The sequence below is a fragment of the Shewanella pneumatophori genome (assembly GCF_023283895.1).
GTDB classification, from domain to species: domain Bacteria; phylum Pseudomonadota; class Gammaproteobacteria; order Enterobacterales; family Shewanellaceae; genus Shewanella; species Shewanella pneumatophori.
Window position 1 is genome coordinate 57,672 of sequence record NZ_JAKILB010000016.1, and the last position, 51,753, is coordinate 109,424.

48 protein-coding genes and 1 other RNA gene are annotated in these 51,753 nt (G+C 43.3%); 17 read left to right on the forward strand and 32 right to left on the reverse strand.

Features of this window, described 5'->3' with window-relative positions:
* Positions 1 to 32: 32 nt before the first annotated feature.
* Both L2740_RS18900 and L2740_RS18905 read left to right on the forward strand, forming a co-directional pair.
* Complete coding sequence (locus tag L2740_RS18900) at positions 33 to 914, forward strand: hypothetical protein (RefSeq protein WP_248951604.1); 882 nt, start codon at positions 33 to 35, stop codon at positions 912 to 914.
* 124 nt (positions 915 to 1,038) lie between these two features.
* Positions 1,039 to 1,605 (forward strand): lipid-binding SYLF domain-containing protein, encoded by a 567-nt coding sequence (locus tag L2740_RS18905; protein WP_248951605.1) that lies wholly within the window; start codon positions 1,039 to 1,041, stop codon positions 1,603 to 1,605.
* A 114-nt stretch (positions 1,606 to 1,719) separates the two neighbouring features.
* On the opposite strand, the gene L2740_RS18910 is transcribed toward L2740_RS18905, so the two are convergent.
* A complete protein-coding gene (locus L2740_RS18910; RefSeq protein WP_248951606.1) occupies positions 1,720 to 2,304 on the reverse strand; it encodes a hypothetical protein in 585 nt (194 codons plus the stop codon).
* 190 nt (positions 2,305 to 2,494) lie between these two features.
* Between L2740_RS18910 and lpxL the strand changes: the two genes are divergently transcribed.
* Positions 2,495 to 3,424, forward strand: coding sequence for an LpxL/LpxP family Kdo(2)-lipid IV(A) lauroyl/palmitoleoyl acyltransferase (gene lpxL, locus L2740_RS18915; RefSeq protein ID WP_275974387.1), 930 nt, complete (start codon positions 2,495 to 2,497; stop codon positions 3,422 to 3,424).
* 15 nt (positions 3,425 to 3,439) lie between these two features.
* Here lpxL and L2740_RS18920 read toward each other — a convergent pair whose 3' ends face one another.
* The 3 genes from L2740_RS18920 to L2740_RS18930 form a co-directional block, all read right to left on the reverse strand.
* Positions 3,440 to 3,781 carry a YkvA family protein gene (locus L2740_RS18920; RefSeq protein WP_248951607.1) on the reverse strand — a complete coding sequence of 114 codons (342 nt, stop codon included), beginning with the start codon at positions 3,779 to 3,781 and terminating at the stop codon, positions 3,440 to 3,442.
* Between the two features lie 97 nt (positions 3,782 to 3,878).
* Entirely contained in the window at positions 3,879 to 6,212 is a 2,334-nt protein-coding gene (locus L2740_RS18925; RefSeq protein ID WP_248951608.1) for a YgiQ family radical SAM protein, read from the reverse strand.
* A 258-nt stretch (positions 6,213 to 6,470) separates the two neighbouring features.
* On the reverse strand, positions 6,471 to 6,869 hold the full coding sequence (locus L2740_RS18930) for an MAPEG family protein (RefSeq protein WP_248951609.1): 399 nt from the start codon (positions 6,867 to 6,869) through the stop codon (positions 6,471 to 6,473).
* Between the two features lie 206 nt (positions 6,870 to 7,075).
* Here L2740_RS18930 and L2740_RS18935 point away from each other — a divergent pair, with 206 nt between their 5' ends.
* Together L2740_RS18935 and L2740_RS18940 are read left to right on the forward strand one after the other, a co-directional pair.
* Positions 7,076 to 8,296 carry a threonine/serine exporter family protein gene (locus tag L2740_RS18935; RefSeq protein ID WP_248951610.1) on the forward strand — a complete coding sequence of 407 codons (1,221 nt, stop codon included), beginning with the start codon at positions 7,076 to 7,078 and terminating at the stop codon, positions 8,294 to 8,296.
* 171 nt (positions 8,297 to 8,467) lie between these two features.
* Positions 8,468 to 10,099, forward strand: coding sequence for a BamA/TamA family outer membrane protein (locus tag L2740_RS18940; RefSeq protein ID WP_248951611.1), 1,632 nt, complete (start codon positions 8,468 to 8,470; stop codon positions 10,097 to 10,099).
* Between the two features lie 150 nt (positions 10,100 to 10,249).
* On the opposite strand, the gene L2740_RS18945 is transcribed toward L2740_RS18940, so the two are convergent.
* The 7 genes from L2740_RS18945 to gfa form a co-directional block, all read right to left on the reverse strand.
* On the reverse strand, positions 10,250 to 10,792 hold the full coding sequence (locus L2740_RS18945; RefSeq protein ID WP_248951612.1) for an outer membrane beta-barrel protein: 543 nt from the start codon (positions 10,790 to 10,792) through the stop codon (positions 10,250 to 10,252).
* A 368-nt stretch (positions 10,793 to 11,160) separates the two neighbouring features.
* Positions 11,161 to 11,583 (reverse strand): DUF6491 family protein, encoded by a 423-nt coding sequence (locus L2740_RS18950; RefSeq protein WP_248951613.1) that lies wholly within the window; start codon positions 11,581 to 11,583, stop codon positions 11,161 to 11,163.
* 125 nt (positions 11,584 to 11,708) lie between these two features.
* On the reverse strand, positions 11,709 to 12,035 hold the full coding sequence (locus L2740_RS18955; protein WP_220778443.1) for a DMT family transporter: 327 nt from the start codon (positions 12,033 to 12,035) through the stop codon (positions 11,709 to 11,711).
* A gap of 235 nt (positions 12,036 to 12,270) precedes the next feature.
* Positions 12,271 to 13,110, reverse strand: a complete 840-nt coding sequence (gene fghA / locus L2740_RS18960) for an S-formylglutathione hydrolase (protein WP_248951614.1) — start codon at positions 13,108 to 13,110, stop codon at positions 12,271 to 12,273.
* Between the two features lie 128 nt (positions 13,111 to 13,238).
* Positions 13,239 to 14,369, reverse strand: a complete 1,131-nt coding sequence (locus L2740_RS18965; RefSeq protein WP_275974388.1) for an S-(hydroxymethyl)glutathione dehydrogenase/class III alcohol dehydrogenase — start codon at positions 14,367 to 14,369, stop codon at positions 13,239 to 13,241.
* Positions 14,370 to 14,605: 236 nt separating this feature from the next.
* On the reverse strand, positions 14,606 to 14,872 hold the full coding sequence (locus L2740_RS18970) for a DksA/TraR family C4-type zinc finger protein (RefSeq protein WP_248951615.1): 267 nt from the start codon (positions 14,870 to 14,872) through the stop codon (positions 14,606 to 14,608).
* 392 nt (positions 14,873 to 15,264) lie between these two features.
* Positions 15,265 to 15,822, reverse strand: a complete 558-nt coding sequence (gene gfa, locus L2740_RS18975; protein WP_248951616.1) for an S-(hydroxymethyl)glutathione synthase — start codon at positions 15,820 to 15,822, stop codon at positions 15,265 to 15,267.
* 257 nt (positions 15,823 to 16,079) lie between these two features.
* Between gfa and L2740_RS18980 the strand changes: the two genes are divergently transcribed.
* On the forward strand, positions 16,080 to 16,955 hold the full coding sequence (locus L2740_RS18980) for a LysR family transcriptional regulator (RefSeq protein WP_248951617.1): 876 nt from the start codon (positions 16,080 to 16,082) through the stop codon (positions 16,953 to 16,955).
* Positions 16,956 to 17,077: 122 nt separating this feature from the next.
* On the opposite strand, the gene rnpB is transcribed toward L2740_RS18980, so the two are convergent.
* Positions 17,078 to 17,421, reverse strand: an RNA gene (gene rnpB / locus L2740_RS18985) — RNase P RNA component class A.
* A gap of 156 nt (positions 17,422 to 17,577) precedes the next feature.
* Positions 17,578 to 18,420, reverse strand: a complete 843-nt coding sequence (gene rsmI, locus L2740_RS18990) for a 16S rRNA (cytidine(1402)-2'-O)-methyltransferase (RefSeq protein ID WP_248951618.1) — start codon at positions 18,418 to 18,420, stop codon at positions 17,578 to 17,580.
* A gap of 102 nt (positions 18,421 to 18,522) precedes the next feature.
* Between rsmI and L2740_RS18995 the strand changes: the two genes are divergently transcribed.
* The 4 genes from L2740_RS18995 to L2740_RS19010 all read left to right on the forward strand — a co-directional run bounded on the left by L2740_RS18995 (position 18,523) and on the right by L2740_RS19010 (position 22,071).
* On the forward strand, positions 18,523 to 20,397 hold the full coding sequence (locus L2740_RS18995) for a penicillin-binding protein activator (protein WP_248951619.1): 1,875 nt from the start codon (positions 18,523 to 18,525) through the stop codon (positions 20,395 to 20,397).
* A 113-nt stretch (positions 20,398 to 20,510) separates the two neighbouring features.
* Positions 20,511 to 20,849 carry a YraN family protein gene (locus L2740_RS19000; RefSeq protein ID WP_248951620.1) on the forward strand — a complete coding sequence of 113 codons (339 nt, stop codon included), beginning with the start codon at positions 20,511 to 20,513 and terminating at the stop codon, positions 20,847 to 20,849.
* A 62-nt stretch (positions 20,850 to 20,911) separates the two neighbouring features.
* Positions 20,912 to 21,505, forward strand: coding sequence for a phosphoheptose isomerase (locus L2740_RS19005; protein WP_202723307.1), 594 nt, complete (start codon positions 20,912 to 20,914; stop codon positions 21,503 to 21,505).
* Positions 21,502 to 22,071, forward strand: a complete 570-nt coding sequence (locus tag L2740_RS19010) for a BON domain-containing protein (RefSeq protein WP_248471533.1) — start codon at positions 21,502 to 21,504, stop codon at positions 22,069 to 22,071. Before L2740_RS19005 ends, L2740_RS19010 begins: the two co-directional genes overlap by 4 nt.
* 28 nt (positions 22,072 to 22,099) lie before the next feature.
* Here L2740_RS19010 and L2740_RS19015 read toward each other — a convergent pair whose 3' ends face one another.
* Positions 22,100 to 22,984, reverse strand: coding sequence for a DMT family transporter (locus L2740_RS19015; protein ID WP_248951621.1), 885 nt, complete (start codon positions 22,982 to 22,984; stop codon positions 22,100 to 22,102).
* Between the two features lie 143 nt (positions 22,985 to 23,127).
* Between L2740_RS19015 and L2740_RS19020 the strand changes: the two genes are divergently transcribed.
* Positions 23,128 to 23,997, forward strand: coding sequence for a LysR substrate-binding domain-containing protein (locus tag L2740_RS19020; RefSeq protein ID WP_248951622.1), 870 nt, complete (start codon positions 23,128 to 23,130; stop codon positions 23,995 to 23,997).
* Between the two features lie 50 nt (positions 23,998 to 24,047).
* On the opposite strand, the gene trpS is transcribed toward L2740_RS19020, so the two are convergent.
* The 3 genes from trpS to rpe are packed head-to-tail and all read right to left on the reverse strand — an operon-like array spanning position 24,048 to position 26,440.
* Positions 24,048 to 25,058: a tryptophan--tRNA ligase gene (gene trpS, locus L2740_RS19025; RefSeq protein WP_248951623.1), complete on the reverse strand. Its 1,011-nt coding sequence runs from the start codon at positions 25,056 to 25,058 to the stop codon at positions 24,048 to 24,050.
* 5 nt (positions 25,059 to 25,063) lie between these two features.
* Positions 25,064 to 25,762, reverse strand: coding sequence for a phosphoglycolate phosphatase (locus tag L2740_RS19030; RefSeq protein WP_248951624.1), 699 nt, complete (start codon positions 25,760 to 25,762; stop codon positions 25,064 to 25,066).
* A gap of 3 nt (positions 25,763 to 25,765) precedes the next feature.
* Positions 25,766 to 26,440: a ribulose-phosphate 3-epimerase gene (rpe, locus tag L2740_RS19035; RefSeq protein WP_248951625.1), complete on the reverse strand. Its 675-nt coding sequence runs from the start codon at positions 26,438 to 26,440 to the stop codon at positions 25,766 to 25,768.
* Between the two features lie 201 nt (positions 26,441 to 26,641).
* On the opposite strand from rpe, the gene L2740_RS19040 reads away from it, so the two are divergent.
* On the forward strand, positions 26,642 to 26,974 hold the full coding sequence (locus L2740_RS19040; RefSeq protein WP_248951626.1) for a hypothetical protein: 333 nt from the start codon (positions 26,642 to 26,644) through the stop codon (positions 26,972 to 26,974).
* Between the two features lie 7 nt (positions 26,975 to 26,981).
* Positions 26,982 to 27,167 carry a DUF2970 domain-containing protein gene (locus L2740_RS19045; RefSeq protein ID WP_248951627.1) on the forward strand — a complete coding sequence of 62 codons (186 nt, stop codon included), beginning with the start codon at positions 26,982 to 26,984 and terminating at the stop codon, positions 27,165 to 27,167.
* 44 nt (positions 27,168 to 27,211) lie between these two features.
* Here the strand turns inward: L2740_RS19045 and L2740_RS19050 are convergent, their stop codons facing one another.
* The 9 genes from L2740_RS19050 to L2740_RS19090 all read right to left on the reverse strand — a co-directional run bounded on the left by L2740_RS19050 (position 27,212) and on the right by L2740_RS19090 (position 36,346).
* Positions 27,212 to 28,051 (reverse strand): Dam family site-specific DNA-(adenine-N6)-methyltransferase, encoded by an 840-nt coding sequence (locus L2740_RS19050; protein ID WP_248951628.1) that lies wholly within the window; start codon positions 28,049 to 28,051, stop codon positions 27,212 to 27,214.
* Positions 28,052 to 28,104: 53 nt separating this feature from the next.
* Positions 28,105 to 29,532, reverse strand: coding sequence for an AAA family ATPase (locus L2740_RS19055; protein ID WP_248951629.1), 1,428 nt, complete (start codon positions 29,530 to 29,532; stop codon positions 28,105 to 28,107).
* Positions 29,533 to 29,682: 150 nt separating this feature from the next.
* Positions 29,683 to 30,762: a 3-dehydroquinate synthase gene (gene aroB, locus L2740_RS19060; protein WP_248951630.1), complete on the reverse strand. Its 1,080-nt coding sequence runs from the start codon at positions 30,760 to 30,762 to the stop codon at positions 29,683 to 29,685.
* A 3-nt stretch (positions 30,763 to 30,765) separates the two neighbouring features.
* Positions 30,766 to 31,281 (reverse strand): shikimate kinase AroK, encoded by a 516-nt coding sequence (gene aroK / locus L2740_RS19065; RefSeq protein ID WP_248471544.1) that lies wholly within the window; start codon positions 31,279 to 31,281, stop codon positions 30,766 to 30,768.
* A 214-nt stretch (positions 31,282 to 31,495) separates the two neighbouring features.
* Positions 31,496 to 33,505: a type IV pilus secretin PilQ gene (locus L2740_RS19070; RefSeq protein WP_420833548.1), complete on the reverse strand. Its 2,010-nt coding sequence runs from the start codon at positions 33,503 to 33,505 to the stop codon at positions 31,496 to 31,498.
* Positions 33,506 to 33,565: 60 nt separating this feature from the next.
* Positions 33,566 to 34,081: a pilus assembly protein PilP gene (locus tag L2740_RS19075; RefSeq protein WP_248951648.1), complete on the reverse strand. Its 516-nt coding sequence runs from the start codon at positions 34,079 to 34,081 to the stop codon at positions 33,566 to 33,568.
* On the reverse strand, positions 34,081 to 34,701 hold the full coding sequence (locus tag L2740_RS19080; RefSeq protein WP_248951632.1) for a type IV pilus inner membrane component PilO: 621 nt from the start codon (positions 34,699 to 34,701) through the stop codon (positions 34,081 to 34,083). Before L2740_RS19080 ends, L2740_RS19075 begins: the two co-directional genes overlap by 1 nt.
* Positions 34,698 to 35,279: a PilN domain-containing protein gene (locus tag L2740_RS19085; protein ID WP_248951633.1), complete on the reverse strand. Its 582-nt coding sequence runs from the start codon at positions 35,277 to 35,279 to the stop codon at positions 34,698 to 34,700. The genes L2740_RS19080 and L2740_RS19085 overlap by 4 nt, the downstream gene beginning before the upstream one ends.
* The gene (locus tag L2740_RS19090) at positions 35,267 to 36,346 is read right to left on the reverse strand and encodes a pilus assembly protein PilM (RefSeq protein ID WP_248951634.1); all 1,080 of its coding nucleotides are present in this window, start codon (positions 36,344 to 36,346) and stop codon (positions 35,267 to 35,269) included. Before L2740_RS19090 ends, L2740_RS19085 begins: the two co-directional genes overlap by 13 nt.
* Positions 36,347 to 36,779: 433 nt before the next feature.
* Between L2740_RS19090 and L2740_RS19095 the strand changes: the two genes are divergently transcribed.
* Complete coding sequence (locus L2740_RS19095; RefSeq protein ID WP_248951635.1) at positions 36,780 to 39,332, forward strand: penicillin-binding protein 1A; 2,553 nt, start codon at positions 36,780 to 36,782, stop codon at positions 39,330 to 39,332.
* Between the two features lie 83 nt (positions 39,333 to 39,415).
* Here L2740_RS19095 and argH read toward each other — a convergent pair whose 3' ends face one another.
* From argH to argC, 5 genes are all read right to left on the reverse strand, one after another.
* Positions 39,416 to 40,783, reverse strand: coding sequence for an argininosuccinate lyase (gene argH / locus L2740_RS19100; RefSeq protein WP_248951636.1), 1,368 nt, complete (start codon positions 40,781 to 40,783; stop codon positions 39,416 to 39,418).
* 110 nt (positions 40,784 to 40,893) lie between these two features.
* A complete protein-coding gene (locus tag L2740_RS19105) occupies positions 40,894 to 42,132 on the reverse strand; it encodes an argininosuccinate synthase (protein WP_248951637.1) in 1,239 nt (412 codons plus the stop codon).
* A 64-nt stretch (positions 42,133 to 42,196) separates the two neighbouring features.
* Positions 42,197 to 43,102 carry an ornithine carbamoyltransferase gene (locus tag L2740_RS19110; RefSeq protein WP_248951638.1) on the reverse strand — a complete coding sequence of 302 codons (906 nt, stop codon included), beginning with the start codon at positions 43,100 to 43,102 and terminating at the stop codon, positions 42,197 to 42,199.
* A gap of 12 nt (positions 43,103 to 43,114) precedes the next feature.
* Positions 43,115 to 43,915 (reverse strand): acetylglutamate kinase, encoded by an 801-nt coding sequence (gene argB, locus L2740_RS19115; RefSeq protein ID WP_420833547.1) that lies wholly within the window; start codon positions 43,913 to 43,915, stop codon positions 43,115 to 43,117.
* Between the two features lie 9 nt (positions 43,916 to 43,924).
* Positions 43,925 to 44,917, reverse strand: coding sequence for an N-acetyl-gamma-glutamyl-phosphate reductase (argC, locus tag L2740_RS19120; RefSeq protein ID WP_248951639.1), 993 nt, complete (start codon positions 44,915 to 44,917; stop codon positions 43,925 to 43,927).
* Between the two features lie 275 nt (positions 44,918 to 45,192).
* Between argC and argE the strand changes: the two genes are divergently transcribed.
* From argE to L2740_RS19135, 3 genes are all read left to right on the forward strand, one after another.
* A complete protein-coding gene (gene argE / locus L2740_RS19125) occupies positions 45,193 to 46,344 on the forward strand; it encodes an acetylornithine deacetylase (protein ID WP_248951640.1) in 1,152 nt (383 codons plus the stop codon).
* Positions 46,345 to 46,512: 168 nt separating this feature from the next.
* On the forward strand, positions 46,513 to 49,149 hold the full coding sequence (gene ppc / locus L2740_RS19130; RefSeq protein WP_248951641.1) for a phosphoenolpyruvate carboxylase: 2,637 nt from the start codon (positions 46,513 to 46,515) through the stop codon (positions 49,147 to 49,149).
* Positions 49,149 to 49,694 (forward strand): YceB family lipoprotein, encoded by a 546-nt coding sequence (locus L2740_RS19135; RefSeq protein ID WP_248951642.1) that lies wholly within the window; start codon positions 49,149 to 49,151, stop codon positions 49,692 to 49,694. Before ppc ends, L2740_RS19135 begins: the two co-directional genes overlap by 1 nt.
* 81 nt (positions 49,695 to 49,775) lie before the next feature.
* Here the strand turns inward: L2740_RS19135 and L2740_RS19140 are convergent, their stop codons facing one another.
* A complete protein-coding gene (locus tag L2740_RS19140; protein WP_248951643.1) occupies positions 49,776 to 51,050 on the reverse strand; it encodes a CinA family nicotinamide mononucleotide deamidase-related protein in 1,275 nt (424 codons plus the stop codon).
* Positions 51,051 to 51,753 lie beyond the last annotated feature (703 nt).

The following is a 51,753-nucleotide window of genomic DNA, read 5'->3' on the forward strand; positions in this document are numbered from 1 at the left end:
ATCGCCTAGCAATCAGTTGAAATAAAAGTTACATGATTGAGTTTAATGAGCTTTTTTCACAAGGTTATTGGTGGATCTCTTTGCTTGGCGGTATTCACTGCTTAGGCCTAGGTTTATATATCCGCTATATTTACAGTGAGCGCAGTGGTAACCACAAAATCCTCGGTGCGATTTTCAGCTTAATGGCGCTGTACTTTTTTACCGGTTTGCTCACTAACGACAACGCCCCTGCACCGCTCCAGCTATTGTTTATTTTAATCATTCCCGTCTATTTTTTGATGATGCCACTGCTTTACCTGTATTGCGATCGCAGCCTAAATGACATTGAGCAGCCTATTGGTTTCTCAGCTCATTTCTATCCCGCTATTCTAGTCGCAATATTAGTTATATGTACCGCAGCTTTCCGGCTGCGATTTGGTCACAACTGGCCACTATTCGAATTAACACATTTATCAAAACTCAAAGACTTACATATACTCAGTTTATTGCTTCCAGCACTACTTTCTATTCAAACTGCACTTTACTTTTTTTATATCATAAAAATGCTGAGCCGATATCCCGGGCGAACCTACAGAGTGCATCAGGACTCATTAAAAGATATTAAGTTTCGCTGGTTACTAGTGCTAACACTTGCACTCATGAGCAACTGGTTACTAAGAGCCTTACTTATCATCATCCCTTTCTATATCGACGACCAAGTGTTTATTGTTAACCAAGCCGCGACAACGTTAATACTGCTATTAACTGTTTATATATTGGCGATATACGGTTTAAAACAGATCACTCGCGCCGCATTTTTGCGTGGAAAATTAGCTCAACAACCTAAAAAGCCAATGCAGGCAAGCCAGCAACTACTTAGCTCTGAAGAACTCGCCTATTTGCGACAATTGATGCAAGAAGATAAACAAAAGTAAGTATTATAAATTTATCCATTCATTAACCAAGAATGATGTATCAAGCTGCAAAGTATAACCATTCACTTTATGTTCAGAATCGCTATGCTAAGGTGGAGCATGTATAAGACTTGAGGAACATGGAATGACAGCTTTAATCAAACGAATTAGCGCCAGCTTATGCTTATTAGTCAGCTTGATACTAGTGCCACAAGCTCACGCAGAAGACAGTTACGCTCAGGCAAAAAGTACCTTTCAACAAGCAAACCAAACTCATAAGTTTTTTGATAATGCCTACGGGTATGCACTGTTTCCTACCGTAGGTAAAGGTGGAATAGGTATTGGTGCAGCTTATGGTAAAGGCCAAGTTTATCGCGGTGGTGCATACACCGGCGATACCAGCCTAACCCAAGTATCGTTTGGTTTTCAGCTAGGTGGCCAAGCCTACAGCGAGATTATTTTCTTTAAAGATGAAAAAGCTTATAAAGAATTCACTAGTGGCAGTTTTGAATTTGGCGCACAGGCATCGGCAGTAGCAATTAACATCGGCGCAAATGCCCAAGCAGGCACAACCGGTAACTCAGCAGGTGCAGGTAAAAGTGCCGCTAAAGCCGCCTATATTAACGGTATGGCAGTATTTACCGTTGCCAAAGGTGGCTTGATGTTTGAGGCAGCCCTTGCTGGGCAATCATTCACCTTTGATGAGAGGTAACCATTAGAGAGAAAACATAAAGCCCGCAAATTAGCGGGCTTTTTAGTAACAACATTTAGACTATTAGAAGCTCTATATCTGAGTTGGCGATTCATTACTCACCAAAAACACAGATTAGTTATGCCCCCAAGGTACAGGCGGTAACGCAACAGGCTTGGTCAAATCAAAGTCGACTCTAAAGTCACGATTTTCGCGAGTTAAGCGGTAGGTAAATTCTTGCGGCTTCACGTACATGTGCCAAACGTTAGTCACCGACACATCTAAACCATTTTCTCTAAAATTGTTAATCGAGTAAGCATCAACAGGAAAAGACTGCTCAGTGTCACTGCCCATATCAGCAGTCATTCCGCCGTACATAGTCACCTTGTCCTCAGTGCCATCTTTATGGCGATGATCATGTGCAAGGTGCAACCCATAAGGCGTTTTAGTGATCACCCAGGTACGCGAATGGTCTTCACCAACATGAAATGGCACTTTTAGTACGGTATCGCTGCATTCACGAATATGCATCACCAACTTTTTACCACTAAAAGCTGAATCAGCAGTATTACCCGCTGTCACTGTACCTTCAAACGCCTTGCCACAATGAGCTGCAAGGTTATCAAAAAAAGCATTCTGTTCAACAGTTGTAGCCATCGCCGGCGCAGTGAGGCTTGCCGCAGCTAATATGGCGATATGTGAGTATTTTATTGTTTTCATTATTATCTCCGATGATATGTGGCTAAACATTATCATAAACAGATAAATTTTAACTGAAAGATTAAATGCTTTATAAATCAGTCGCCCGCTAACGAACAGAATAATTAACTCATTTTAGATAGCTATAAAGTGAAAGATATCACGTATAATCGCGCGACATTTTTCAGTATCACTAAAAGCTCTCCCCCTCATGAGTAAGTACACAGTACCAACCTTCTCGCTCGCAATGTTACATCCCAAATATTGGTGTGTGTTATTGATCATTAGCATTAGCTACCTTTGCAGCCTGTTGCCGTATGCAATTCAGCTCCGCCTGGGTAAATTAATTGGGCGCGTCGTACTTAGCTTTATGAAAAGTCGCACACGCACTATTAAACGTAACCTTGAGTTGTGTTTTCCCGACATGACAGTCACCGAGCGTGAAAAGTTAGCCAAACAAAATATTGAAAACACGGGTTTGGCATTACTTGAAACTGGTATGGCTTGGTTTTGGTCTAATGAACGCATTGCTAAACACACCACAGTCGTTGGCATGGAGCATATCGACAAACTAAAAGCTGAAGGCCGCGGCGCACTGCTGATTGCCGTACATTCACTTAACCTTGAGCTTAGTGGCCGTGCATTTGGCCAATATGCACAAGGCATGGCGGTATATCGCCCGAACAACAATCCCTGTTTTGATTACTTTCAGTTGAAAGGTCGTTCTCAAGGTGGTCATACGTTAATTCATCGTAAGAACGTTAAGTTTATGCTTGAGGCGCTTAATGATGGTGCCTTTATGTGGTACGCACCGGATCATGATTATGGTCGCCGCCGCTCAACGTTTGCACCACTGTTTGCGGTAGAAAATGCTTGTACAACCACAGGTACTAGTCTGTTAGCGGACAATACAAATTGTGCCATCGTGCCTGTGGTTTTTGTACGTGACAACGATAGCGGTCACTACACCTTAACCATTAAAGAACCGATGATAGATAAATTCCCTACAGGGGATGAACACGCAGGCGCATGCTTCATTAATAAGATTGTTGAAGAGTCTATTATGGATGCACCTAGCCAGTACATGTGGTTGCATAGACGCTTTAAAAATCGCCCAGAAGGTGAAGCGTCTCTGTATTAAGGCTTAGGTTTTAAGCTAATCAAACCAAGCCGCGGTCTTCTCTGCTGCTTGGTTTTTTACATCATCATCAACATACATAGATACCATAGCTAAAGCAGCCGCAAGCGCACCTAAGTCATCAGAATAGCCCATCATTGGGGTTAAATCCGGTATCGCATCGATAGGTGCAATAAAGTATGCCAATGCACCAAATATCACTGTTTTAGCCCATTTAGGCGTATCTGGACGCTTGGCCGCATAATAGAGGCACAAGGCATTATCAATCACTTCAATCCCAGCTTTTCGGGCAAAGAGTTTCACCTTTTTCCAAAAGCTTTCATCGCTATATTCAAGTTTACTGTCAGTCTGTTGCGTCATTATAAAGCCCATTAAAAAGGGAATATCCAAGATATTCCCTTATTTTAGTTTATTTAGCTATAGCAAGCTTGTCGCCAGTATTCAAAAATCTGTCTGTTTACCTTTGATGCTTAGGCGTTGTGCCCCACGCATTCTTTTTAGCTGGGCGCTTACCACTTGGATTCGGCTTCCCCTGTCCAGACTTAGACTGCCCTGACTTTAATTGTCCGGGCTTGTTTGCACCAGCTTTGTTGCCATCTGATTTATTCGCGCCAGGCTTGCTTGCTCCAGATTTACCACCAGCCTTACGATCATCAAATTGATCACCAGAGAAACGGGTAAAGGCTTTTTTGCCTTTGCCGTCATCTTTGGTGTTGAGCTTCTTCTTGTTACGAATCGCCTCACGCTCTTGACGAGATTCTGCTGGTACTAAGCAATTTGGGCCATTACCAATCAGCTTCTCTTTGCCCATGGCTATAAGTGCTTCACGGATCAGCGGCCAGCCCTCTGCATCATGGTAACGCAGCAGGGCTTTATGTAGCTTACGCTGACGGCCTTTCTTAGGCACTGAAACTTCTTCACTTGTATGCTTAACATTCTTCAGTGAATTTAACTCTGTGTGGTAGATCGTAGTGGCATTTGCCATTGGCGATGGATAGAAATTTTGTACTTGATCCAGCTTAAACTTCTCGCCTTTTAACCATAACGCCAAGTTCACCATATCTTCATTGGTGGTGCCCGGATGCGCCGAGATAAAGTACGGGATCAAATACTGCTTTTTACCCGCCTCTTGTGAGTACTTATCGAACAGCTCTTTAAACTTGTCGTAAGTGCCCATGCCCGGCTTCATCATCTTGTTAAGCGGACCTTCTTCGGTATGCTCTGGGGCAATTTTTAAGTAACCGCCAACATGATGAGTTGCTAGCTCTTTAACGTAACGCGGATCTTCTGTGGCTAAGTCATAACGAACACCGGAGGCAATCAATACCTTTTTAATACCCGGTACGTCACGCGCCGCGCGGTACAGATCAATGGTCGCTTGATGATCGGTATCTAAATGGCCACAAATTGATGGGAACACACAAGATAAACGGCGACAGGTACTCTCAGCTTTCACGCTAGTACAGCCTAAGCGATACATGTTGGCAGTTGGGCCACCCAAGTCAGAAATCACTCCGGTAAAGCCCGGTACTTTGTCTTGAATGTCTTTAATTTCTTTCACGATCGAGTCTTGCGAACGACTTTGAATAATACGGCCTTCATGCTCAGTGATAGAGCAGAACGAACAACCGCCAAAGCAACCGCGCATGATATTGATCGAAGTCTTAATCATGTCGTAGGCAGGGATCTTTTCTTTGCCATAAGATGGGTGCGGTACGCGCTGATAAGCAAGATCAAACACGCCATCCATTTCATCGGTATTTAGCGGCCACGCAGGTGGGTTAACCCAAATCGCACGTTCAGCATGCTTTTGAAACAGCGCACGAGCGCAGCCAGGATTTTGCTCTTGATGCAAAATACGTGATGCATGAGCATAAAGATATTTGTCTTCAGACACCTTTTCATAGCTAGGCAACAAGACATAGGTTTTTTCCCATGGTTTTGGTCTAGCTGGCTGGACGCTAATGGCCTTTGGCGCATCATTATCAAAAATCTTTTCATCCGTAGGCCCTGACAGGTTTTTACAACCCACGTCATCAGCGCCATACGGGTTTGGAATTGGGTCGATCTTATGTAGTTGATCGATCTTACGCGAGTCCATGCCCTTCCATTCAGGCAATGGTTCCTTACGAATGACTGTGGTGCCACGAATATCGTGCAACTCAGTTACTGGCTCACCCGCGGCTAAACGATGTGACAATTCGACCAATGGGCGCTCGGCATTACCGTAAACTAAGATGTCGGCTTTGGCGTCTAAAATCACGCTGCGGCGCACTTTATCTGACCAGTAATCGTAGTGGGCAATGCGGCGTAAGCTAGCTTCAATACCACCAATCACCACCGGCACTTGTTTAAAGGCTTCTTTACAGCGCTGGGTATAAACCGTTACCGCGCGATCTGGGCGTTTGCCACCGATATTGCCCGCAGTGTAAGCATCATCATGACGCATACGACGTTCTGCAGTATATCGGTTGATCATCGAGTCCATGTTACCGGCGGTCACACCAAAATAGAGGTTAGGCTTACCTAACTTCATAAAGTCTTCTTTGTTTGACCAATCTGGCTGGGAAATAATCCCCACTCGGAAGCCTTGAGCTTCGAGCATGCGGCCAATCACCGCCATACCAAAACTTGGGTGATCCACGTATGCATCACCGGTGACGATAATGATGTCACAACTATCCCAGCCTAACTTAGCCATCTCTTTACGCGACATAGGCAAGAAAGGCGCTGGACGCGTGAGCTCAGGGCGATACTTTGGAAAGGTAAATAACGTGGATTCTACTTGCATGGATTAGGCAGCCTAACTGAAATACAAAAATTACGCAGATGTTGCGCCCCAGCTTGCTCGCGCATGGGGACGCGGAGTATAACAGGCTACGCCTGCAAGGTGTGACTAAAAAAACATCAAATTGATGCTTTTTTTAGTATAGCGGCTTATCCCATAATTTGGCTGTGGATATTACTCTAGTGGGTTTTAACGTTATTCTTAGCATGCTATATCCCTGAAATAAGCTCATTTGCTCTGGGCTATTTAGGGCTAACAATTCTAAAGACTCGTCACGTAAGCAAACAAGTTCACCAGCGCTAAACCCACAATCACGCTCCAAGTTAATATCATCCCCCAAAAGCGACCTATGTGGTAACCGCCTTTGCCTTGGGTTAAACCAATGGCGTGCAGCACACGTGCAATAATCCATACACAACCAAAAGCATGCAACATGATACTGTTGCTACCGTTAAGCTCAGTGACGACCAACAGCAGCAACGCGATTGGTGCATTTTCGAGTAAATTGCCATGAACTCGCTGGGCTAAAGTCAGTGATTCGTTACCCGCACTGCCGATGCCAATTTTATGAGTTCGCCTTAGCTTTATTACCCGATATGTAAGTAAAACAGTCAGTAACGCTGTAAGGCTGATATATAAACCTGAGATAGCAAGCGGCATCTGCACTCCAATTATTTCATCGTAAAACCCCAGCATTACAATTAACGAACATCATGTAAATAAATGGCAACTTTTTTATCTCAAATAAGGTAAGATGCGCTCGTAAAATGATGACCGTAAAACAGTGATACCAAACAATAACTAAAAAAGATTTAACCCACTGTTTTTAAATACAAACCCTAAGTCACCAATAGCGAATTGAGATTGTGGATAATCAAGAGTTTTTAGAAAAGCGCCGTTTTATTATTAAACTCGGTAAAGCGCTACATAAATTTGGTACACCAGCTTACCGCTTAGAAGCCCATTTGCAGGGTGTTTCTAATGTACTGGGGATTGAAGGCTATTTTTTGATCTCGCCAACGGCGATGACTTTTGTATTGCAACACGATGAAGATCAAGAATACAACCACGTTGCTCGCGTTAAGCCTGGTGATCTAGACTTGGGCGCACTTGCGCGCACCGATGAATTAGTTGAACAGCTAATGTCTGGGCAGCGCACTCTGCAAGAAGCACTTGAACGTTTAGAAGAGATTGCCAACAAGCCAAACCCTTACGGCACTAAACTCACTCTACTGGCTTTTGGCACGTCTGCCGGTGCATTTGCCATGTTAATGGGTACCAGTTGGAACGATGTATTTTGGTCTGGCATGCTAGGCTTGATGGTTTATGGTCTGGTGTACCGCGCCGAGCGTTCCAAACGTATGGCAGAAATGCTTGAACCGCTTGCTGCAATTTTATGTGCCATTCTGGCTTATGGCATTGCGCAAATCGATCCTTCGGTGAATATTCCTGTGATTATCCTATCTGGGATTATTATCTTTATTCCAGGCTTGGCATTGACCTTGGGGCTGGCCGAGCTGGCGGCACGAGATTTAATCTCTGGCACTGCGAGAGTGATGGACGCCTTTATGTTGCTGTTCAAACTCTACTTTGGCGTAATTCTAGGTATGGTGATCGGCAAAACCATATTTGGTGAAGTCACTTACATACCACCAGAATCCCTACCTAAATGGGGAATTTGGGCGGCTGTACCAATCTTATCTACTGCACTGGTCATCATCTTTAAGGCACGTTTAAAGGACTCACCTTGGGGAATTATGGCGGGAATCGTTGCTTTTTTGTCTGCCATGTTAGGCGCAATTTACTTTGGTGAATCTATCGGCATCTTCTTTGGTGCTTTAGCGGTAGGCATTTATTCCAATTTATATGCCCGCTGGATGAAAGCCCCCGCTTCTATTGCTCTGCTACAAGGGATCGTGATCTTAGTACCTGGGAGTAAAACCTATATCGGACTGAATACACTTATTTTAGGCGAGACCATATTTAATCAGTCGCATCTCGGCATTCAAATATTCCTAATCTTTATGTCTATTGTGGCGGGATTAATTTTTGCCAACGTTGCGGTGCCACCAAGACGCACCCTGTAATAACCTGCAAAACTGATCACAGAAAAGAGCGCTTTATTGCGCTCTTTTTGTGTTTGCCATCTGCTATTGATTAAGTAAAATCAGCGCGTTATTGCTTATCTAAACTATGCTTAACCTATGTCATACTTTTTTGCTTTTGCCAAAAAGTCATTCACAAGGGGAAACAGCAAAATGCAGCGGGGTTGCGGTTTAGTTCTAGTCATTAGCTATAGCATCCATAGTGGTGCGGCTTTGGCTGAGACTACAAAACCTACAACTCAAACCGCCGACCAACAGCAAAGCATTAAAAATATCGTGATTAAAAGTAACGATATTTTTGACCTATCAGATCCCGAAGCTTTCTTTATTCATCGCTGGGCCAATTATCTACACATCAATACCCGTGACAAGGTGATCCGCGATAAACTCAGTTTTAAAGAAGGCCAACAAGTCAGCCAGAAAGACCTTGATGAAATGCAGCGTATTTTGCGAGCTGAGCCCTATATCCGCGATGCAAAAATTACTTACTCCGAGCCTGCCCCCGATGCAGATTTGGCTGATGAAGGCCAAAACATATTAGTTGAAACTTGGGATAACTGGTCACTGCTACCAACATTTAATGCTAGCCGCAGTGGCGGTGAAAGTAAGTTTTCTATCGGAATAAAAGAGGACAATTTATTGGGTTACGGAGTGCGAACCCGCTTTAAATACCAATCTAATGCCGACAGAACCGGTTATAAGTTTGCTATTGAATCGCCAGTAAACTTTATAGAACACGCTACCATAGCGGCCGACTTTTACGATAATAGTGACGGCCATGCTCAACATCTATACTTTGAAAAACCATTCTATACTCTCGATGGTAATCACATGTATTCAGCTGAATATTTAGATGATTTACGTATCGATACCTTAAAGCAAAACGGCCAAGATATTAATGAGTTTGAACATGGCGTTAACTACAATAATGCCCGTGTTGGCTGGCTACTTGCTAAAGATACACAGCAACTATCTCGGCTCATTGTAGGCATAACCCAAGACCGCCATGAGTTTAATCGTGTCGACGATTACCCAACTTCAGAACTGCCCCAAGACAGAGATTTTCTTTATCCATGGCTGGCCTATCAATACATCCAAGATGACTTTAAGGTACTGCAAAATATTCATCTAATTAATTACAACGAAGATTTTAATCTAGGTTGGCAGCATTTTATTAAGCTTGGCATTGAAACACGCGATCTTAATGACGACTCCCCTATTGGATATCACATTAATTGGCAGTCAAGTCGCGGCTATCAAGCAAATGACCAACTTATCTTGTTAGCAATGGACGCCGAAGGCGTATTTGCCACCAGCCAAAAAGACTTCTATCAATTAAATGTTGTTGCTGAGTACTTTTACCAGCTTGCGCCAAAATGGACCGCATATTCAAAGTTAAGGTTAAGTACCTCAAAAAATAACTACTTAGACAGGCCATTTGCACTCGGCGATGAAACCGGCATTCGTGGTTATCCTAACGACTACCAGTACGGCAATAATCAATGGGCTTTTACTGCAGAACTGCGCAACTATCCAAATATCGACCTTTATCAACTTGCAGAGCTTGGCTGGGCAGTATTTACTGATATTGGTCAAGCATTTGGCGGCAACGATAGCAATAATGCCATCTCTTCACCGATTGGTAGTTTCGGTATTGGTGCGAGGATTTACTCTTCAAAATCCAGCTATGGTAACGTTGCTCATATTGACCTCAGCGTACCGTTTACTTCAGGGCCTGAAGTGAATAGCTGGGAGTGGCGCTTTCAGGTACGCAACCGTTTTTAGCTGATGACTAATACCAATGAGTATTAAGGTTTCATCACTTAGCTTGGGCTTCACGGTTCTGAGACGAGGTGGCGAATCATCAATAGAATGCGCAACAGCGAGTATTTCCCCGCTTGATAATAAAGCAGAGAAATACTAACGAGCTAAAAACTAAAACTTATAATCTAGCGTCAAATAGATTTGTTGACTGTTATCGATATCGATAGCGTTTTCACTGTAGTCCTGGGCTAAATATCGATAGCCTAAATCAGATGATAGGTTTTCAGTCCACTTATATTGCACACCTGCTTGGCCGCCATAGACAAAGTCAGTTGAAGCACGTCCAGCGATTTTATTGTCATTCGCACCCGCGCTAACACCGACAAATAGATTCACATCTTGGTGCACAGGAATGAGATAATCATAAGAAACTAACCAGCTATACTGCTCTTGTTTGTAATCGGTATTGGCATCAGAGAACTTATCTTCCATATAGCCAAAAGTACCAGTGATCCTGTGTTGCTGCTCAATCAAAACCCCGATACGACCTTGATATGACATATCTTCAGTATCATGGCTAATAGCACCATCGACTTTATCCATTTGGTAGCCAACACCTGCACCGGCAAAGAAATCGACTTCAACGGCTTGTACGCTGCCAACCATCAAGCCTGAACACAATACGCTAGCTAAAATTGTTTTTGCTTTCATCATCGACCTCACTATCAATTAAGTTTTGTCTCTTACCATGGGTAAGCGACGTTGAGGCTAGATTACTGTTTTAAATATTTGGGAAAAACTAGCTACAAACAGTCAGTTTGTATTGAAAACCGAGACAATTAACGACGATTAACCAATATGCTGCATCGCTACATTATGATTACATTTGGAGTTTAAATTAGTTAATAAGCCATTTATTTGCAGGATGAATTTAGCGGTGAGCAAGCAGAATAGAAGCTATGAAAGCAATGAGTAAAACTGTTGCAATTGTAATGAATTTTCAATGAAGTGGAGAAACCATAAACCTGATAACTGCACCTAAATAATAAGTGCAGTTAAATTAAAAACAACTAACTTTCAGGTTATTTGTTATCGGCAAAGGATTCGATTTTAGCTTTAATTTCATTCTTTTGCTGTTTATCTTCAAGCTTATAAATACGCTTAATTTGCGACTTAAGCATAGGTTCTTGCACTGTTGATACCGAGTCGAAACCAGCTTCTACTTTGCCCATCGTAGAAGTTATTGCTAGCCCCTGAGCAAAGTTTAAATCATTCAAACCACCATTAAGGATCAATAAATAATTTTGGTTTGGACGAACCCCCACGATGATCGAGTAGCGATCGACACTTTCCCATCCATCCATACGAAAATTATCAATCGAGTTAACTTGCTCAAGATCCGGGAAGGTATACATTGCATCACGTTGCTTATTTGCTTCAGTTGATGCACAGCCGCTGAGCACCATAAGCAAAATAACCAGTATGGTATTAAATAAACGCATCATTTTTCTCCTAACAGTTTCACTTGAATGTAGCAGCTTCTATTCATTCCGCCAAAACAATCGCAGGATGATGGTAGCTGCAACTTTATTCAGTAAGTTATACCAGTGAACAAAACAAGCTTAAACCGTTAATGAGCATGCCCTTGTGAAAAGTTAATCATCATTACACCAGCTGCCACCAGCACCATGCCAACCCAGGCTGTCATATCTAAATGTTCGCGATAAAATAGAGCTGAGATTAATGTCACTGACACAATCGCTAAACCGGCCCATAAAGCATGCACCACACCAACTGGCATGCCCTTCATTGCTTGGCCTAAAAAAATAAACGCTGTCAGATGCCCCAAAATAACCAGCGCCGCAGGTAAAGGCTTACTAAAACCGTCAGTGGCTTTTAATGCCACATGAGATAACACTTCAGCGACTACGCCCAATAAAAGAAAGATCCAGCTCATGCTATTACCTTGTTATTTGCTCTACAACGCCATGTTTGCAAAGAGGTTTAAATCAATAATGCTATTATATTCATCTGGCAAACATTGATAATCGCCATAAAATGCAAATGACTTTTACCCTTGGGTAATAATCTTTTTCAGGCCTGAACATCGGTCACAAAAAAGCTGCCTTGGTAGGCAGCTTTTTTTGTCGGTATGTCAGTGAATAGCAGTGATTCACTAATTGAAATGTAGCTTATTTTACTAAGTGCTCAGCATGGAAACGCAGGTGGTTTTCGATAAAGCTAGCGATAAAGTAGTAACTATGATCAAAACCTTCTTGCATATTCAGCGTTAGCGGATAACCGCTAACATTAGCTGCGGCCTCAAGTACCTCTGGCTTTAGCTGTTCAATAAGAAAATCATCAGCCTCACCTTGGTCCACCAGCGCTGGAACAAACTCCGTTGCTTGGCGCATCAATAAGCTCGCATCGTACTCAGCCCAAGTTGTCATATCACGGCCTAAATAAGCAGTGAATGCCTTTTTACCCCAAGGGCAGTTTACAGGGTTAGTGATCGGGCTAAATGCCGATACTGATTGATATGCTTCTGGGTTACGCATAGCAATGACAAGAGCACCATGGCCGCCCATCGAGTGACCGGCAATAGAGCGTTTATCGCTAACTGGGAACATAGATTCAATCAGCTCAGGAAGCTCATTTACCACATAGTCATACATGCGGTAATGGCGGTTCCAAGGGGCTTGGGTGGCATTCACATAAAAGCCTGCACCTTTACCTAAATCGTAACCTGCATCGTCGGCAACATCATCACCACGCGGGCTGGTATCTGGCGCAACAATGGCTATACCTAGCTCGGCAGCCATACGCTGTGCACCGGCTTTTTGCATAAAGTTTTCATCGGTACAAGTTAAGCCTGATAACCAATAAAGTACTGGCACTTTTTTACCGTTTGACGCTTGAGGCGGTAAATAAATGGCAAATCGCATGGCGCAATTAAGGGTTTTAGAATGATGGCTGTATTGTTTGTGCCAACCACCAAAGCTCTTATTTACACTAATATTTTCAACGGTCATTTAATACCGACTCCTATAAATTCTTTAAACTAATTCTGTAAAGCTCAACCTTTAAAGCTTTATCTTTAAAAATTAAGCCTTTAAAGATAACAAGCGCCAAAAAGCGCTTGTTATCTTAGACAATAATATTACTTGTCGAAGTGAATAACAGTACGAATACTCTTACCTTCGTGCATTAGGTCAAATGCTTCGTTAACTTGCTCAAGACCCATAGTGTGAGTAATGAAGTCGTTTAACTTGAACTCACCTGCCATGTAACGCTCAACGTATTCTGGTAGTTCTGAGCGGCCTTTAACACCACCAAATGCGCTACCTTTCCATACACGACCAGTGACTAACTGGAATGGACGAGTTGAGATCTCTTGGCCTGCACCAGCAACACCAATAACAACTGACTCACCCCAGCCTTTATGACAGCACTCTAGTGCACTGCGCATAACATGTACGTTACCGATACACTCGAATGAGTAATCTACGCCACCGTCAGTAAGTTCTACAATCACATCTTGGATTGGCTTATCGTAGTCTTTTGGATTGATGCAATCAGTAGCACCAAGCTTACGCGCTAAGTCAAACTTACTTTCGTTAATGTCAATAGCAATGATACGTGATGCTTTTGCCATTGCTGCACCAATAACTGCAGATAGACCAATACCACCCATACCGAAGATAGCAACCGTTGCGCCTTCTTCAACCTTTGCGGTATTCATTACCGCGCCCATACCAGTTGTTACACCACAACCTAATAGACATACTTCTTCTAGTGGCGCTTCAGGGTTAACTTTGGCTAATGAGATCTCAGGTAATACTGTGTACTCAGAGAAAGTTGATGTGCCCATGTAGTGATAGATAGGCTGACCATCTTTAGAGAAACGAGTGGTACCATCAGGCATCAAACCTTTACCTTGGGTTTCACGGATCTTCTGACAAAGGTTAGTTTTGCCTGACTTACAAAATTTACACTCACCACATTCAGGCGTGTAAAGTGGGATAACGTGGTCGCCAACTTTGACGCTAGTTACGCCTTCACCGATTGACTCAACAATACCACCGCCTTCATGGCCAAGAATACAAGGGAAGATACCTTCTGGATCGTCACCTGAAAGAGTAAATGCGTCAGTATGACATACGCCAGTGGCGATCATTTTAACGCGTACTTCGCCTTTTTGAGGTGGCATTACATCTACGATTTCCATAGATAAAGGTTGACCAACTGCCCAAGCAACTGCGGCTTTTGATTTGATTGTTTGTGCTGTCATCTTGTATTCCTACTTTTAATAAATTTTACGTTACGGCGTATACCGTAGTGGGTATGGAAAGGATTATAACTACCTGTTCAATATTGATAATCCCATCAACAGGTAATTTACCTTTACCATATGGTAATAATATTTTGAAAATTGCCTCATTAATTACAGAAGCAGTTTTTAAAATATACGCCTTTAAATCGGTGCTAAGCGTGCTAGTGCTTAGCACCACCTAGATAGCCGTAGATTTAACGTAACTGGCTATCTTTACTGCCACGGCGATTGAATAGATGCAGCTTCGCCTGACTGTTATCGATTTCATTTTGACAATGAATACAAAGTCGAACACCTGGCACAGCATTGCGTCTCGCCTCTGGTATCGGCTCACCACACTCTTCACAATGCAACAAACTGTCACCATATCGTAGTCGACTTCTTGCGGCTGCAACTGCATCTTCGACACTACTATCTATTTGATCTTGTACTGCACCATCTCTAGACCATCCACCTGCCATGTTAGTACCTCTCTATGACAATTAGCGGTTACCGAGCATGAATTGTTTAACTGCCTACTCTTCTATAGCTAAAGGTTAGGACTGCCTCTAACAATCTACACCTTTTACTATCTGTAATAGCTTATATAAGCCAAGTAAAGCAAAGCACTCCATGTCCCTCGGCGCCCAGTTAACGAAGCAGGAGTTAAAGCTCATCTGCCTGCCTCATTTCAATAATAAACATTATAGTTGTTTCAATAGAGATTATAATCCATATAAAACTCAAAACACTTTTGCATATAGGTAACAATAATCAGCCATATTGCTAGGCTATAGATGTAAAAAAAGCGCCGAAGCGCTTTTTATTACTGGTGTTAATATTGTTTAAGCTGGTACAAGCTCATTCTTCAGCGTTATTTTTTCGCCGCAACATGGGTCGCAATAGCATCCATTAATGCTGGTGATAAACAGTCATAAGGAGGTAAACCGAGATCCTTAAGGGTTTGGCGAACATCTGCCATCGCCTCAGGCGCCGTACCAGACTCTATGATTGAAGACACAAACGCAGCGAACTCTGGCGCCGACCAACCTTGCTGCTGTGATAGCTCAGTATGCACAAAGTCTAAGCCATAGAAAGGGTGCTCCGTATTTTCGATGCGACCATACATATGAGTACCACACTCTTTACAAGCGTGACGTTGAATGGCTGCGCTCTCATCGATGATATGTAGCTTGTCAGCATTAGCGGTTACGCTTACCTTATCTTTTGCGACTACGGCAATTTGCGCAAATAGCGCGCCTTCTGGTTTCCAACACTTACTGCAACCACAAACATGATTATGAGCAGTTTGCGATGCAACAGTCACTTCGACAGGATTATTAACACATTTGCACTGTAATGAACCGCCGGTAAACCCGGCAGCAGTAGCAGGAATGCCATTATCGACTTGTGGGTGAATTAATGTTTTCAAAATGATGACTCCTAGGTGGATAAGTGATTCAAGCTCACTAAGTGATGCGCATTATATTCCTCATTTTTAATTTGATAATTGGCACTTATTACAAATAACTTTTACTCTGACGTAATAATTAAAGCTCGATATAACACTCTTTTCGGCGTAAGCTTCGCGTACATAGCTATCTATAACCAACCAAATCAAAATTGCTTTTAATTTAAACTTGTTAATAATTAAGCCAGTTTTGTAGAAATACTACCTAGAGAATAATCATGTTTAATTGGGAAGGTGTGAGTGAATTTGTTGCGGTAGCCGAGGCAGAAAGCTTTACCAAAGCATCGCAACGATTAGGCATATCAACTGCACAAGTAAGTCGCCAAATAAGTGCATTAGAAACAAGACTAGCCTCTAAGCTATTTCACCGTACCACTCGCAAAGTGTCGGTAACAGAGGTTGGTCGCATCTATTATCAACATTGTCGTCAAGTATTAGATGGTTTAGAAGAAGCCGAGCGCGCCATAACCAATTTGCAAACCAGTCCGCGTGGATTACTTAAAATCACTGCACCAGTAACCTATGGTGAAAAAACTATCGCCCCACTAATTAATGACTTTGCATCGCTGTATCCAGAGCTTGAAGTCAAACTCAATCTAAGCAACCAAAAATTAGATTTAGTTGACGAAGGTTACGATCTGGCGATCCGTCTAGGCCACTTAGAAGACTCAAGCATGATGGCCAAGAAACTTAGCAGTCGCACCCAATATGTTTGTGCATCGCCTAGCTACATTTCTACTTATGGCATTCCACACTCATTATCAGAGCTCGATCAGCACAACTGCTTAATTGGCACTATGGATTATTGGCGTTTTCAAGAAAATGGCAAAACTCGTAATGTACGAGTTAAAGGCAACTTAAGTTGCAATAGTGGTCACGCGTTAGTTGATGCGGCAATCAAAGGGATTGGTATCGTGCAGCTGCCAGACTATTACGTATTGCCTTATATTGAAGCGGGCGAGCTCACTGCACTACTTGAGCAAAACCGTCAGCCAGAAGAAGGGATTTGGGCACTGTATCCCCAAAACCGCCACCTTTCACCTAAAGTGCGCATGCTGTTAGATCACTTAAATGCAGGTTTAAAGACCGTATAAGCTACAGCAAATTAGATTACCTTAAGGCCGATAAGCAGGGCCCTTTCAAAAGTAAACTGAGAATTTTGTAACGGATATAAAGCAAAAAGCCGCACCTCTGTCGAGGTGCGGCTTTTCTTTAGTAGGTGAGTTGGCCGATAAGCCGGGTCCTGTCGTGGACAGTTATTCATCTAGGCCTGCAATCGCTCACAGGCTCAAGCGACCTACCCGGTCCCAACGCGAGCAGCGCCATACGGGACCCTATTTGGTCTTGCTTCGGGTAGAGTTTACCTTGCAACGAACTATTACTAGTCGCCCGGTGCGCTCTTACCGCACCCTTTCACCCTTACCAACCGAAGTTGGCGGTCTCCTCTCTGCTGCACTTGTCGTCGGTTCACACCGCCCAGGCGTTACCTGGTACCCTGCTCTTTGAAGCCCGGACTTTCCTCCCCGTTCTTGCGAACGCGGCAACTGTCTAGCCAACTCGGCGCGGATTATAGCTAAGCTCAAGCAACAAACCAAGGACTTTCATGCATACTGTGAATTAGAGCTCCATCTATTAGCGATAGAGTCACTCATTCACTTAGCAACTGGCAACACTCAATCCAAATCAAGAGCAAACGCTAACCAATACAATTAGACCTTAAAGTCCTATCGCCAAACCATGCTTATAAAGTGCGTTCTTTTTAATATCGTAAATTTGACCAGCTACAGCCGCGGCTTTTTTCAATGGTAACTCTTCACACAGTAATTTAAGCGTGTTGATCACTGTCGGCGAGAACTCAGACTCTTCATCGCTACGGTGACCATGGCACATTAATACGATTTCGCCGCGTTGCTGGTTCGGATCATCTTTAACGGTTTGCAGCACTTCAGCAGCGGGGCCTGATAAAAATGTTTCAAAAGTTTTGGTCACTTCACGTGCCATCACGATTTCACGGTCTTCACCTAATGCGGTAACTAAAGACTCTAGACTGTGCACAATACGATGTGGTGACTCATAAAAAATCAATGTGCGAGGGTCATCTTTAAGCGCGGTTAATTTATCTAATCTCGCCTTTTCTTTTGAAGGTAAAAAACCCTCAAAAGAGAAACGATCAGATGGTAAGCCTGACGCGCACAACGCAGTAATTGCCGCACAAGGTCCAGGTAACGGGATAACATTAAACCCGGCATCACGCACCTGTTTTACTAAGTGATAGCCTGGATCTGAAATCAGTGGTGTCCCAGCATCGGATATAAGCGCTACGGCTTCACCATTACCCAGCTTTTGAATGATCCACTGCGCTCTGTCACGCTCATTATGGTCATGCAACGCCGTTTTACGGGTTTCAATGCCAAAGTGACTTAATAACTTGCCACTGTGTCGAGTGTCTTCACAGGCGATAAGTGATACCTGATTCAGCACCTCTAATGCACGGCTACTGATGTCTCCTAAATTCCCAATCGGAGTGGGAACAATGTAAAGCGCGACCGACAGGTCCATATCTACCTCTGTATTGAGTGTTGGCAAGAGTTTCTAACAATACTTTCGCCAAGGGGAAGAGCAGGTTAAACTAATAGCAGCATCTTACCAGAGTGAAGACCCGTGTTAAAAAGACTGAATACAACAAAATTTATTTCTTGCGCGATTTTATCTGCAGTTTTGTTCGGTTGCGGCACGACGTCTGCACCGGTAAAGACTGAAAAGACTGAGGTTTCTCTAGCTTCAGTAACTCAGGCATCATCGCAATATCTTGCATTAGCCGCTAACGAAAAAAATAAGCAAAACCGCGATAAGTACGTTTTACTTGCCGCGCACGCCTTCATAAATGAAGGAAATGCTAGCGCAGCAGATAAAGCGTTAAAGTCTATTGCGCAAGATCTTAGTCAAGAACCTGAGATACTTGCCGAGCATATCTACCTATCGGCCCGTGTGTTAGAGATGGTTTCAACTTATGACCACGCCCTGCGCGAGCTGAATTACCCAAGCAGTTGGTCTCTACCAAACTGGCAATGGGTTAGCTATTACCAATTTAAAGCGCACTTATATCAATCAATCAACCAACCCATTGATGAAGTAAGGCAGTTAAGCTTACTCAGCAAATATTTACCTGCATCACAAGCAGTTGAGGTCAACGATAAGATTTGGCGTTCATTACAGCCAATTAGCGAGCAAACCTTACTAAACTTTAAAGATGACACTGCAAACCCAATCTTTGCCGGTTGGATTCAGCTAGCTTATATCGCTAAACATTATGCGGTAGATCCTAACGATTTGGTGCGCCACCTAGGCAGTTGGCAGCAATTAAACCCGCGTCACCCTGCTGCAGCAAAGTTACCTACTGACTTAGAAAAGGCACTTAATACCCAGCCTTACCAGCCTAAGAATATTGCTGTATTACTGCCATTAACGGGCCCGCGCGCCACAATTGCTAACACAGTCAAACAAGGCATTATTGCCAACTACATGGCAAAAGGTGATGACGATATTGCGCTAAACTTTTTTGATACAGCAACAGGTGCGCAAGCAGCTTATCAACAAGCTGTAACCGCAGGCGCAGAGTTTATTATTGGTCCTTTACTGCAATCAGAAGTTGAGCAGCTACAAAACATGACGCCAACGGCTGAAGCAGTCTCTCCAATCACAACGACTGCAGCGATGACTCCAGCTACGAGCAAAACTATCCCACAGCTGTATTTAAACCATATTGATACGTTTACTGCAGATCCAGATAAGTTCTTTTTTGCATTATCGCCAACCGATGAAGCAATTGATGCCGCTCAGCGCCTATATAACGACGGTATTAAGCAGCCACTATTACTGGTAAGTAACGACGCTATTGGCCGCCGCATGGCTGAGAGCTTTAATGGCGCGTGGCAAACACTGACTAACAACGCTGCGGAAATTCATTACTATGATGGCGGTGACAAAATGAAAGTCACAGTGCAGAAGTCATTAGGAGTAATTGACAGTAAAGAGCGCATTGCTCGCATCAAAGCAATACTAACACCTAAGATTGAAGCCGATTTTCGCTCTCGTCGCGACATTGATGCTATTTACATGATTTCAGCGAGTAAAGATTTAGCCTTGCTTAAACCATTTATCGACGTGAACTTCAGTGTATTTGCTGAGCCGGTACCGCTTTATACGACCAGCCGCAGCCGTGTTGAAGGTAACGACCGTGAAACCGCTAACGAGCTTAATAACCTCACCATTAGCGACATTCCTTGGTTAATAACGCCAAACACTGAAACTCGTATGGTTAACGAGCTTTGGCCGAACTGGAGCAACGGTCGTAAACGCCTTTATATCATGGGTTATGATGCTCTTGATTTAGTCGGTAAGCTTGCACAGATGCGCGCATTACCGGGCTACCAATTTACCGGACGCAGCGGCATGTTATCCGTTCAGCCAGATGGTACATTGAACCGCCAACTTAGCTGGGGTCGTTACCAAAGAGGTAACTTACGCCCACTGTAAAGTCGATATATAATGTCTTTAACCTTATTTACAGTTAAATAAGCCGAGGCAAATAGTCTCGGCTCATGCTTTAAGATATAGTCAAATTTAAGCTACAAGGATGAGCAGATTTGATGGCAAATACCAATGACCAAGGCCAGATTGCCGAATACAATGCACGCCAGTATTTGGAACAACGTGGGCTAACTTTTGTCGAACAAAACGTAAGATACCGTTTTGGCGAAATCGACCTAGTAATGAAAGATGGCAGCGATTGGGTCTTTGTTGAGGTAAAATACCGCTCTCCATCACGTTATGGTGGTGCAGTTAACGCGCTAAGCGCTGCACAAAGCCAGCGTATAAGAAAAGCGGCAAGCCATTACATACAGTTAAATCGAATTGACGCCGTCTGTCGTTTCGATGTTATTGCGGCCGACCCTCAAGGGGTTCAATGGATCCGCGATGCCTTTTAAATAGTTTAATTTTCATCTGCACCACCTAGCTATAAGTGGGCAAATAGACATAGGGTTTATCCATGTTAGAACGCATTAAAGACAGCTTTACCGAATCAATTCAAACTAAAATTGATGCATCAGAAGCTCTGCCAGAGTCAATCGCTAAAGCCGCAGAAATGATGGTTCATTGCCTGCTGAGTGGTAACAAGATTCTAGCGTGTGGTAACGGTGGTAGCGCAGGTGATGCACAGCATTTTTCTGCTGAATTATTAAACCGTTATGAAATTGAACGTCCGCCATTACCAGCAATTGCGCTAAGTTGTGATACTTCAACCATCACCGCAATTGCTAACGATTATAGCTATGACGAGATCTTCTCAAAGCAAATCATGGCATTGGGTCAACCAGGCGATATCTTGTTAGCTATCTCTACCAGCGGTAATTCAGGTAACGTGATTAAAGCAATGGAAGCAGCTCTTAGCCGCGACATGACTATCGTATCGCTTACCGGTAAAGACGGCGGCGCAATGGCTGGACTACTAAGCGTTAATGACGTTGAAATCCGTGTGCCTTCAAACGTTACTGCGCGTATCCAAGAAGTACATTTACTTGCAATCCATTGTTTATGCGACAATATTGACCGTACATTGTTCCCACAGGACGAACAGGCATGAGATCACTGCTCCCATTAATCGCTATTGTATTAATGCTACAAGGCTGTGCTGGTGCCGTTATGGTCGGCGCAGTTGGCGGTGCAATGATGGTTAATGACGAGCGCAGCTTTAAGACTCAAATTGATGATACCAACGCCGATTTTAATATCTCCAGTGCGTTGGCATCTCATGATGACTTAAAGAACCAAGCCAATATCAGTGGTGTGGTGATGAACCGAAATGTATTGATGATTGGCCAAGCGCCAAACTCAATGCTGCGCGACAAAGCCATTCGCACCGTAAAAGAGCTAAAAATTGGCGGCAAGATCCACAATCAGATCAGAATAGGTAACCCGACCTCTTTCACCACCCGTAGCAACGACACTTGGATTACCACTAAAGTGAAAGGCCGCATGCTCAATGAAAGTGGTTTAGATGTCACTAATATCAAAGTCGTTACTGAAAACGGCGAAGTATTTCTGATAGGTTATGTAGAACGCGAACAAGCCGATTTAGCAGTTGAAGTTGCCCGTAATACCGCAGGCGTGCGTAAAGTGATTAAGGTGTTTGAATACGTCGACGCTTAATCACCCTACTAATATTTGACGTAAAAAATCATCCTGCTTTTTGCTCGATGATTTTTTTTGGCTTCAATTTGTTCAATTTCATTGCAAACCAAGGCAAAACTAACGACGGTAAGACAATAAAGCTAGCGCCCAACCAACTTAATCCATCTAACCATTCATCAAATAACAACCAACCAAACAATACGCAAAACAACAAACCGGTATACTCAGCTATCGCAATTTGGCTCGCCTCAGCTTTGCGATAAGCCAAGACACACGACCAATGATAAGCGAGTAAAAAGCTATTGCTCAGCGCAGCCATACCTATTAGAGGCCAGTTTACTCCTTCAAAACCCTGTACTAACACCATAATCAATGTCAGTGGAATGCTGAGAATGTTATACAGCATTAGAGTCACACTTGGGTTTTCAGTTTCCGGTAATTTACGCAGTGCGAGTTGGTTTAACGCAAAAGTAAATGCCGAGATTAATACCGCTATACCAAACCAATTGATTTCACTTGGGCGTAATAAAATTAAAATACCAATAAAGCCTAGAATAGTGGCAGCCCACTGGATAGCGGTCACTTTCTCTTTTAAGAATACACAACCCATCAAGACAATCATTAACGGCGCAGAAAAAAATAATGAGCTCACTGTCGCCATAGGTAATGACATCAATCCCATAATCAAACAAACCGCACCTAAAGCCCCAGTATTTGAGCGAAAGAAGTGCACTTTTAAATGCTTCGTTGAGGGCCTTTTGGCATAAATCCACAGTGGAAATAGCATTAGCACCGATAGTAATTGCCGCAGGAGCAGAAAAGTTGCAGCATTACTGCCTTCGGGGATCCATTTGATAGACACATCATACAAGGCACTAAAAAGGTTACCAAAAACGAGTATTACCATTGCAATCATGACGTTGGTTTTCATCTATATTCCGCAGTAGAGCATATTATCTGCGCATAATATGCCTCTAAAATACCGAACTAAAATGATGTTTTTTCGCTATGCATGAATTAAATTAATACTATGACAAGCATCACTCATTAAATTCATCCATTAGGCATAAAATAATGCGTAAACTACCGCCACTTCGAGCACTACAGGTTTTTGAGGCCGCAGCCAGACAGTCGCACTTTTCAAGAGCAGCTGTGGAACTGTGTATCACCCAAAGCGCCGTGTCTCACCAAGTAAAACAGCTAGAAGAGCATTATGGCGAACGTTTATTTAAGCGTGAAGGTAGGCAGCTTAACCTCACTGCTAAAGGCACTTTGCTTTATAACGGTCTAGAGCAAATTTTTAATGAGTTGAACGATTTAAGTATTAAGATTAGCGGTGAAAGTAATGATCAGTTGCGCCTCGCCGTGTATAGCTCATTTGCGATTAAATGGTTAATCCCAAGGCTCAGTGATTTTAGGCGTCAGCATCCACAAATTAAAATTCGCCTCGATATGATGACCAATGATCCCGAATTAACAGATAACGTCGCAGATATGTTTATCACAGGGCAAAGCGGTCAATTAGGCTTTCATCACCACGTACTGCATAAAGAGCGGCTAATTCCTGTCATTAGCCCTAGTCTGTTAAGCCCAGATAAAAGTGCCATTGAAGAGCTTAGATTACATCCATTACTAACTGTTGATGAAGGGCCACTTGGGCTAGATTGGGACAGGTGGTTTGTAGCCAACAAGATGCAATTACCTGCTGAGCAACAGCAGCATATTTTCAGCCACGTTTTAATGGCAATTGAAGCAGCAATCGCTGGCCAAGGTATCGCGTTAGCGTCTGACTTTATGGTGCAGGCGGATATTGAAAAAGGTTTATTAGTCGCACTCGAGTTACCGGATATCTTGACTGGATTTGAGTTCTATTTCAGTTGCAAACACCGTCGCCTAAAAGAACCCGCTATTGGTGCGTTTGTCTCTTGGTTAGCAACACAATAAGCCAATAAAAAACCAGCGATATCGCTGGTTTTTTTATTAAACTTTTAAGCTTAAACGATAAGACCAATCTTCTCGTAAACGCTCTTAATAGTTGCTTCTGCGCGGATTTGCGCTTTCTCAGCACCTTCTTTCATCACTTGATTCAAAAACGCTTGATCAGCACGGTACTCTTTAAAGCGCTGTTGTAGTGGTTCTAACATGCCAACGACCGCTTCACCTGTTGCAACTTTTAAGTGGCCATACATCTTGCCTTCAAACTCAGCCTCAAGGCTAGCAATTGACTGGCCAGTACAACCAGACATTAGGCTCAATAAGTTAGACACACCTGGCTTTTCAGCCACATCAAAGCGCACTACTGGCGGCTCTTCACTATCGGTCATCGCCTTTTTAACTTTCTTCAAGATTGCTTTAGGATCTTCTAGCAGACCAATAACGTTATTACGGTTATCGTCAGACTTAGACATCTTTTTAAGCGGATCTTGCAATGACATTACCTTAGCGCCGTGCTCAGGAATGAATGGCTCAGGTACTACAAATGTTTCGCCGTAAGCATTGTTGAAACGCGTTGCAATATCACGAGTTAACTCAAGGTGTTGCTTTTGGTCTTGACCCACTGGGATCTCATTTGCTTGATAAAGCAAAATGTCCGCAGCCATTAGTACTGGATAGCCAAATAAACCAACGTTGATATTGTTAGCGTGCTTTTGCGACTTATCTTTAAACTGAGTCATGCGGTTAAGCTCACCCATTTGGGTGTAACAGTTTAATGCCCAGCCAAGTTGAGTATGCTGCGGAACCTGTGACTGAATAAATACAGTGCTCTTTTTAGGATCAACACCACATGCTAAGTACAGTGCTAGCGTATCAAGGCAAGCTTCACGTAATTTAACTGGATCTTGTCTGACAGTAATCGCATGCAGGTCAACGACGCAATAAAGGCAATCATGACTATCTTGCATTGCAACCCACTGACGTAACGCGCCCATATAGTTGCCGATGGTAAGCTCGCCTGATGGCTGTGCTCCGCTTAGAACTACTGGTTTCGTTAGGGGGGTCGTCATCTTGTTTATTGCTCCGTTGCGTTGTCGCGCAGTTTAAGTAGCGCGGTTATTTCACTAAATTGTTCACATACGGCATCAGGGCCGCTTAGCCCAATATCTTCACCGTAGTTATAGCCATAGGTCAAGCCCACAGAGGCAACCTTAGCTGCTTTTGCTGCAATAATGTCGTTCTTTGAGTCTCCGACCATTAATAATTGCTCAGCAGGCAGCTGCCACTCATGCAAAATATGCTGTAGCGGCAATGGATCTGGCTTCATCTTAGCGAGTGAATCACCGCCGAGTACCAAATCAAAATACTGGTTAAGATTAAACGACTCAAGCAGCGGAATAGTAAACTCATATGGCTTGTTGGTCACAATAGCCATTTGATAGCCGGCTTGCTTAAGCTGAACTAGAACCGCCTCAACACCTGCATATAACACGCTGTGCTGTTGTAAATTAAGCTTATAAAAATGCATAAAACGCGGCATGGTAGCTTGCAACTGTTCTTCGCTCATCGCGCTTTCAAGAGCAAATGTTAATGCTCTACGCATTAGCATTTCTGCGCCATTACCTACCCAGCTGCGCACCATATCATCGGTGCATAATGGCAAATTCAACTCATCAAGTACGGCGCGAGTTGCCGCAGCAAGATCTGGAACGCTATCGATTAGCGTTCCATCCAAGTCAAATGCTACAGCTTTTATTTGACTAAAAGGGCTCATTAATTACGCCTCGATGCTTGCTAATTCAGCGCGCATCTCATCAATTACGGCTTTGTAATCTGGAGTATTAAAAATAGCAGAACCCGCAACAAACATATCTGCACCTGCAGCAGCAATCTCAGCGATATTATCAACTTTAACGCCGCCATCCACTTGCAAACGAATGTCGTAACCACTGTCGTCAATCAGCTTACGTACTTGGCGTAGCTTATCTAGCGTAGAAGGAATAAATGATTGGCCGCCAAAACCAGGATTTACTGACATCAGCAAAATTACGTCTAGTTTGTCCATGACATGATCTAAATAATGCAGTGGTGTGGCAGGGTTAAATACCAAACCTGCCTTACAGCCTGACTCTTTAATCAATTGTAATGTTCGGTCAATGTGCTCAGACGCTTCTGGGTGAAAAGTAATAATAGACGCGCCGGCCTTAGCAAAATCTGGAATGATTCTATCAACAGGCTTAACCATTAAGTGCACATCAATATCGGCAGTTACCCCATAATTACGCAATGCTTGGCACACCATAGGACCAATAGTTAAGTTAGGCACATAATGGTTATCCATAACATCAAAATGAACAACATCAGCCCCCGCATTTAATACGGCATCAACATCTTCACCTAGACGCGCAAAATCGGCAGACAAAATAGAAGGAGCAATCAAAAATGGACGCATAACGAACTCACCTGAATGTTTAAGAAGTACGCTATTCTACCTGCTGCAGCTATAGCCCTCCACACCTGAGCGCCCATTTAAGCTAATTAGCAGAGATAAAATTATTCATAGAAACAGCAAAATATAATTTACTCTTTAAAAATGTTTAAAATATGAGCTGCTTTGCTATAATACTGCGACTAGGTTTGTAATGGAGGCAAAATGAAGGGACTATTTCAAAATACTGCAATGATAAAGTCAGCAGCAGTTTTCGCTTTTGCCTGCACCGTCGTTACCACCTTAGCCCTGTCATCAAAGTCTGTTGATTCTGCTTCGGCCGCGTGCGCCTGCGACGCTGAAGAAAGTCATTACAATCCAAGCCTACCAGCTAGCCATCCGAGTAATCGCTGTGCAAGCCAAACTGACAATTTAAGCTGGAAAAGTTGGTTAACAGGCCAAAGCCAAACCAATCAACTGCACTTTATTGATCTGTTTGAATTGTTATATGGCCATGAAAGTGCGCCAATCAACAATAGCTCACCACTAAACAAGTAAACTATCCATGCTGCGCCATTTATGGCAGGTTTTATCGAGTACTGTTGCGGCATTTTTTGGAGTACAAACTGACAAGAATCGGCTGCGAGATTTTCAAACCTCTTCACCGATCCCGTTCATTGTGATGGGCGTGATTGTAGCTATGGTATTTGTTGCTGGATTACTACTTATCGTTAATCAAGTTTTGGCTTAAGCCTAAGCAACGAGCCTTAAACGATAGCAATTATCCGCAGAATACTAGTCATTCTCGCTATGATAAGAGTCATCGTACAAAGCCATTAGCTCATCAACTTTTTTACGACCACTACCCTTTTGACTAATATTGCGCTGCACCTGAATCGTGTCGAATCGAGCGCCATGGTATAACTCGCGCGTTAGCGGGATATCATGATTACTAATTAGCACAGGTATACCACGGTCTATAGCAGTGTGGCGTGCCTGCCTTGCAAGTAATGCTTGGTCATCGAGTGAGAACCCCGTACCAACATAAGTTGTAAAGCTCGCGGTTGATGACAGCGGCGCATATGGCGGATCGCAATAAACAACATCGCCAGCTTGAGTCATGTCTATCGCTTGCTCATATCCAATACAATGAAACTCTGCATTTTGCGCTTTTGCTGAAAAAGCTCGGATCTCTTTTTCTGGGAAGTATGGCTTCTTATATGAGCCAAACGGCACATTAAAACCACCTTTACGATTATAACGGCATAAACCATTAAAACCGTGGCGATTCATGTATAAGAAGTACACTGAACGCTTGAAAGGATCTTTCGTGGCATTAAACGCGGTACGGATTTTATAGTAGGCTTCTTTTTCGTTCATCTCAGGAACAAAAAGTGCCTTCGCCGCTGCAATGTATTTTTCAGGCTCTTTTTGCACAATTTTGTACAAGTTAATCAAATCATGATTAATGTCGCACAATAAATAGCGCTTGTAATTGGTATTGAGAAACACCGAGCCAGCACCGACAAAAGGTTCAACCAAACGGTCACCTTGAGGAAGATGCGCAGATAAGGCTTCAATCAGTTTAAATTTTCCGCCAGCCCACTTTAAAAAGGCTCTTTGTTTTTTAATCATTTAAATTGATCGAATGCTTGTGAAAAAGACAGCTGTCGATTGTACTCTGTTTATTATTGAATTTCACGAGTTGGAATAACTTCTTGTAACTGATATTCACCCAGATTTTGCCACTCTCTTATCCATGGCTCAGAAATTCCGGTGTTTGCCACCAGCTGAGCCGAATACTCTTGCGCCATTTTCCTATTGTCAAAATGTCCGTTGAGTACAATCCAGCGCTGCTTATAACGCGCTACTTGCACTTGTGGAACACCATCCAAAGCCTGCAACATGTTATTTAATGATTTTATCTTTTTGACACTAGCAAGCTGCAAAGTGTAGCCCTTAGAAGGCTTTATAGCATGATTGACAACATTTACGTCAACAGCAATCTCAGAAGCAAACTGTTCAGTTAAATCTGGTTGATGTTCATTAACGTTATCGAATTTAGATGTCGCATCTATTACTCGGTTGACATCGTCGAATGTTGTTGCTGGAACAGCAGTGTAAGTATTAACTGTCTCTATTGCCGTGTCGCTTTGAGCCGTTTGTGCTTGTGCTTGAATTTGCCGATTATCAATCTCTGTTTGTTTTGCGGCGTTAGGCTTAATAAACACATGCTTGCCTAAAACCTTAGCGCCATAAGCTTCGAGAAACCTATCGCCCTGACTAAAGCGCGCTTCAACATCTGCCGCAAACTCCACCTTATGGGTGGCTTGGCTTAACTTATCAGTGCTGCTACCTAAAAATAGCCAACTAAGCAGTAAGGCTATGATGATTACCGCCGACAAACCGATGATGACTTTTAGTTTAGATTTTTTAACTAGCGCTTCTGATTCACCATTTAAAGATAGGTCTAATAAATCAACCACCTCTTTGGGTGTCCCCAGTTGCATTTCCAAGCGATTTTTAACTATGTCCCTTGGCGTAAATGGATGTTGTTCACTGCGACTTAACAGCGTGTAATAGAGACCTTCTCGTTCAGGCTGTTCTAATGGTTCAATTTGCACCGCTACAACTTGCTCTAGCAATGATTCTGGTAGTTGCTCAGTCAGCTCGCTAAAAAACTCAGCTGGCGCCGTCATCAATAGTTTTATTGATTTACCAGGCAATACCATTTGGCTTAGCACTATACACTCAGCCCAAATCTCTAAAGGCAACCAATGAGCATCATCTAAAACAATGCAACTCTCACTTGGTAGTGAAGCACTGACGCTGAGAAGACACTCTGGCAGCGGGATCTCATCATCAAATACCGGATCATTTAGCAACTGGACTAACACTTTGCGTCGGATCTCAGCGCTATCGCAGTGCTTAGGACACATCACTAACGCCGAGCTATGCTGCTCTAGCTCGCTCAGTAATGCTGTAACTAAAGTTGTTTTGCCAGCTCCACCTTCCCCAGTTAGCACCATAAGTTGCTGACCATAGGTACTTAGATGCAACAAACGCTGTAATAATGCATCTTGGCTTGGCAACAAAGTCGATTCAGTAAACGGCATCAAATAAGATCCCAACTAGCACAAAAGTGACACGTTATTTCAGGCAATAAAAAAGAGTAACTACCAGCTAGAACTAGAGCTAAATAAGAAGAATTAGAGCTGTGATTGTTAATTTGTAATTTAGAGTTCACCGATCACCTGCAACATCGTTTATGCGCAGTTGATAACCTCTTCCAGTAACTCATCAGTCACATCACTATAGATCCCTGCTTGGCCTATTGCCTCAGGTAATACTAATCGTAATTGACCTTTAAGTACCTTCTTGTCTCGACGCATATGCTTAATGAATTGCTCAAAATGCATAGTCTCAGGTGCTGATGTAGGTAAATCAAATGCCGCTAATAACGCTGTAATACGACAAACTATTGACTCATCGACTAACCCAAGCTTGTTTGATGTTTTTGCAGCAAGTACTGTGCCAGCAGAAACCGCTTCACCGTGTAGCCAAACACCGTAGCCCATCTCTGCTTCAATAGCATGACCAAAGGTGTGTCCAAGGTTTAACAGCGCGCGCACCGCTTGTTCTGTTTCGTCCTTTTCAACTACTTCGGCTTTGATTTCACAACAACGACTAATCGCATATTCAAGTGCATCAGTATCTAGTGCTCGTAGGGCGTCGACGTTATTTTCAAGCCATTGAAAAAAGTCTGCGTCCCAAATAACACCGTATTTGATCACTTCTGCCATGCCAGCAGCAAACTCACGCTTTGGTAACGTGCTGAGACAGTTGGTATCAATTAACACACACTTAGGCTGATAGAATGCACCTATCATATTTTTACCTAGTGGATGATTAACTGCCGTTTTACCACCAACAGATGAATCTACTTGCGATAACAGCGTGGTCGGAATTTGGATGAAATCGACACCACGTTGGTAACTGGCAGCTGCAAAGCCTGTCATATCACCAATGACTCCACCGCCTAACGCGACGAGAACGGTATCACGACCAAGGTTTTGCTCTAGCAGTGAAGTGAAAATAACATTCATCTGCTCAAGCGTTTTGTATTGCTCACCGTCAGGTAATATCACCGGCGTCACGCATGCGAAATCCGACAGCATAGCTTCTACCTGTTGAAGGTAGAGAGGCGCTATCGTTTCATTGGTAACGATTAGAATGTTTTTATGTTGAAGATAGCGAGCTAGATGCTCGCTACTACTAAACAAATTCTGGCCAATTTCAATTGGGTAACTACGCTCTTCGAGCTCAACCAGAACTTGTTTCGTCATATCTTAAAAACCTAATTGTTCGATAATTTGGTTTGCAACCACTTTGGCGCTTTGCTCGTCAGTCTTAACTATGACGTCTGCAATCTCTTCATATAGAGGATTGCGCACCTCTGCTAGGTTTTCTAGCACTTCTCGTGGATCTTCAACTTGAAGTAATGGACGACGCTTATCTCTTTGCGTACGTGCAACTTGCTTGTCGATAGTTGTTTCTAGGTAAACAACGATACCACGCGCAGAAAGATTGTTACGGATCTCTTTGCTTTGAATCGAGCCACCGCCTGTTGCTAGGACGATACCCTGTTTTTCGGTTAGATCAGCGACAACCTGTGTTTCACGGTTGCGGAAACCCTCTTCACCTTCAACATCAAAAACCCAAGCGATATCAGCACCTGTACGGCTTTCAATTTCTTGATCTGAATCGTGGAACTCTAAGTGCAGCATCTGTGCCAGATGACGGCCTATAGTGCTTTTACCAGCCCCCATAGGGCCTACTAGGAAAATATTACGTTTCTCGGCCATTTGATTTATACGTCTGAATCTTATTTAAGTTTGCCTATGTCAACTCAAATAAACGGAGTTGACCTTTAATCTTACCTTGCTCTATTGAGACTTGACCGCTGATTATCTCAGCTAAATGCCATCTAAGGCAAGCGGGGAATGCATTTCTATCAAAAATGTATTGAGCTAAATGATAAAGCTAGTGTTATGCACTAGCTTTATCGGCTTGAATATTTTATAGCGCCTCTGAAACGATCTTTGGCGTCACAAAGATGAGTAGCTCTTGGCGCTCATTTTTATCTGAAGTATTTCTAAACATAAAGCCCAAGTACGGAATGTCACCAAGAATTGGCACTTTACTGACTCGACTAATCAATTGTTGCTGATAAATACCGCCCAGAACAATGGTTTCACCGTGATCCACCAGCACTTGTGTACCAATACGCTGTGTATCAATAGATACCGCCTGACCTGTTGGTGTATCAACCGTTTTACCTTGAGAATCTTGAGTAATCTCTAAATCTAAGATAACTCGGTTATCCGGTGTAATTTGTGGCGTAACCCGTAAAGAGAGTACCGCCTTTTTAAACGTTACTGTTGTCGCACCACTAGAACTGGCTTCAACATAAGGGATCTCGACCCCCTGCTCAATAAACGCTGCTTTTTGATTAGAGGTGGTAATACGTGGACTAGCAATAATCTCGCCCTTGTTCTCCTGCTCTAAAGCACTTAGCTCCAAATCCAATACCGTTCCATCAGCAAGCTTTGCTACATGAAACGCAATACTGGTTGGATTCGCTACTGCAGCAGGTAAATTAACATTTAATCGGTCACCAATACTCGGGATTGTACCATTGGCAATATCGTTAGCGCCTTCTAAGCTCCCGGAGGTACCTTTATCACCTTGCTGATCTGTAATCCCCCAGCGAACACCTAAGTCTTCTGAAACATCATCCTTAACTGTTACCATTCTGGCTTCAATTAATACCTGCTTGATTGGAATATCCAGTACTTCAATTAAGCGATGAATGTTCTCTAATGTTTCTTCAGTATCTTTTACCAATAAGGTGTTGGTACGCTCATCAACTGCCACACTACCACGAGAGCTTAATAGGCTTGAATCCTCGCCCTTAAGCAGCCCTGCAATATCGGTCGCTTTGGCATAATTGATCTGTAAGTACTCAGAATACAGCGGCGCCAGCTCCTTAACTTCTTGCTTATTTTTTAGCTCTTGGCTTTCACGAATAGCAATCTCTTCACTTGGAGCAATCATCAAAATATTGCCTTCAATACGCTTATCTAGTCCTTTAGCTTGTAAAATCAGATCAAGCGCTTGGTCCCAAGGCACATCATCTAGTCTAAGCGTAATGTCACCTTCTACTGTATCGCTGGTGACCAAGTTGAAATTGTTATAGTCAGCAATAATTTGCAGAACTGTACGAACAGAAATATTTTGGAAGTTTAACGATAGCGAGCGCCCTTCGTATTTCTTTTCTTCCTTAACAATATTCATCCTTTCGGCTTTTTTCATGGTTAACTTGAATAAACTGCCATCTTGCTGGTAGTTGTACTCATAGTTACCTTCAATATCGATAAGGAATCTGGCCGTTAGGTCTTCTTTAAAGGTTTCAAAGCTTTTAACTGGAGTAGCAAAGTCATACACATCCATGACATATAAAAAGTCACTATCCATGTCTGTGTTATAAAGCTTAAGTTCGAGCTTAGCGCCAATTTGCTCGACGTTAGCCGCTACAGAGCTATTATTTAACTTCACCAACAGTTCGCCGCCGCCATCAGCAGTTCGACGAAAATCAATCTTCTCAATGCTGTTTACGAATGGGTTAGCATCTGTGCCTTGACTCGCGATCTCATCATTAATGGTTAAGCGATAAGTATTGCCAACCACTTTACCTTGGTAAGGCTTTACCTTTTCGAGACCAATGAAAACTTGTAAATCACGGCCTTTAGGCACGGTACTCACCGTCTCAACACCCACGGTATCAATAGGCAGAGTCTGTTTGTCTAACCCTGAAATACTATCGCTAAAGCCTAAGATAATTTGTGCAGGATCAGCGTTAAGATCTATCTCTGGAGCTTGGATATCATTTTCAAAGATCAGTTGTAATTCAAGTTGGTGGTCTACCACTGCATGATATTTAACATCAACAAGTCGGTTAGCTGCATACGAATGCTGAGTCATACCAAGAATTAATGCGACACCAATAATAGCCTTAAACAAAGGCATATCCTTATAACTGGTTGCTAGCGTGGTTAAAGATCTCATTATTCCCTCAGTCATCTCTAATTATTCTCCAGTCAAATCCATGCTGCTGTATCTTTCAGTCCAGCAGCCAGAACCATCTGGAATCAACTCTATTATTTCTACAGTTTGCGGGGTTACCTTAGCAATTCTTCCGTGGTAAAGACCTAGAAACTGTCCCACTCCTAATCGGTATACACTGCCGTCTGTGGTTTCAAGCAATGCCCAAATATCTTGCTGTTCACTCAATGTTCCGCGCATTTTCAAGTTATCAAGCGCATAGGTCTCTAGTCGGCCTTTACGACGTTTTAGATCAGGCTGCAAGCAATCCTTGGTGGTATCGATAACTTCTTCGGTCAGCTCCCTTGATGGCGGCACATAAGGGCTACGCATTAAATCGGCTTGATAGGCAAAATGTTCAAACTTTGGCGTTTCTTTTAATGGCGGTATATGAGCAACATGTTGAGCTTTGGTCGTCGTCACAAATAGCTCAAGATCGCTCTTATCACCCAAACAACCAGTTAGCAGCAAACTCAGCAAAACTAGAGGTAACAATCGAATCATTTTGCACCTCCTTGCTGACCGCTAGGTGGAAGCTCGGCGCCCTCTTTGAAGCGATAAGTTTTAGCCAGGATATCCATACCCAAATCACCCGAGCTGTTACGCTTAATCACAAAGTCATGCAAACTCACAATTCGCGGCAATTTGGCTACCCCATCAACCAAATGCCCTAGTTCGTGATAATCCCCATCTACAACGATTTTAATCGGAAATTCGATATAGAAATCTCGCGTAATTTCAGAGTCCCAGTCTAAACTTTTAATGCTCAAACCCGAGTCGGTGGCAACAAATGTGATGTCATCGAGTAGACCAGGCATTTCATTTTTAGATGGTAGCATTTTCAACAACTCGGCAAACTGCACTTCCATTACCGCTAGCTGCTCGCGATACAGTTTTAAGTTGGCCGCCAACTGATATTTAGATTTAAAGTCAGACTTAAGTTGTTGCTCTTTTTGTTGCTCAGCGTTAAGGCTATCAAGCGCTTCTGACACAAATAGAAAGTAGCTCGCTACAAATACACATACCGCCAGCATTACCGCAAAAACGATTTTAACTAGCTGCGGCCAGGCACCAATATTTTCAAAGTCGATATCATTAAACTGACTTAAGTCGAGGTTCATTGATTGCCCCCCTTAGTCTCAGGCTTATCTTTATTGGCGTTATCAACAATCGTTACACGCAAAGTAAAACGCTGTAATTGTCTTAACTCTTCGTTTTGCGCCACAATAGATTGCATATTCGGATCGTGTAGCCAAGCGGATGCCGCCACCTTGCGCATCATATTAGCCACATTGTTATTAGATTCACTGCGCCCCTCAATCCATAGCAAACTGCCCTTCTTTTCAATGCTAGAAAGGTAGATCCCAGGCGGTACAACTCGTACAAGCTCATCTAATACATGAGTAGGTAGATTTCTTGATTGCTGCAGGTTAAGAATAATCTCAGTGCGTCTTTCAATATCTTTTTTACGGGTACGGATTTTGGTGATCTCAGCGATTTGAGATTCCAGCAATTGGATTTCTGACTGTAGGTAATTATTACGGCTTTTTTGATCATCGATAAACATATCGACTGCCATCAAAAATAGGTAAACCAGTAATCCAGAGACCAAAAATACCAAGGCGAGTATGCCGGTATAATCCCGCTTTTGTTTTTCACGCGCTTCTTCACGCCAAGGTAATAAATTTATGTTCGCCATTCTGAGTAGCTCCTTAGCGCTAAACCGCAGGCCAACATATATTTATTAATTTGAGGTTGAAGAAAACGCTTAATCTCTTCATCTGCATGCAAACATCCTTTAAAAGGATCTGCAACGATAGTCCGCACACCTAATTCATTGATCATTAGATTTGCCATACCTTCGAGTTTTGAAGTGCCACCGCAAAGGACGATATAGTCAACTTTGTCACGCCCACTTGATGTGCAGTAAATCTGCAGAGTACGTTTTATCTGTTGTAATAATTGAGTTTGAAACGGGGAAAGGACCTCAAAGACATAGTTTCTAGGTAAATCACCTTCAATCTTGGCCTTCTCTGCTTGCTCATAGGTCATGCCGTAAAACGATAAAATTGACTGAGTGAATTGATCGCCACCAAATGCTTGCTCACGCACAAAGGTTGTTTCACCATTTTCAACCACTGAGAAGGTAGTAATATTTGCACCAATATCCACCAGCGCCACAACTTTATCATTTAAATCAGCTGGCAGTTGCTTAGCGATCACGTCAAAAGAGCGGCCTAGAGCATAACCTTCTACATCGACCACCTTGGCTTCAAGGTTTACCGCATCTAGCGAGTCAATCAAGCTATCAATGTTTTCACTACGACATGCACTCAACAGCACGTCAACTTTGCTGGGGTCGGTTCGATTGCTACTTAAGGTTTCAAAATCAATATTGACCTCATCAAGTGAATAAGGAATAAGATTATCTGCTTCAATTTCAATTTGAGCCTCCATCTCTTCTTCACTTAATGCTGAATCCATATAAATAACTTTGGTCATAACCGCTGAACCAGAAACAGCGACTGCAGCATATGTTGTTGACTTAGGTAATACACGTTTGACTTGCCTTAATGCATCAATAACCGCCTCACTATCACGAATTTCATGATCATTAACGGCCCCCTTTTTCAAAGGAACAGCAGCGTGGCTTAATATTTTATATCCATCAGCAGTCTTACTCAGCAATATGGCTTTCACTTCATGGGACCCAACATCTATCCCCACCATTTGCGGCGCTTGACGCTTCCAAAAGTTAGAAAGCATAGTTCTAAGTCACTTTTATCGTTATGTATCAACAGTAGATTAGCACAGAATCAACTCGTTACAGTTATTTGTACAAAATGTTTCCGCATTTTACAAATGCCATTTTTTTGACCCCAATCTAATTACTTGTCAATAACCGCTACATTTCCCTCTTTTGTTGACTTGTGTTTTAAAATTAAGCACTTTAGTTACACCTAAGTCAGCAGTAAAAACTAACTGAACTAGCTTAGGCAGTTATAAAAACTGATTTGGTGTTTTTAGAACATTTAATTTCTAGATAAATACGCGCTAATAAAACTCGACTTTAACGGCAATTAATTTCCTGATTAGCAATTTTCAGTAAAAAGCATTAGCGAAATAAAGCGACAAGACTTCACCATTTCGACCACGGCTTATATACTATTGTTCTTAATTTAATTCTTGGAATATTGTGGTGAAGTGGTTAAAACGACTTTTTATAGCTTTCTTTAGCCTAGGTTTACTTGGCATCGCCGCAATTGTTGCTGCGTATTTTTACGTATTGCCTGACCTACCAGATGTCACAACACTAAAGACAGTAAAGCTGCAAACACCACTTCGGATTTATAGTAGTGATGGCAAGCTGATCTCACAATTTGGTGAGAAACGCCGTATTCCATTAAAGCTAGAAGACGTGCCCAAACCACTACTGCAAGCCTTTATTGCTACCGAAGATGCGCGCTTTTACGAGCACAAGGGTATTGACCCTATCGGTATCATACGTGCAGCTTCAGTGATGCTTGCTACTGGTGAGAAGAAGCAAGGTGCAAGTACCATTACCATGCAGGTTGCGCGTAACTTCTTTTTGACCCGCGACAAAACCATCATCCGGAAAGTTAAAGAGATTTTCATCTCGATACACATTGAACAACTACTCACAAAAGATGAGATTTTAGAGCTATATGTAAACCGTATCTACTTAGGCCAACGTGCCTACGGCGTTGGCGCAGCAGCTCAAGTTTATTACGGTAAAGAAGTCGGCGAACTAACCTTGCCAGAAATGGCGGTAATTGCCGGTTTACCTAAAGCGCCTTCAACCTTAAACCCAATCACCTCAAAAACACGCGCAAAAGCACGCCGTAATGTTGTACTAATGCGCATGAACGAAGTCGGTTACATCAACAGTGCCGAATACCAAGCTGCACTAGAGAGTCCAATTACCGCTAAGTACCACGGTGCAGTTATTGATCTTTACGCTCCGTATATTTCAGAAATGGCGCGCGATTACTTAGTTGAAAAACTAGGTGAAGAAGAGGCTTATACCGGCGGCTATGATATCTATACCACTGTAGATTCTAAGCTACAGCTCGATGCACAAAAGGCTCTACGTAACAACGTATACGCTTATGATGAGCGCCATGGTTACCGTGGTCGAGTAAAAGAGCTGTGGACAACCACCGCTCTAGAAACCGAAGACATTACCGCAAAGCTTAAGCAAACAGGTGCTTTCCAAGGCATGCTACCTGCAGCTGTAATAACTGTGGATGAGCAGACTGCCACAGTGATGACCGCGAAAGGCGAAACCATTGAGCTACCTTGGGACGGTATAAAATGGGCACGTCGATTTATTACCAATAAACGCCAAGGTAAAGCGCCCAAGCTGGCAACCGATGTACTAAAACCTGGCGAGCAAGTTTGGATCCGTAACAATGGTAACTTCTGGCAATTAAGCCAAGTGCCTCTCGTGGCAAGTGCATTAGTTTCACTGGATCCACACGACGGTGCCATTCGCACTTTAGTGGGTGGTTTTAGCTTCTATACCAGCCAATATAACCGTGTCACTCAGGCTAAACGTCAGCTAGGCTCAAACATTAAGCCATTTATTTACAGTGCGGCGATGGAAAAAGGCTATACCCTAGCCACATTAATCAATAACGCACCGATTAATAAGCCTGACACTCGCCAAGGTACTGCGTGGCGTCCTAAAAACTCACCTGATGTTTATGGCGGCCCAACTCGCCTTCGCGTTGGTTTAGCTCAGTCCATAAACGTTATGTCAGTTAGAGCTATGCGTTATGCAGGCCTTGATGCAACGATTGCAGAACTTGTTAAATTTGGCTTTGACCCAGCGGATCTTCCTCGCAATGAGTCAATCGCGCTTGGTTCGCCATCAGTAACACCTTTACAAGTGGTCACTGCATTTTCTGTTTTTGCCAATGGCGGCTTCTTAGTTGAACCTTACTTTATTGAACGTGTTGAAACTGCAACGGGTTCAATTGTAGAGCAAGCAAACCCAACACTAGCCTGTAAGCCAACAATAGCAGAGCAAGCTTTCGTAAGTGACGACCCATTTGCTGCTATGGCCCATGAGCTGCAAGCAAGCACCAATGCTGAAGATCTTCAGCCACCAGCTGAGGACGTTTTACAATGTGGTGACGCCGACTCACGTTATGCGCCACAAATTATCTCTGAGCAAACAGCTTTCTTAATTACCCAAGCACTAAAAAGTGTAATTTGGGGTGGCGGAGACTGGAGCAAAGGTACCGGTTGGAACGGCACTGCATGGCGAGCTGCGCGAGTGGTTAAGCGCCGAGATATAGCAGGCAAAACCGGTACAACCAACGAATCTCGTGATACTTGGTTCAGTGGCTTTAACCCTAAACTCGCCACTACCGTTTGGGTAGGTTTTGATGACCATAGCCAAGAACTTGGCCGCACAAGTTGGAACGCAAACGGTGCAAAAGATCAGATCTCACTCGCTGAAGCTGGTGCAAAAACTGCGGGCCCTGGTTGGAACGAGTTTATGAAGGATGCTCTAGCAGGAACACCTGAAATACCAGTGTCACCGCCAGAAGGCATTGTATCTGCAAGAATTGATTTAGCGACGGGTAAACTGACTCGTAAAACTGACCACACCAGCAAGTTCGAGTACTTTATTTCAGGTACAGAGCCGACTGAATATGTGACAGATCAAGAAGACAATAGCGATATCTTCATTGATAAGCCTGAAGAAGATCTATTTCAGTAAGCACAATAATAAAAAATGCGGTTATAGCCTGAGCTATAACCGCATTTTTATTGCAACAAATAAAGGTAATTTGTCTTGATAAACTAGCCTTGTTGTTTAACCGCTAGCGCACTCTTTACCTGAGGTAGAGATGTACCACCTAGGGCTTCACGCTTAGCAAGGCATGACTCAATGGTTAAACACTCGTAAACATCAGCGCCAATCACAGGACTAAATGCTTGTAACTCTTCTAAGCTTAAGTCTTCCAGTGGTGTTTGCTTGGCAATTGCACTAACAACCGCTTCACCGACAACATGATGCGCCTCTCTAAACGGCATGCCTTTAGCTACTAAGTAATCTGCCAATTCCGTTGAGTTTGCGTAACCTTGCTTTGCAGCACTTAAGGTTTTGTCACGGTTAACAGTCAAGCCTGTTAACACTAACGCCGCCATTTCAAGGCAAATCGACCAGCTATCCATTACATCGAACAAGCCTTCTTTGTCTTCTTGCATATCTTTGTTATATGCCAGAGGCAAAGCTTTCATTGTGGTTAGAATGCCCATTAAACTGCCATAAACACGGCCAGTTTTACCTCTGATTAACTCAAGTGCATCTGGGTTTTTCTTTTGCGGCATCAATGAGGAACCAGAAGTGACTTGATCATCAAGATCAATAAATCCAGCCTCACCGCTATTAAAGAAAATCAGATCTTCAGCCATACGGCTAAGATGCATCATGCTTATTGAAGCATCGCTACAAAGCTCAATGACATGATCTCTATCTGACACTGTATCTAAACTATTTAGTGTCGGTGCAGCAAAACCTAATGACTGAGCAAGCTTAACTCTATCCATAGGGTACGCCGTGCCAGCAAGGGCGCCTGTACCTAATGGGCAAGTGTCGGCACGCTTTAAAGCATCTTGAAGGCGGCTAATATCACGCTCAAACATTTCCACATAAGCAAGACACCAATGGCCAAATACAACGGGTTGTGCTCTTTGCAAATGCGTGTAACCCGGCATCACTGCATCAAGCTCTCTCTCTGCAAGATCAATGAGCGCCGCTCTAAGTTTAGTTAGCAACCCAAGTAACTGGTTACCCTCTTTTTTACACCACAGCTTAAGATCTGTTGCCACTTGATCGTTACGCGAACGACCAGTGTGGAGCTTTTTACCTAAATCACCCACTTTAGCAATTAGAGACTGCTCGACAAAACTGTGAATATCTTCTGCACCAGAGGCAATGATCAGTTGTGGGTTATCAATGGTTTCACCGAGTAACTCATTCAACGCTTGGTGCAATTCACTGCACTCTTGCTCGGTAAGAATACCAACTTGAGTAATCGCGCTTGCCCATGCAATTGACCCAACAATATCTTGCTCAATTAAGCGGAAGTCTACCGGTAATGAGTCGTTAAAAAGTTTAAACAGTGCACTGCTCTCTTGGCTAAATCTGCCGCCCCATAATGCCATTTTGACTTCCTCTAAAATCTAATAAGGCGGTATTAACCGCCCTTAACGCTATGCTTTTAAAGCGCTAACAGCTTAGTGTTAGCGCTCACTAACCTTTGTTGGTTTTCTACTTACTTCTGCTGGTGCAATGCTCTGATCCGGCTAGATAACGAGTAAAGACGGATAAAGCCTTCTGCATCTTTTTGGTTATAAACATCATCAGCACCAAACGTAGCAAACTCTTCTGAATACAAGCTATTTGGTGAACGCTTTTTCACTACGCTCGCTTGGCCTTTATACAGCTTAACTACCACTTCACCGTTGATCAGATCAGCTAGAGGTTTAGAAGCGCCAAGTAGTGATTCACATAAAGGCGTAAACCAACGACCGTCGTAAACGAGGTGCGCCATTTGTGCACCCACTTGCTCGCGCCATTGACGGCTAGTTTTATCCAGCACTAATTCCTCAATTGCACGCAGCGCTGCAAACATTACCGTACCACCCGGTGTTTCATAACAACCGCGAGACTTCATGCCGACAAGTCTGTTTTCTGTAATATCGATTCTGCCTACGCCGTGAGCACCGGCGACTTCATTCAATACCATTAGCGCTTGGTAAGGGCTAAATGCTTCACCGTTAACCTTAGTGACCTTACCTTGCTCTAGCTCTAGCGATACATATTCAGGTTGATTAGGGGCATCTTCTGGTGCAACAGTCATGGTCCAAACACCTTTTGAAGGCTCGTTCCATGGATCTTCTAACTCACCGCCCTCATGAGAAATATGCCATGCGTTAGCATCACGGCTATAGATCTTAGTCGCTGATGCAGAGGTGGCAATATTACGCTCAGCTAGGTAATCAAGTAGATCTTCACGACTTACCATTTCCCATTCACGCCAAGGTGCAATCACTTTTAGATCTGGTGCTAATGCGGCAAAGCAGCCTTCAAAACGCACTTGGTCATTACCTTTACCAGTACAACCATGGCAAACAGCATCGGCACCAACTTTACGGGCCACTTCTACCTGTGCTTTAGCAATAATAGGTCTCGCCATTGACGTACCTAACAAGTAAGTACCTTCGTAAATAGCACCAGTAGCAATGGTTGGGTAAATATAATCGGCCACCAGCTCTTCTTTTAAATCTACGATGTAGCACTCAGATGCACCAGAGGCGATGGCTTTTTCATATAAACCTTCAAGCTCAGCTTCACCTTGGCCCACATCGGCACAAAACGCCACAATCTCACAGTCGTTATAAGTTTCTTTTAACCATGGAATAATCGCCGATGTATCCAAGCCACCCGAATACGCTAAAACAACTTTTTTTACTTCTGATGAAGCATTTACCACTGAATTTACGTTAGACATTTATTCTTCCTACTGCTTGTTTTGTCTTCAGTTAGCCTATGCAAACTGATAATTGTTTTATGGATTAGCTTAAAAGTGTCACTAGCACTGCGTTTTGTGCGTGCATACGGTTTTCTGCTTGCTGCAAGATGAGTGATCCCTCACCATCAACAATCTCTGCGGTCACTTCGACTTCGCGATAAGCTGGCAAACAATGCATAAAGTGTTTCGCGCCCGCTTTTTGCATTAACTCTGCATTAACTTGATAAGGCTTAAATTTAGCTTCAATCTCATCCATTGAGGCTGTATCTCCCATAGAGATCCAAGTATCGGTATAGATAGCATCGTGACCTTCAATTGCTGCAAGATCTGAACTCAATACCAGCTTGCCACCATGCTTAGCAGCAAGCTCTTGCGCTTCACACACGACCTTGCCATCAGGAAAATGGCCTGGAGGGCAAATAACCGTAAGTTGAGCACCTAGAATTGCGGCACCAAACATCAATGAATGAGTAACGTTATTGCCATCGCCCACATAGGCAAGCTTCACCTTGCTGACGTCAGCGTATTGCTCAGTCAGTGTCAGAAAATCGGCCAAGCCTTGGCACGGATGGTACAGATCTGATAGCGCGTTAATAACGGGTACAGTGCCATGTTCAGCTAGCTGCTCGATAGTTGAGTGCAAAAAGGTTCTCGCGACAATCGCATCTGCCCAGCATGAAATGTTTGCCGCAAAATCAGATACAGGTTCACGTTTACCGAGTGCGCCATTTTGCTGATCTAGGTATAAGCAATGTCCACCTAGTTTATTGATACCAATATCGAAGCTGACCCGAGTACGTAGCGATGGTTTCTCAAACAACATCACCACACTTTTTCCTTCAAGCGCATGCTTATATTCTGCAGGGTTGGCTTTAATGGTTGCCGCCAACGCTAATAAGTCGAGTAGTTCTTGTTGGCTTAAGTCTTTAATTGATAATAAGTGTTGCATCAAATTACTCTCCTAAGGTTGGATCTGTGTGCCAACGGTTTTACCCTGGCATAATGCGATTAACTGTTGGGTTTGGCTCCAAGATGCAATCTGTACTGCTTGACCCATAGATTCTGCAACCTCTAAAGCTGCTTCGACTTTAACCTTCATACCTTTGGCTATAACGCCAGTTTTGGTAAGCTCCTTCACTTCTGCTCTATTCAAGCTCTGTATCAGCTCGCCTTTCTCGTCTAATACACCTGACACATCCGATAATAAAACCAGTGAACCAGACACCAATTTAGCTAAGGCGGTGGCCGCTTGATCGGCATTAACGTTTAGCATTTCACCTTGTTCGCTAATTGCTATTGAGCTCACAATCGGCAACCAACCTTTAGATAATACAAACTCTAAATAGCTGGCGTCGTTCGGGCTAACTTCACCGACCAGACCTAATTCTGGTGCCTTAGTCGTTGCAGTCATCATGCCTGCATCGCCTAGGCTCATACCTAAGCTTGTAATGCCTGCTTTAATGGCAGCAGCTTGTAATTTCTTATTGGACGTGCCCGCTAGTGCGCCGACAACAATTGGCATATGTTCTGCGGGAGTGATCCTTAAGCCATCGAGCTTTTCAGATGTCATACCGTTAGCTTGTAACTGTTCATCAACTAAACAACCACCACCATGAATCATAACCAACGACTGACCATCCGCCATGATTGTCGCCGCTGTTTGCATTAGCTCTGCCATCGCAGTATCTGATTGCAGTAGCGTGCCACCAACTTTCAGCACCATGACAGACTTTTCAGCAAGAGAATGTGTTTGCATAGTCATATTCCCGCCTTAGGTATTTTGCAATGCATCAAAATGAATCTTTATGCACTGTAGTGCTTGGCTTGCTGCGCCTTTCATAAGGTTGTCGATTGCACTCGCAATAACTAAGTAACCTGTCGCTTCATCGTACTTCCAGCCGATATGGCAATTAGGTGTAAGTACCACATCATCGACTTTTGGAAATTGATTTTGTTTAACCGTGACTAACTCAGAAGCGCTGTAACATTCAAACGCTTGGCTAATATCACTAGCACTGGTATCTAGCTTTAACTTAACTGTGATAGTCGCCAAAATCCCACGCTTAAAATTGCCTAAGTGTGGAGTGAAAATAACTTCTTGGCCTAGTTGGGTAACGATTTCAGGTTGGTGTCTGTGACCAAGTACACCGTATGGCGTCAAACTGACTTCACAAAAGCTGGTTTGCAATTGCGCTTTTCTGCCTGCGCCAGTTACACCACTAACAGCATTAATTACCGGGAAGGTATCTGTTAGTAGGTGAGTAATTGGCTTAAGTGCCATTAACGATGCTGTAGGGTAGCAACCTGGTACCGCAATCAGCTTGCTATTGATAATTTTGGCAGCATTCCACTCGGCCAAACCATACACGGCCTCAGCCAGCGCTTCAGGGTATTCATGAGTAAAACCATACCACTTAGGATATTGAGCTAAGTCTTGAAACCTGTAAGCGCCACTTAAATCAAATACGGTAACGCCTTGCTGATAGAACCATGCAGCTAGATGCAAACTCACCGCATGATCTGTGGCAAGCACAACTGCATCAACCGTCGCCACTATAGTGTGCTTCGCATCATCCGTAAGCGGGTTTAAGCATAATGATATATGGCTATATATCGGGTAGAGCTCAGATAAGGGCTTACCTTTATCTAGGCTATTTTCAGAAACATAAAGGCCTTGAATTGATAAATTCGCTTCGGCATTTATAAGAGAAGTAATCTGTGCGCCCGTGTACCCACTAGCGCCAATAATGGCTATATTTTTCATAGTCTATGACTTTAAAACCTTAATTTTGAAATTAGATGACATAACGAAAAAAAGAATGGGCACAACTAAAGCCCTGGCTTAACACCATTAATGACAAGACTATCGTCGCAGGAATTGGATATGAATTAGCTTCATGACTATTAATTGAACCAGATTAAACATATACACTCTCATAAAACAGGCCATTGATATGTGGCAGTTACCTTAGCTGTTTGATAGACTAACACGCAAAATTAATTATGCAATATATTTGAATATATATTTAGGTATTTTTTATGAAAACCCTTCCAGATATTAAAAGTAGTTTTAGTCAGCTAATAGCCGCTCCCTCTATTAGCGCGCTTGAAGCCGATCAGGATATGAGTAATAAAGCCGTCATTGAGTTATTGCATACTTGGTTTACGGACTTGGGAATGCAGTGCCAATCTGTACCTGTTGCCAATACTCGCAATAAGCACAACTTAGTAGCCTCATTTGGCCAAGGGCAAGGTGGGTTACTACTGGCTGGACACACTGACACAGTGCCGTTTGATGAAGGACGTTGGAGTCAAAACCCATTTTTATTGACTGAAAAAGATAATCGTTGGTACGGCTTAGGCACTTGCGACATGAAAGGTTTTTTTGCGTTAGTGCTAGAGGCTTTGAAAGAGTTGCCGATGGATAAGTTTCAGCGGCCATTACATATCTTAGCCAGCGCCGATGAAGAAACCACTATGAATGGCGCAAAAGCGTTTGCCGAAGCAAAATCTATTGCACCGGACTATGCCATTATCGGTGAACCCACCAGCTTAAAACCGGTATATATGCATAAAGGACATTTAACTCAAGGGATCAGAGTGACTGGTCGCAGTGGTCACTCTTCAGATCCTGCTAAAGGCTTAAATGCCATTGAGGTGATGCATCAAGTCACAGGACAGTTACTGAAGTTAAAGCAACACTTAGCTGATAATTATCGTGAAGATGCCTTTAGCGTGCCATATCCAACCATGAACTTTGGTCATGTCCATGGTGGCGATGCCGCGAATCGGATCTGTGGTTGCTGCGATCTTCATATTGATCTGCGACCTATCCCTAGTTTAGCTTTAGCTGACCTAGAGCTTATGGTTGCCAATTATTTAGAGCCGATCTGCAGTCAGTATCCAGGTGCAATAAGTATTGCGCCGTTATATCCGGGATCAGAACCCTTCGCAGATAAAAAGGACGGTAGTTGGACTCAGCTCGTGGCCAAGCTAAGCGATGCTCAACCTGAAGTGGTTAACTATGCAACCGAAGCCCCTTACATCAGCCAATTGGGCTGCCAAACATTAGTACTAGGACCAGGGAGCATCGAGCAAGCTCACCAACCTGATGAGTTCTTAGATCTTTCCTATATCACACGCACAAAAGCACTGCTAAAAGAACTAATTTATCATGCGTGTATAAAATAAATTGCTACTTTTTAAAGCGTTTTTAGTACAAAGCACAAACAGCGCAAACCCAGCCATACCTAAAAAGTGATGTAGAACACAATCAAGCGTGATATTTTTATCTCGATCATTGCCTAGCTCAGCGCTGCTAGGTATTGTGATCGACTAGCTTACCGATATGGAGCATGTATGGTAGATATGTATGCCTCGCTAAGGTCAAACGTTGGTACCTTAGGGCAAATTTTAGGTGACACAATCCGCACCGATCTTGATGAATCATTTTTAGAAAAAATCGAACAAATCCGTCATCTTGCCAAAAGCTCGCGCCAAGGTGATGATGCCGCTCGTGAAGAGATGCTAACCTTATTGTCATCTTTAAATGACGATGAACTAGTGCCTTTTGCGAAAGCATTTAACCAATTCTTGAACTTGGCCAATATCGCAGAACAGTTCCATACGATTAGCCGCAACTGTGACGAATTAGTCTGTGTACCCGACCCTGTCGAGCAGCTACTAGGGCGCATGCTGGGCGGCAAAATAGATCAAGAAAAAGTGCTCGCCTGTTTAAAAACACTCGATATCGATTTAGTACTGACAGCTCACCCTACAGAGATCTCTCGCCGCACTCTTATCCAAAAATATTCAGCGGTTATCGACTCATTAACCGCGCTCGAGAACACTCAGCTTACCGAACAAGAGAAAAAGCAGCACCATTTGCGTTTGCGTCAGCTTATTGCGCAAATTTGGCATACCAACGAGATCCGTAATGAGCGCCCGACTCCTGTAGATGAAGCTCGCTGGGGACTAAGCACCATTGAAGCCTCGTTATGGCAAGCAGTTCCTGATTTTCTACGCCAACTGAACCAACAAGTTGAAGAGCGTACAAACACACAACTGCCTATCGATATCGCACCAGTGAGGTTCTCAAGCTGGATGGGTGGCGACAGAGACGGTAATCCATTTGTTACCTCTGTCGTAACTCAAGAAGTATTAGATCGTAATAGACATACCGCCGCACGTCTTTATCTAAAAGATGTCGTGTTATTGGTTAACGAGCTATCAATGGAAGGTGCAAATGACGAGTTGCTTGCATACACCAACAATAGCTGTGAACCTTACCGTGACGTCCTTAGAGACTTGCGTCAAAAACTTAGAGCAACAATCGACTATCTAAATGCCAAGCTTGAAGGACATCAGCCGGACGTTAATCCAAAAGACATTATTTGGCATGAAAGCGATCTAAAAGATCCGTTAATGATGCTTTACAAAAGCTTGTGTGACCAAGGCATGAGCTTAATTGCTAATGGTTTACTGCTCGACATGCTGCGTCGTATCGCGTGTTTTGGAATTCATATGCTAAGACTCGATGTTCGCCAAGATGCAGAGCGTCATGCCGATGCAATTGCCGAGCTAACTCGTTACTTAGGTATGGGTGATTATGCCCATTGGGATGAGTCTGAGAAACAATCTTTCTTATTACGTGAGCTTTCAAGCAAGCGACCGTTAATTCCTGCTAATTGGCAAGCTTCGGCAGAAGTCGAAGAAGTCATTAAAACTTGCCGTTTAGTTGCCAAGCAACCTGCAAGGGCAATGGGCTCCTATGTAATCTCTATGGCTAGCAAACCTTCTGACGTATTAGCAGTTTTACTATTACTAAAAGAAGCTGGTTGCCCACACCCAATCCGTGTAGTGCCGTTGTTTGAAACCTTAGATGACTTAAATAACGCATCTGACTGTATGTCTGCACTGTTTAACATCGACTGGTATCGAGGTTACACTAAAGGCACTCAAGAGGTGATGATTGGTTATTCTGACTCAGCTAAAGACGCCGGTGTAATGGCTGCGGCTTGGGCACAATATAGTGCTCAAGAGAAGCTCGTCGCGATCAGCAAAGAAGCCAATATCAACCTAACCCTATTCCACGGTCGTGGCGGTACAATTGGTCGTGGCGGCGGACCAGCTCACGAAGCGATCTTATCTCAACCACCAGGTTCAGTTGATGGTCGTATCCGTGTAACAGAGCAAGGCGAGATGATCCGCTTTAAGTTTGGTTTACCAAAACTTGCAGTTCAAAGCTTAGCGCTATACACCTCAGCGGTAATGGAAGCGACTTTACTACCACCACCAGAGCCAAAGCCAGAGTGGCGAGAATGTATGGAGCGTCTCGCTGACGATTCAGTACTAGCGTATCGTGCAATGGTACGTGAAGAGCCAGATTTTGTGTCTTACTTCCGCGCAGCAACCCCTGAAGTCGAGTTAGGTAAACTACCGCTTGGTAGCCGACCAGCTAAGCGTCGTGTCGATGGCGGCATTGAAAGCTTACGTGCTATTCCATGGATTTTTGCTTGGTCACAAAACCGCTTAATGCTACCTGCATGGTTAGGCGCTGGTGAAGCACTAAAGATGGCAACAGACAGAGGTGATTTACCTCTATTACAAGAGATGGAAAAACAGTGGCCATTCTTTAAAACTCGCATTTCAATGCTAGAGATGGTCTATGCTAAAGCAGAACCAAACTTATCTAAGTTTTATGAAACAAGCTTGGTCAAACAAGAGCTACATCATCTAGGTGTACAATTACGAGAGCGTTTAGCCACAGGTATTGAAGCCGTACTAGAGCTTACTCAAGCTGAAAGCTTAATGGCGCACACACCGTGGAATCGTGAATCAGTAGAACTAAGAAACCCATATATTGATCCATTAAACTTCCTACAAGCAGAATTACTTGCAAGAACGCGCAGAGAAGAGCAATCTTCTCAAAACGTTGAACTAGCACTAATGCTAACTATTGCAGGTGTTGCAGCAGGAATGAGAAATACAGGTTAATGAAGTTATTAAAAGTAGCGTTTGCAAGCGCTGTACTGCTATTGACTGGCTGTGTCAGTCAATACAGCATCACAGAAAAAGAGTTAGAAGGTTATCTCAATGATGAAATGCATTTTGAGGTAAAGCAAGGCAACCAAATTTTTGGCATAGACTTACGAGTTAATGACATCAAAGTTACCTTAGGTGATAAGCCCAACACTATGGGTGTATCAGCAGTGACTGTCGTCAAAGTACGTAACCCTATGCTGCCAATTAATGCTGATCTCGTCACCCAGTTTGAAGCGCAGCCTTGGTATGATGCGACTAATCACAGCGTTTATTTGCGAAATCTACGATTAGTAAAGGTTGAATCCAAGCCAAAAGATATCGAAAAAGCAATTGGTTCTATCGCGCCGCAATTAATGGGGTTTCTGACTCAGTTTCTTGAAACACAGCCAGTATATGTTGTTGATATGAAAGAGTCTAAACAGGCATTAGTGGCTGATATGACTAAACGAATCGAGGTTAAACCCGGTAAGCTGGTTTTAGTCTTTGACGAGGAATAACCTCTATTGAGGATTAACACTAAAAGCAGGATCAGATGATCCTGCTTTTTTATTAAAAAAAATCAGTATAAGGATTAGCGGCTACTTTTTAAAACGCCCTATTGAGCCATAATCAATGATAACAGCCTCTCCGAGCAATTCTCTTCGCAACATATCAAATGCCACAGCAGTACTTAAACTACGCACCAGATCCCGTGATCGTCGCGGTAGCCTTATCATCTGACTATACACACCGCCTTTTGTGGCAAGAGCAATAGCAACTGTTCCAACAGGCTTTTCATCTGTTCCACCACCCGGGCCAGCAATTCCGCTAGTCGCTAACGCATAATCACTATCAAGAATAGCCCTTACGCCTTTTGCCATTTCCTCTACTGTCGCAATCGACACCGCACCATGGTCATCTAAGGTTTCAGGTTTTACGCCCAAAACCTTAACTTTAGACTCATTACTATAAGTGACAAGACCATGATCAAGATAAGATGAGCTCCCAGGAAAATCTATTAGCTGACTTGCAATCATACCGCCAGTGCACGACTCAGCAACGCTAAGCGTTAACCCAGTGCCGACCAAAAGACTATGGATCTCTTCTGCTAAACTTTTCTTTTCATCAGCAACTAGCGCATTGCCAAGCAAAAAGCGGATCTGCGCTTCAACTTTATCTAGCTGAGCGATAGCCATTTTACCACGAGCAAAAAGCTTAATTTCTATATGCGGCATTGAGCTACGGTAGCCGAGTGTCGTGCCTTCTGGTAACTCAATCTTTTCCAACTCATCAGCAAGTGCTGACTCGCCTTGGCCAAGCGTTAAGTACTTTCTAAGTGCCACATCACCAGTAATATTAAAATGCTGTTTAACAAAGGGAATAAATTGCTCAACAACCATTTGCTTAAATTCAAATGGAACACCAGGAGTAAAGAAAAACCAAGCCCGATTATGCTTAACAGCAAAACCACATGCGGTACCCACAGGGTTATCAATCATCAATGCAGATGCCGGTAATAGCGCTTGTTTCAGATTACTCGCCGCCATCACCCGTCCATTTCGGGTAAACCAATCTTCTAGACGCTCACGCCAAACGCTATTTTCAACTAACACTTCACCTTTGGTTATAGCCATAGCTTCGGTCGATAGATCATCACTTGTAGGCCCAAGTCCGCCATTCACTAAAATAATATCGGCATGATGGCTACGTTCTTCAAACACACTGACCAGATCTTCTAGGCGATCACCAACAGTCACACGGCGCTGACATTCGATCCCGTGCTCCATCATAGTGCTAGCAAACCAAGCAGCATTAGTATCAACTATTTGTCCTGCCAATACTTCTTCGCCAGTACAAATCATTTCTAGTTTCATGTGGTGTTCCTTACCCGAATTAGTTTTAAGCTTTAAAGGGATTTCATGCAGCTAAACTATGCAAGCTCAGCATCAATAGCAATAACCAATTATGATTAATACCGTAATTGTATGAAAAGTGGTAGTACGGAGAAACTAGCCGTCAGGCTCAATAGGTTCGAGAAATAATTATCTAGTAGACAATATTGCTCATCGTTTGAGCCCAAACAGGAAAAGTTATCAGAATTTGCTAAACCGCAGACGCAAAAAAGCCCGCTACATCGTAGCGGGCTTTACACTTCTCTTTCGAGAATAATTTGGCGCCTGGAAATGACCTACTCTCGTAGTTCGCGCAGCGAACACATGGGGGTGAGAGTGAGGCGCTTTGAATACGCAGTATTCAGTCTGACTTGAACGCGGAGTAACTTGTTACGAAGCTGGAGGCAAGGCACACGGATGTGCGGAATGCCAGAAACGCATGGATGCCGTTTCTGGCCCCGCTCAGCGGCGGGGCGACATCGGGGGTAGGCATTTATGCCTACCTTAAGTGAAGCAATCACCTTTACGGGTAGCTGTATTCTAGATAAGTTAGCGTTCAGTATTTTACAAACGTCCAAACGCAAAAAAGCCACCTTAATAAGGTGGCTTCTTCACTTAATTTAAAGCCTGGAAATGACCTACTCTCACATGGGGAGACCCCACACTACCATCGGCGATATTGCGT

Bases quoted from the DNA above. Each gene is read 5' to 3' on its own strand.
- L2740_RS18900 (WP_248951604.1), top strand. From the start codon at position 33: ATGATTGAGTTTAATGAGCTTTTTTCACAAGGTTATTGGTGGATCTCT.
- L2740_RS18905 (WP_248951605.1), top strand. From the start codon at position 1,039: ATGACAGCTTTAATCAAACGAATTAGCGCCAGCTTATGCTTATTAGTC.
- L2740_RS18910 (WP_248951606.1), bottom strand. From the start codon at position 2,304: ATGAAAACAATAAAATACTCACATATCGCCATATTAGCTGCGGCAAGC.
- lpxL (WP_275974387.1), top strand. From the start codon at position 2,495: ATGAGTAAGTACACAGTACCAACCTTCTCGCTCGCAATGTTACATCCC.
- L2740_RS18920 (WP_248951607.1), bottom strand. From the start codon at position 3,781: ATGACGCAACAGACTGACAGTAAACTTGAATATAGCGATGAAAGCTTT.
- L2740_RS18925 (WP_248951608.1), bottom strand. From the start codon at position 6,212: ATGCAAGTAGAATCCACGTTATTTACCTTTCCAAAGTATCGCCCTGAG.
- L2740_RS18930 (WP_248951609.1), bottom strand. From the start codon at position 6,869: ATGCCGCTTGCTATCTCAGGTTTATATATCAGCCTTACAGCGTTACTG.
- L2740_RS18940 (WP_248951611.1), top strand. From the start codon at position 8,468: ATGCAGCGGGGTTGCGGTTTAGTTCTAGTCATTAGCTATAGCATCCAT.
- L2740_RS18945 (WP_248951612.1), bottom strand. From the start codon at position 10,792: ATGATGAAAGCAAAAACAATTTTAGCTAGCGTATTGTGTTCAGGCTTG.
- L2740_RS18950 (WP_248951613.1), bottom strand. From the start codon at position 11,583: ATGATGCGTTTATTTAATACCATACTGGTTATTTTGCTTATGGTGCTC.
- L2740_RS18955 (WP_220778443.1), bottom strand. From the start codon at position 12,035: ATGAGCTGGATCTTTCTTTTATTGGGCGTAGTCGCTGAAGTGTTATCT.
- fghA (WP_248951614.1), bottom strand. From the start codon at position 13,110: ATGACCGTTGAAAATATTAGTGTAAATAAGAGCTTTGGTGGTTGGCAC.
- L2740_RS18965 (WP_275974388.1), bottom strand. From the start codon at position 14,369: ATGACAGCACAAACAATCAAATCAAAAGCCGCAGTTGCTTGGGCAGTT.
- L2740_RS18970 (WP_248951615.1), bottom strand. From the start codon at position 14,872: ATGGCAGGTGGATGGTCTAGAGATGGTGCAGTACAAGATCAAATAGAT.
- L2740_RS18980 (WP_248951617.1), top strand. From the start codon at position 16,080: ATGTTTAATTGGGAAGGTGTGAGTGAATTTGTTGCGGTAGCCGAGGCA.
- rsmI (WP_248951618.1), bottom strand. From the start codon at position 18,420: ATGGACCTGTCGGTCGCGCTTTACATTGTTCCCACTCCGATTGGGAAT.
- L2740_RS19000 (WP_248951620.1), top strand. From the start codon at position 20,511: ATGGCAAATACCAATGACCAAGGCCAGATTGCCGAATACAATGCACGC.
- L2740_RS19005 (WP_202723307.1), top strand. From the start codon at position 20,912: ATGTTAGAACGCATTAAAGACAGCTTTACCGAATCAATTCAAACTAAA.
- L2740_RS19010 (WP_248471533.1), top strand. From the start codon at position 21,502: ATGAGATCACTGCTCCCATTAATCGCTATTGTATTAATGCTACAAGGC.
- L2740_RS19015 (WP_248951621.1), bottom strand. From the start codon at position 22,984: ATGAAAACCAACGTCATGATTGCAATGGTAATACTCGTTTTTGGTAAC.
- L2740_RS19020 (WP_248951622.1), top strand. From the start codon at position 23,128: ATGCGTAAACTACCGCCACTTCGAGCACTACAGGTTTTTGAGGCCGCA.
- trpS (WP_248951623.1), bottom strand. From the start codon at position 25,058: ATGACGACCCCCCTAACGAAACCAGTAGTTCTAAGCGGAGCACAGCCA.
- L2740_RS19030 (WP_248951624.1), bottom strand. From the start codon at position 25,762: ATGAGCCCTTTTAGTCAAATAAAAGCTGTAGCATTTGACTTGGATGGA.
- rpe (WP_248951625.1), bottom strand. From the start codon at position 26,440: ATGCGTCCATTTTTGATTGCTCCTTCTATTTTGTCTGCCGATTTTGCG.
- L2740_RS19040 (WP_248951626.1), top strand. From the start codon at position 26,642: ATGAAGGGACTATTTCAAAATACTGCAATGATAAAGTCAGCAGCAGTT.
- L2740_RS19045 (WP_248951627.1), top strand. From the start codon at position 26,982: ATGCTGCGCCATTTATGGCAGGTTTTATCGAGTACTGTTGCGGCATTT.
- L2740_RS19050 (WP_248951628.1), bottom strand. From the start codon at position 28,051: ATGATTAAAAAACAAAGAGCCTTTTTAAAGTGGGCTGGCGGAAAATTT.
- L2740_RS19055 (WP_248951629.1), bottom strand. From the start codon at position 29,532: ATGCCGTTTACTGAATCGACTTTGTTGCCAAGCCAAGATGCATTATTA.
- aroB (WP_248951630.1), bottom strand. From the start codon at position 30,762: ATGACGAAACAAGTTCTGGTTGAGCTCGAAGAGCGTAGTTACCCAATT.
- aroK (WP_248471544.1), bottom strand. From the start codon at position 31,281: ATGGCCGAGAAACGTAATATTTTCCTAGTAGGCCCTATGGGGGCTGGT.
- L2740_RS19070 (WP_420833548.1), bottom strand. From the start codon at position 33,505: ATGCCTTTGTTTAAGGCTATTATTGGTGTCGCATTAATTCTTGGTATG.
- L2740_RS19080 (WP_248951632.1), bottom strand. From the start codon at position 34,701: ATGAACCTCGACTTAAGTCAGTTTAATGATATCGACTTTGAAAATATT.
- L2740_RS19085 (WP_248951633.1), bottom strand. From the start codon at position 35,279: ATGGCGAACATAAATTTATTACCTTGGCGTGAAGAAGCGCGTGAAAAA.
- L2740_RS19090 (WP_248951634.1), bottom strand. From the start codon at position 36,346: ATGCTTTCTAACTTTTGGAAGCGTCAAGCGCCGCAAATGGTGGGGATA.
- argH (WP_248951636.1), bottom strand. From the start codon at position 40,783: ATGGCATTATGGGGCGGCAGATTTAGCCAAGAGAGCAGTGCACTGTTT.
- L2740_RS19105 (WP_248951637.1), bottom strand. From the start codon at position 42,132: ATGTCTAACGTAAATTCAGTGGTAAATGCTTCATCAGAAGTAAAAAAA.
- L2740_RS19110 (WP_248951638.1), bottom strand. From the start codon at position 43,102: ATGCAACACTTATTATCAATTAAAGACTTAAGCCAACAAGAACTACTC.
- argB (WP_420833547.1), bottom strand. From the start codon at position 43,915: ATGACTATGCAAACACATTCTCTTGCTGAAAAGTCTGTCATGGTGCTG.
- argC (WP_248951639.1), bottom strand. From the start codon at position 44,917: ATGAAAAATATAGCCATTATTGGCGCTAGTGGGTACACGGGCGCACAG.
- argE (WP_248951640.1), top strand. From the start codon at position 45,193: ATGAAAACCCTTCCAGATATTAAAAGTAGTTTTAGTCAGCTAATAGCC.
- ppc (WP_248951641.1), top strand. From the start codon at position 46,513: ATGGTAGATATGTATGCCTCGCTAAGGTCAAACGTTGGTACCTTAGGG.
- L2740_RS19135 (WP_248951642.1), top strand. From the start codon at position 49,149: ATGAAGTTATTAAAAGTAGCGTTTGCAAGCGCTGTACTGCTATTGACT.
- L2740_RS19140 (WP_248951643.1), bottom strand. From the start codon at position 51,050: ATGAAACTAGAAATGATTTGTACTGGCGAAGAAGTATTGGCAGGACAA.